Here is a 57,467-nt window from a genome sequence, read left to right as displayed (position 1 = left end):
CAGCAGGTAGAAGACGGTCGACAGACCGCCGACCACGAGGAAGCCGACGAGCTGGCGGGCGAGTTTGGTGGGGACGTCCTCGATGTCACGGTCGCGCGGGTCGTCGCCGAATGGCCGGGTGAGCCGGTCCAGCGGCAGCGTCCCGGTGGCCAGGGCCCTGCCCACCCGCCACACGCCCTTGAGGTCGTCGGTCGCGGTCCTGAAAATCTGCACGGTCGAGTCGGGGTCGTCGACCCAGTCGACCGGCACCTCGTGGATCCGCAGTCCGGCGCGCTCGGCGAGCACCAGCATCTCGGTGTCGAAGAACCAGCCGCTGTCCTCGACGAGCGGCAGCAGCACCTGGGCGACGTCCCCCCGGATCGCTTTGAAGCCGCACTGCGCGTCGGAGAAGCGGGCATGGAGCGAGCCACGCAGGATGAGGTTGTAGGTGCGGGAGACGAACTCCCGCTTGGCTCCCCGCACGACCCGCGAACTCCGGCTCAGCCGCGACCCGATCGCGAGGTCGGAGTGGCCGGAGATGAGCGGTGCGACCAGCGGCAGCAGCGCGTTGAGGTCGGTGGACAGGTCGACGTCCATGTAGGCGAGGACGGGTGCGTCCGAGGCGGACCAGACGGTCCGCAGGGCCCGCCCGCGGCCCTTCAGCTCCAGCCGGACCACCCGCACCGGCGCGAGGGTCTCCGCCAGCCGCGCCGCCACCTGCGGGGTGGTGTCGGTCGACGCGTTGTCCGCGATGGTGATGCGGAACGCGTAGGGGAAGGTCCGGGTGAGGTGCTCGTGCAGTCGCTCGACGCACGGCCGGAGGTCCTTCTCCTCGTTGTGGACGGGGATCACTACGTCCAGGACAGGCGTTCCGGCTGGGGCGGCCGGGAGGTGCTCCCGCGCCGGCAGGGTGCCGGGAGAAGAGTCGGTTCGCATGCGAACGACTGTTGTCAGGCGCCCTGTTGCACCCATGTGGTGGCGCTGTGCTGTGCCTGTGAGTCCTGCGCCGGGTACCCGGTGAGCGCGGGCAGGTGCACGGTGAACACGGTCCGGCCGGGCACGCTGTCCACGGTCACGGCACCGCCGTGCGCGCTCGCGACGGCCTGCACGATGGCGAGCCCGAGCCCGGTGGAGCCGGTGGCCCGGGAGCGGGCCGAGTCGCCGCGCGCGAACCGTTCGAAGACGTGCGGGAGCAGGTCGGGCGGGATGCCCGGCCCGTCGTCCTCGACGTCCACGCACAGCCAGGGTCCGGCGCCCCGCACGCGCGCGGTGACCGTCGTACCGGGCGGCGTGTGGGTGCGTGCGTTGGCGAGCAGGTTGACCAGCACCTGCTGGAGCCGGGCCGGGTCGGCGGAGACGACGACGGGTTCGTCGGGCAGCTCGAGGCGCCACACGTGGCCGCGGCCGGCGGCCCGGGCGTCGCTGACGGTGTCGACGACGAGCGGGACGAGGTCGGTGTGTTCGAACCGCAGGGGCCGGCCGGCGTCCAGGCGGGCGAGCAGCAGCAGGTCCTCGACGAGCAGGGTCATCCGCCCCGCCTCGGACTCGATACGGCCGAGCGCGTGCCGGGTGTCGGGGCCGACCTGCTCGCGGCCGCGCCGGGTCAGCTCGGCGTAACCGCGGATGGAGGCGAGCGGGGTGCGCAGCTCGTGGCTGGCGTCGGCGACGAACTGCCGTACCCGTGTCTCGCTTCGCTGGCGGGCGTGCAGGGCGCCGTGCACATGGTCGAGCATGCGGTTGAGGGCGGCGCCGACGCGGCCGACCTCGGTGTGCGGGTCGCACTCGGACTCCGGGACGCGTTCGGAGAGGTTCACCTCCCCGGAGTGCAGGGGGAGTTCGGAGACGCGGGTGGCGGTCGCGGCGACCTTGCGCAGCGGGCGGGTGGCGACGCCGACGAGCACGGAACCGGCGATCCCGGCGGCGACCAGTCCGGCGGCTGTGACGCTGACCTCGACGAGGATGAGGGTGTTGACGGTGGAGTCGGTTTCGTGGGTGGGAACGGCGACGTAGTAGGCACCGTTCGGGCCGTGGGCGTACGTCACCTGGTAGTCGCCGAGCCCCGGCAGCTCCACGGAGTGGATCGCGTGGTCCCGGGGGACCTTCGCGAGGGCGGCGGCCTGGGCAGCGGTCAGCGACTCTGCACTCATCTGGAAGTCGTTCTCGGACTTCACCCCGCGCTGCGCGTCCGTGAGGGTGCCGTTCACCAGCTTGGCCGCGACCGTGCCCGGGGGCTGCGGGCCGTGCGTGACGAACTCGGCCGGGTCGGTCGGACTGCCCTGCCGCCGCCCGTCCTGCGCCGCACCGCCCTTGTCCGCGCCCGGTGGCGCGAAACCGCCCCCGGCGCGTGCGGCGGCCTCGTGGAGCTGCTGGTCCAGCTGCTCGTAGAGATGCCCGCGCAGCGCCAGCGTCGTCACCGTGCCGATCACCGCGCACACCACCGCGATCAGCACCACCGACGCGACGACGAGCCGCGTCCGCAGTGTGCGCGGCTGTCGCCCCCGCCACCGCGTCCGCGGCCGTCGCCGTCCGCTCATGACACGGCGGGCTTGATCAGGTATCCGGCGCCGCGCCGGGTGTGGATCATCGGCTCGCGCCCGGCGTCGATCTTCCGCCGCAGGTAGGAGATGTACAGCTCGACCACGTTGGCCTGGCCGCCGAAGTCGTAGGACCAGACCCGGTCGAGGATCTGCGCCTTGCTGAGCACGCGCCGCGGGTTGCGCATCAGGAAGCGCAGCAGCTCGAACTCGGTGGCGGTGAGGTGGATGTGGTCGCCGCCCCGGGACACCTCGTGGCTGTCCTCGTCGAGCATGAGGTCGCCGACGACGAGCACGGATTCCGAGCGCCGGTCCGCGGCGCCGGAACGCCGGATCAGCCCGCGCAGCCGCGCCACGACCTCCTCCAGGCTGAACGGCTTGGTGACGTAGTCGTCGCCGCCCGCCGTGAGGCCGGCGATCCGGTCCTCGACGGCGTCCTTCGCGGTCAGGAACAGGACGGGCACGTCCGGCAGGTCGCGGCGCAGTCGCCCGAGCACGGACAGCCCGTCCATGTCGGGCAGCATCATGTCGAGCACGACGGCGTCGGGCCGGAACTCCCGCGCGGTCCGGAGGGCGCCGTGCCCGTCCCCCGCGCTGCGGATCTGCCAGCCCTCGTAGCGCAGCGCCATCGACAGCAGCTCGGTGATCGACAGCTCGTCGTCCACCACGAGCACCCGGACGGGGCTCCCGTCCGGCCTCAGCAGTTCGGTGCGCCCCTGGGGCGAGGTCGTGGTCATGGTGACCACCCTGTCCGGGACCTCTGAGAGGAGGCTTTCGCCCGTCTGTGATTTTCCTGAGAAACGCACAGGGGGCTGACAGGAAGGGGCTCGGGCCCGCGCGTCCCGTGCCGCGGGGGCCGGTGGACGGTCAGTCGGTGGCGGGGCGTTCGTAGCTGTGGCTGCGCTCCACCTTGGCGACGTGCAGGGTGTACCGGTCGTACCACTGGACGCGTCCGCGCTGCTGGGCCCGCTGGTGTTCGAGGTCGCCGCGCCAGGCCTCGAGGGCGGCGCCGTCACGGAAGTAGCCGACGGTGATCGACAGCCCGCCGGCGCTGCGGGCGTGGTCCATTCCGAGATACCCCGGCACCTTGCCGACGAGTTCCTCCATCCGCTCGGCGGTCTCGGCGTACCCCTGCTCGTCCGCCGTGCGGACGGAGGTGAAGACGACCGCGTAGTAGGGGGGTTCGTGGGCGGGCACGGGGACGGGACCGTGCTGGGGGAGGGACTGGGCAGAGGGTTCGGAAAGCGGCTGGGAAAGGGACTGGGGATCACTCATGCGCCCAGCGTGATCGCTCCCGGCGGCGTCCACCAGACCTTTTACCCAACGGTCGAACAGACCTTGCCCCACGGTCGAACAGCCCCCGCCGCACGGCCCGACAGCCTTGCCCCACGGGCGAACAGCCCCCCGCCCGACGCCCGACAGCCTTGCCCCACGGGCGAACAGCCCCCCGCCCGACGCCCGACAGCCGTGTCCCACGGGCGAACAGTCCCCCGCCCGACGCCCCCCGACCTTGCACCGCGGGCGAACGGCCTCCGCCCCGCTCAGAACAAGCCGTCCTGCGCGGGCGTCTCCCCCCTCAACGCCACGACCGGCACGGACAGTTCGCGCCCCGGCGCCGGAACCAGCCCCCACCCCGGCAGCAGCCGCGTGTCGAGGACGACGTCGCCGCGCGGCGTGCGCAGATGCAGGTCCGGCCCGGCCGCCGCGACCAGCTCCCCCCGCACCACGCCTCCCGCGGCCAGCCCGCGCACCTCCCCGACGGGCGCCGCCAGCCGGCCCAGCCCGAACGCCTCGGCGTGATCGGTGACCCGGCACGGCTCGCGCGCCAGCGACTCCGGCCACCCGCCGAGCGCCACGGCCCGCGCGTGCAGGGCCACGACCTCGGCGGCCCGCTCCCCCTCGGCGCGGGGCAGCCACGCCCGCACGGCCCGCTTCTCGGCGTAGGGGATCCGGTCCGGGACACCGAGCGCGGACCGCAGCAGTTCCTCCGTCCGCCGCGCCGCCATCAGCGGCCCCGCCCCGAGCCAGCTGAAACAGACGGCCCCCTGCTCCAGCAGCCGGGCGGCCCCCCGCTCGACCGCGGTGATCCCGACCTTGGCCAGGCCGGGGCCGAACCAGGCCAGATACACGTGATAGGGCCGTGGGTCGTCGGCCATGGTGTCCGCCGCCACGGAGTGCGCCCGCTCCAGCCGCGCGCACTCCTCGCACCGCGCGCCCGTACTGCGCGCCGGAACCCGCGTCCGCCCCGGACACGGGTGCCCCCGCGCCCCCACGCAGGTCCGCCCACCCCCTTCCTCCACACCGAAGGCCACCGTTTTTCCCCAGGTCAGCGCGGAGCGCCGGCCGCCGTCCCACACCAGCTCGGGGCCGCGGTCCGCCCACCGCATCCCCGTGCATCGCCACACCTGTGCCATCACCGCCGAGCGTAGAGGCGGCCACTGACAACGCCACCGCCGTCGCTCGATCCCCGCAGGTTTCCCCTGCCCGGCCGCAGGAGACCCGGACGGCGTGAACCGCCGTCCGCTTCCCCGTGCCGGTCGCCGCAACCGCAGGAGTCCGGTCCGTGCGGCGCGATCGGTGGAACCGGTGGTGGATACGGCCGCGGGGAGGTGAGGGCGGTGGCGGTGACCGGTGGCGGCGCGTCCGAGGACGACGATCACGAACAGCGGACCGCTTCCCGGCGTGCCGTTGTCGCCCGGGCACTCGTCGTCGGCGTCCGGGGTCTGCCGCCCGCCGAGGTGCCGGACGCGCTGTGCCGGACCTGCACGGGACTGCTGCCGTGGGTGTCGGGTGTGTCGGTGTCCGTCTTCGGACGGGACGCGGACACCGGCGTCGTCCTGTGCGCGAGCGACGCCGTGGCCACCCGGATAGCGGAGATCCAGTACACCCTGGGCGAGGGCCCCTGTGCGGAGGCCGTCCGGCTGCGCGCCCCCGTCTTCGCGACCGATCTGTCCGGTGTCCCGGACACCCGCCGGTGGCCCCTGTTCTGCGACCAGGCGGCCAAGGCGGGCGCGGGGGCCGTCTTCTCCCTGCCGCTGGCGGTCACCGGCGCCGCGCTCGGCACCCTGGACCTCTACCGGCGCACGACGGGCTCACCGAGCGAGGACCAGGTGGGAACGGCGCTGATGGTCGCCGACGCAGTGACCGTGGCCGTCGTCGCGCTCGGCCACCGTTCCGCGGCTGACGATGGTGCCGGGACATGGCTCAAGGGCGCGGAATCAGACCACGAGGAGGTCCACCAGGCCACCGGGATGCTCATGGTGCAGCTCGGCGTCGGCGCGGAGGAGGCGGCCCTCCTGCTGCGCGCCCGGGCGTTCGCCCAGGGCCGCACCACCCCCGAGATCGCCCGGGCGGTCATCGCCCGCACCCTGGACATCCGTCGCGACTGACGACACAGCCCGACGTGATCGTGGCCCGAGGCAAGGTCGTCACGCAGCCCGCTCACCGCCCGGTGTCGTACAACTGCGCGCCGAACCTTCGGTTGTTCCTCAGGCGTCGCCCCGAACCGCATGGCCCGAGCCTCCGGTTCCCTGCGGATGGCCGTCACCGGCGGCGGCACGGGACCCCGCTCGGAGAAACGCCAGAAGCCCCGGAGAATCTCCGGGGCCTCTGTCCTGTGTGCACTCGGCAGGATTCGAACCTGCAACCTTCTGATCCGTAGTCAGATGCTCTATCCGTTAAGCTACGAGTGCTTGTTCTTTTGTTTTGCCCCCGGTCCCGTTCCTTTCGGCCCGCTCGCGGCGACAGGAAGAACATTACATGACTGCCGCCGACATGTGAAATCCGTTAGGCAGACTCTGCCTGACCTGCACAAACGCCCAATACGCATGATCGGCCGGACGGGAGCGCGGCGCTCGGGAACGACGAAGCCCCGGTCCTTGCGGACCGGGGCTTCGGTGATCGAGCGCGGAGGCGGAGGGATTTGAACCCTCGATGGGCTTTAAGGCCCAAACCGCATTAGCAGTGCGGCGCCATAGACCGGACTAGGCGACGCCTCCAGCACAGCCGCCCGCGCGAGCGCGAGTGGTGCGTGCAGATGATGACACAGTCGAGCGTCGTGCCACCAATCGGCTCCCACGGTACTAGGCAGTCGGGCCGGAGGGCAAAGCCCTTGTCGTGCGGCGCAACGTCCCGTCGCGGGCCGCGTTAGACAGGTCATGTCACACGTCACCCAGTCGGTGCCCGGCGTACTGCGCCGTCTCCTCGTCCTCACCGCCGTCACCGTCGCCGCCGGCTCGCTGTCCGCGGCGCCCTCCCTCGCGTACGACCAGAGCGGCAGCGGCTCGCTGATGCCTCCCCCCGTGCGGGACGAGGACCGGCCCGGCACCGGTGATCACCTCGTCGTCACCGTCCAGGGCGCAGGCCAGGGGCGGGACGGGACGTACGAGGTGTTCTGCCATCCGGACAGCGGCACCCATCCGGACGCGGCCGGGGCCTGCCAGGCGCTGGACCGCAACACCCGGTGGGGCCAGGAGACCTTCGCGCCGGTGCCCGAGGGCACGATGTGCACCATGCAGTACGGCGGCCCGGCCACGGCCCATGTGACCGGCACCTGGGCCGGGCGTCCGGTCGACGCCCGGTTCGACCGCGGCGACGGGTGCGAGATCGGACGGTGGGACCGGTTCGTGCCCCTGCTGCCCGACCTGCGGGACTGACGCGACACGGCAGCGGCGCCGGAAGCGGTACGGAGAGCGGCGCGGAAAGCGCAACGGAGAGCGGCGCGGAAAGCAGTACGGAAAGCGGTACGGAAAGCGGTCTCGAAGAAGGACTCGCGCGGCAGTCACTCCGGAGCCGCCCGGGTTCACATGGGACTCTCACCGGACTCACACGGGACCGGCAAGGGTGTGGCCAGGGCCGGCGGCCGGCCGGGGCGAGGCCGCCGCCGGGGCGTCCGGGCAACCGTCTCATCCCGCATCGCAGACGCAACGGCTCCCCGTAGACTCCCCGGCGTGACACGCCGCAGGGCGGTTGGCAAGATGGCCCGAGCGGTCGGCAAGGTGCGGTAACAGGGAGGAAGCGTCTCGTGAGCAGCAGGCCATCCCGAGGCGCTGCTCGCCTCGCAGCCATACTGGACGCGCTGCCCGACGCGTTGGTCCTGGTCAACGCCAACGGCACCGTCGTCAACGCCAACACCATCGCGCTGGAGGCGTTCGAGACCCCGGGCACCGCCCTCGTCGGGCGCGGGCTGCTCGACCTGCTGCCCGGCTTCGACTCCAAGCTGATCCCCGGCTCGATGCGCCGGCCCGACCACATCGACCCGCGGGCCCGGACCAAGCCGACCCGGATGATGGCCCGGCGCACCGACGGCACCGAGTTCCCGGTCGAGGTCACCAGCGCGAATCTGGAGAACGGCCAGCAGGCCTACGACGGTTACGGCTACACCGGCGACGAGCTGCTGATGCTCGTCGTACGCGACCTGTCCGGGACCATCGACACCGAGGCGGAGCTGGCGCGCTCGCAGCGGCAGACCGAGATGATCCTGCGGGCCGCCGCGGAGGGCGTCGTCGGCACGGACACCGACGGGCGGATCGTGCTCGTCAACCCGGCCGCCGCGCAGATCCTCGGGTACCGGGCCAGCGACCTCGGCGGCAAGGAGCTGCACGACCTCGTGCTGCACTCGCGCGCCGACGGCACCCCCTTCCCGTACGACGAGTCGCCGCTCGCCGACACCCTGCGCTCCGGACGCAAGCACCGGGTGCGCGGGCAGGTGCTGTGGTCCAAGGGCGGGGAGCAGGTCTCGGTCGACCTGACCACCGCGCCGGTGCGCGACGGCGACCAGCTCGTGGGCGCCGTCATGACCTTCACCGACCGGCGGCCCTACGAGGCCCTGGCGGAGGCGAAGGCGGCACTGGAGAAGGCGCACGCCGAGGAACTGGAGCGGCTCTCCGAGGAGCACGCCTCCGACCTGACCGCGCTGCGCCAGAGCCATGTCACGGAGCTGGAGGAGCTGCGCGAGAAGCACGCCGAGGAGCTGGCGGCCGGCGAGGAGCGCTACGCGTCCCTCGGGGAGCGCGAGAAGGATCGTTACGAGGCGCTGAACGCGCGCTACGACCAGCTGGTGACCCTCCTGGGCACCTCCCTGCGCGGACCGCTGGACGAGCTGCGCCGCGAGCTGTCGGCGCTCGCCGCGGACGACGCCGGGCAACTGTGGCCCGAGGCCAACCAGGTGCTCCACCACCTCAGCGCCGGCTACGCGCGGATCACCACCCTCATCGACAACGTCCTCGGCTACCAGCGGCTCGACGCCGCGGGGCAGCAGATCACGCGGACCAAGGTCATGCTCGACGCCGTCGTCGCCTCCGGGGTCGACGGAGCCGTGGAGCTGATCGGTCCCGGCCGGGTGCAGTTCGCCGTGCACGCCCCGCCCATCGAGGCCGAGGTCGACCCGCGGCTGCTCGCGACCGCGCTCGCGCATCTCGTCGCGGACGTCGCCGGGGTCGACGCCACCGGCAACGCGCCCGTCTCGGCGGGCGGTTACATGGACAACACCGTCGTCGTCGCGGCGGCGCAGCGCGGCGAGGTCGCGCGGATCGAGGTACGCGGACCGTACGCCGGAGGGGACCCGGTGCACGAGCCGATCGTGCGCGGAATCGTGCGCGCCCACGGCGGCGTGCTGCAGACGCACGAGGTGCCGGGCATGAGCGGCAGTGCGTATGTCCTCGAGGTCCCGCTCGGCGGCGGCGCCGGAGCCGTCACGGCCGACCCGGCCGGGGTGGCCGGGTCCGGCGGCCCGGTCTCGGAGGAGTACCCCGCGGACGGCCAGACCTCCGGTGGCGGGCGGCGGCGGGCCCGGCGTTCCTCGACCGACGCGTTCCTGGAACTCGAGGGCGCCGAGGAGCCGTCCGGCTCCGCCGCCGAGGGCTCGGGCGGTACCGGGCGGCGACGCCGGCGTGCGACCGCGCCGCCCCAGGAGGAGCCGGCACCGGACGCGGGCGCGGCCCTGGAGCTGGCCGGCGGCGGCACGGGGCGGCGACGCCGCGCTGTCGCGACCCCGGACGGGACGGGTGCCCCGGCCGAGGGTGCCGTGATGACCGCCGACGAGCATGCCGCCGGGACCGCGGCCGTCGGCACCGGGCTGGGCGGGACCGTGCCGCCGCAGGGCGTGCCCGCGCCGTCCGGCCGGCGCGCCCGGCGTGCCGTCGGCGGTGAGCAGAACGCCCTGCCGCCCGCGCTGCCCGCTGCCACCGGAAACGCGGGGGACGGGGGAGACGTGGGGGGTCCCGCGGACGCGGGGGACGCTCCGCAGCCGACCGGGCGGCGCCGCCGTGCCCTCGCGGCCGCGCAGGAACGCGCCGCCGCGCAGGAGGCCGCGCCGCGCACCGTCTTCGCCCTTCCGCCCGCCGACGCCGACCGCCCGGCCGACGCCACGCCGGACACCCCCGCGGACGCCCCCGCTGCGGCGGTGGACAGTGCCCTCCCCCCGACCGGCGGTCCCGTCACCCCGGCCGGCGCTCCGGTGGCTCCGGCGGGCCGTCCCGCCGTACCGTTCGCCGGGCCCGACGCACCGGGCGCCGGGGCTCAGCCGGGTGCCGCGCAGGCCGTTCCGGTTCCGGTTCCGGGGCCCGGTGTGCCCGCGGACGTCCTCATCGCCCACGGTCGCCACGACGGCGCGCCGCACGACGGCTCCGGTGACCACACACCGCCGCAGCCGCACCCGACGACTGCTCCGACCGGCCGACGCCGCCGCGCGGCCGCCCAGCCGACGGACACTCCTGAAGCCGCGGGGGCCGGTGGAGTTGCCGACGCCTCCGCCACGGCGACGGCCCCCGCTGGTCCCGCCGGTCCCGGTACCGGTCCTTCCGGCGCTCCGGTGGCTCCGGCCGGTACGACGGAGACGGCGGCCTCGGCGACCCCGGCCGGCCCCGCAACGCCGACCCCCACGGGCCCCGCAGCTCCCGGCGCCCCGGCCACCCCGGCCGTTCCGCCCCAGGGCGCCGCCGTTCCGCCCGGCGCCCAGGACGCGGCCGCGCAGCCGCTCGCCGCCCCCGCGTCCCCGGGACAGCCGGCCCCGGGCCGGCCGATCCCCGCCCAGCCCACGCCCGGTCAGCCCGGTCAGCCCGCCCCCGTGCAGGCCGCTCCGGCCGGCCCCCTCCTCGTGCCCGGCGCCCCGGGACAGCCGACCCCGGCACACAGCGCTCCGGGACAGCCGGCCCCCGCCCACGGCGCCCCCGGCATGCCCGTCCCTCCGCAAACCGCCGTCACCCCGCCGCACCCCCTGCCCGGCCCGGCCGAGCAGCCGGACCCCGGCCAGTCGGGCGGTCAGGCCGGCCCGGGCCGGCCGATCCCCGCGCAGGCCACCGGCGGGGCGGCACCGGCCCAGCCCGTCCCCGCGCACGGCCTTCCGCACCCGCTCGCCGCGCCGGGCGCCGCCCAGCCGCTCCCCGCCGAGGCCGCCCCCGGTCAGGGCACCCCGCCGCAGGGCACCCCCGCCCCTCAGCAGTGGCCGGCCGCCGACGCCGCCCCGAGCGCCCACGCCACGCCGGGCGCCGGGACCGCCGTACCCCCGGCCGCGCCCACCGCCGTATCCCCGCACGCCACCGGACCGCTGCCCACCCCCGGCGCCGCCCCGGCGCCGCCGAACGCGGGCGCCGCCGTGCCCCCGGCGGACGCCACCGCCGTACCTCCCACGGGCGCCCCCGCACCCACCGCCGGCACCCCCGCCTCCCGGGCCGCGCAGCCGCTGCCCGCCGAGGCTCCCGGGCTGGTGGACCCGAACTCCACGCAGGGCCGGGCGATCAGTGTGCGCACGCTGGGACAGGGCGTGCCGTTCACGCGGCAGGCCGCCCAGGCGCAGGTCCCGGGTGCCGCGCAGCCCGTGCGGCCCGGGCCGGCCACCCCGCCGCCGCACGCGCCGGGCGGCAGCGGTCGGCGCCGGAAGCTCGGCACGCCGCCCGATCCCGCCACGCGCGCCGGCGCCGCGGAGCAGTCGGCCCGTCCGCATCCCGCGGCCGACCCGTCCACGCCGGCCGCACGAACGGCACCCGCCACACCCACCCCGCCGGGCGCACCCGCCCAGCGGCCGGCCCCCGCCGGCCCCGGCACCCCGGTGCCGCAGCCGTCGCTCGCCGGGCAGGCGCGGCTGGTGGCGCCGGGCACCGAGGGCGCGGGACGGTCGTACGCCATAGGGGCGCCGGACGAGAACGCCGCCGAGGGTCCCGAGCCGCTGGACGGTCCGGGCGGCGCGGTGGAGGTCGCTGACGCGCCCCCGCCGCTGCCGATGGACGACGAGCTGCCGCCGGAGCCGCTGGACAACCCGCGTCGGCTGCTGGTGTGGCCTGCGCCGGACATGAGCACCCAGCAGGCGCTCAGCGACCGCGGCTACCGGCCGGTGATCGTGCACTCGCGCGAGGAGGTCGACGCGCAGATCGCGGCGTTCCCCGCCGCGCTGTTCGTGGACCCGCTGACCGGGCCGATCACCCGGACCGCGCTGCAGCAGCTGCGGCAGGCCGCCGTGGCCGCTCAGGTGCCGGTGATGGTGACCGCGGGCCTCGGACAGGCGTCGCGGGAGGCCGCCTACGGCGCGGACCCGGCCGTCCTGCTGAAGGCGCTCGCGCCGCGGGACAGTGAGCAGCATCCGCCGCGCGTGATGCTCATCGAGGAGCACGCGGAGATCGCGCTGGCGCTGACCGCGACGCTGGAGCGGCGCGGGATGCAGGTCGCGCGGGCCGCGAGCGACGCGGACGCGGTGGCGCTGGCGGGCCAGTTCCGGCCGAACCTGGTCGTGATGGACCTGCTGCAGGTGCACCGCCGGCGGGCCGGGATCGTGGACTGGCTGCGCGCGAACGGGCAGCTCAACCGCACCCCGCTGGTCGTCTACACCGCCGCCGTCGACCAGGCGGACCTGCCGCGTCTTGCGTCGGGCGAGACGGTGCTGTTCCTGGCGGAGCGGTCCACCAGCACGGAGGTGCAGACGCGGATCGTCGATCTGCTGGCCCGCATCGGGACCAACTGACCTTCCGGTCCCGGACGGTCTACGGCGCGATCAGCCTGCGCGCCGCCTCCTTCACCGAGGCGCGCAGGCGGGCCCGGTCGGGTCCGTCGGCGCCGACGAGGATGCGGCTCATCTGCGGGACGACGGTGACCCAGTTGGCCAGGGCGATGAGCAGGAACAGCAGGTCGGCGGGCGGGATCGCGTCGCTGATCACGCCGCGTTCCTGGCCGTCGCGCATCGCGGCGACCTTGGCGGCGTAGTGGTCCTGGCGCTCGGCCTCGTCGGGCAGCTCGGCGGTGCCGTACTCGATGCCCTCCCAGTACAGCAGGCGCAGGAGTTCCGGGTGGGCGGCGTGGTAGTCCATGAGGCGGTCCAGCCAGCCCTCGATGTCGTCCGGGTCGACGGGTACCGCGGCGGCGAGGTCGACCATCGAGCGGCCCAGGACCTGGGAGAACAGCTCCGCCTTGTTGCCGAAGTAGGCGTAGATCAGCTGCTTGTTGGCCTTCGCCTCGCTCGCGATGCGGTCGATGCGGGCGCCCGCGATGCCGTGCCGGGCGAACTCGGCGACGGCTGCCTCGAAGATGCGGGCCTTGGTGGCCTCCGGGTCCCTTGCTGCCATGGCGACAGGGTAGCCCCTCGGGTAACCAACTGTTTGGTTGACAGGGAATCGAGCGGCCCTCCAGACTGTTGACCCATCATCCAACCAACCAGTTAGTTGTGAGAGCCGGCTCGAAGGAGTCCCTCCCCATGTCCTCGACCCCCGTGTCCTCGGCATCCACCGCCGTCCGCCGCCGCGTGGTGCGCGACGCAGGCCCCCGTACCCCCTCCTCCGCGCTCTTCCTGGTCCTCATCGCCCTCTGCACCGCGGTGACGGCCGCCAACATCTACCTCGCCGCACCGCTGCTCCCGCTGATCGCCCGCGACTTCGGCTCCACCCCGCCGGCGATCGCCTGGATCGCCTCCGTCGCCCAGCTCGGCTACGCCGTCGGCCTGCTGTTCTTCGCCCCGCTCGGCGACACCGCCAACCGCCGCCGGCTGGTCACCGCCCTCACCGTCCTCACGACGCTCGCGCTGGCCGCCGGAGCCGCCGCGCCCGGCACCGGGGCGCTCGCGGGCGCGGTGTTCGTCGCCTCCGCGGCGACCGTGATCCCGCAGCTGCTGGTGCCGCTGGTCGCCGAACGGGCGCCCGCCGACCGCCGGGCGTTCCATGTCGCCGCCGTCATCGCGGGCCTGTTCACGGGCATCGTCGCCGCCCGCGTGGTCGGCGGTCTGGCCGGGCAGGCGTTCGGCTGGCGCTGGGTGTTCGCGGGCTCGGGCGTCCTGACGCTCACCCTGGGCCTCGCGACCGCGGTCGTCCTGCCCTCGGCCCGCAAGGGCGGCGCCGGCTTCCTCGCCGGGATCGCCGCGCTGCCGGGGCTGGTGCGCCGCTCGCCCGACCTGTGGCGGGCGTGCGTGCGGCAGGCCGGGATGTTCGGGGCGTGGAGCGCCCTGTGGACCTCGCTCGCCCTGCTGCTGACGGGCCCGGTCTACGGCCTGTCGACCGCGACAGCCGGGCTGTTCGGCCTGTTCGGGCTCGCGGCCAGCGTGGTCGCGCCGCTGGCCGGCGGCCTGGTCGACCGGTTCGGCGCGGCGAAGGTCGTCCGTACGGCCTATCTGGTCGCCGCGGTGTCGGTGCCGCTCTTCTGGCTCGGCGGCCACGTCATCGCCGCGCTCTTCGCGGCCGCGATCGCGATCCACGCCGCCCTGGTCGCCTCCCACGTCGCCAACCAGACCCTGGCACTGACCACCACGTCCACCCCGGCCGCCGCCAACACCGCCTACGTGGTCAGCGGCTTCGCCGGCGGCGCACTCGCCTCGGCCCTGGCGGGCCCGGCCTTCGGCCACTTCGGCTGGGGCGGGGTCTGCGCGGTGGCGGCGGCCTGGCTGACGCTCGGCTGGACCGCCACGGCGGTACGCCGGTGAGGATCTCGCGGGCGTGGTCTTGCCGCCGGGCGAGCGAGCGGAGGGCGCCCGGCGGTGGGGGACGTGACCGCCGGGCGGCCGAGCGGAGGGCACGCCACCGAGCGGCCGAGCGGAGGGCGCGTCATCGTCGTACGTCGGTGACGCGCCCGTCCTTTCGGGGAAGCGGCCGACCGCCCCTGCGCTGGGCAGCCGCCCGGTGTCAGAGCTGCGTGACGTCCAGCTCGCCCTGTGCGTACTTCCTGCGGAGCACCTTCTTGTCGAACTTGCCGACGCTCGTCTTCGGGACCGTCTCGACGATCGTCCAGCGCTCCGGGAGCTGCCACTTGGCGATGTGGCCCTCCTCGGCGAGGAAGGCGCGCAGCGACTCGAAGTCGGCCGTCGAGCCCTCCTTGAGGACGACCGTGGCCAGCGGGCGCTCACCCCACTTCTCGTCGGGGACGGCGACGACGGCCGCCTCGGCGACGTCCGGGTGCGACATCAGCGCGTTCTCCAGCTCGACCGAGGAGATCCACTCGCCGCCGGACTTGATGACGTCCTTGGCCCGGTCGGTGAGGGTGAGGAAGCCGTCGGGGGAGATGGTGCCGACGTCACCGGTCTTCAGCCAGCCGTCCTCGCTGAACTTGTCGGCGGGGCGCAGCGCTTCGGCGTCGGGGCCGTTGTAGTACGCGCCGGCGATCCACGGGCCGCGCACCTCCAGCTCGCCCGCCGACTCGCCGTCCCAGGGCAGGCGCTCCCCGCCGGGGCCGGTGAGGCGGGCCTCGACGGAGGCGGGGAAGCGGCCCTGGGTGAGCCGGTAGCCGAACTCCTCGTCGGTGCCGACCGCGTGAGCCGGCGGGCGGGCCACCGTGCCGAGCGGCGAGGTCTCCGTCATGCCCCAGGCGTGACACACCCGCATGCCGAGCTGGTCGAAGGCCTCCATGAGGGAGGGCGGGCAGGCCGAGCCGCCGATGGTGACCTGGTGCAGGGACGACACGTCACGCGGCCTGGCGTGCAGTTCGGCGAGCAGGCCCTGCCAGATGGTCGGCACGGCGGCCGCGTGGGTCGGCTTCACGCTCTCGATCATCTCGGCGAGCGGAGCCGGCTGCAGGAACCGGTCCGGCATCAGCAGGTTGACGCCGGTCATGAAGGTCGCGTGCGGCAGGCCCCAGGCGTTCACATGGAACTGGGGCACCACGACCAGGGAGGTGTCCTGGTCGGTCAGGCCCATCGACTGGGCCATGTTGACCTGCATGGAGTGCAGGTAGATCGAACGGTGGCTGTAGACCACGCCCTTGGGGTCGCCGGTGGTGCCGGAGGTGTAGCACATGGAGGCGGCCCGCCGCTCGTCCAGCTCCGGCCAGTCGTACGCCGTCGGCTTCCCGGCGAGCAGTTCCTCGTACTCGTGGACCTGCGGCGCGGCGTCCGCGAGCAGCGTGCGGTCGCCCGGACCGGTGACCACGATGTGCTCGACGGTCTTCAGGTGCGGCAGCAGCGGGGCCAGCAGCGGCAGCAGGGAACCGTTGACCACGATGACCTTGTCCGCGGCGTGGCCGACGATCCAGGTCAGCTGCTCGGCGGGCAGGCGCAGATTGAGCGTGTGCAGGACCGCGCCCATGGAGGGGATGGCGAAATACGCCTCCACGTGCTCGGCGTTGTTCCACATGAGGGTCGCGACCCGGTCGTCGTCGCGCACGCCCAGGTCCTCGCGCAGTGCATGCGCCAGCTGGGCGGCGCGGGCGCCGATCTCGGCGTAGGAGCGGCGCTGCGGTGCCCCCTCGCCCGTCCAGGTGATCACCTGCGAGGTGCCGTGGACCGTCGACCCGTGGGTCAGGATCCTCGAGATCAGCAGCGGTACGTCCTGCATCGTGCTCTGCACGGCGTCCTCCCGGGCGACGTCGCCTACGCGGTGGTAACGGTTGCGCTGATTCTGCGCACATACCGCGCGGTATGTCACTAGGGAGCGGTGATCGATCACTGCGCCGTGGGTCACGAAGTCGGTGTGAGCGACGACTCCGGCCGGCTCAGCGCGCCGGTACCAGCTCCGGGTCCTCACGCAGCTTGCCCAGCGCCCGCGACACCGCCGACTTCACCGTACCCACCGACACGCCGAGCACCTCCGCCGTCTGGGCCTCGCTGAGATCCTCGTAGTACCTGAGGACGACCATCGCCCGCTGCCGCGCCGGGAGCTTCGTGATCGCCCGCCACATCGCGTCGTGCAGCGCCTGCCGCTCGGCCGGGTCGTCGTCGCCGTGGACGGGGTCGGGCTCGGGCAGCTCGTCCGTCGCGAACTCGTCGACCTTGCGCTTGCGCCACTGCGAGGTGCGCGTGTTCACCAGCGCCCGGCGCACATAGCCGTCCAGCGCGCGGTGGTCCTCGATGCGCTCCCAGGCGACGTACGTCTTGGTGAGCGCGGTCTGCAGCAGGTCCTCCGCGTCGCTCGGGTTCGCGGTGAGCGAGCGGGCGGTACGCAGCAGCGCCGACTGGCGGGCCCGGACGTACGCCGAGAAGGACGTGTACGGCGGCGCCCACGTCGCGGCCTTCGAAGCGCTGGTGCAGACGGGTGTGGTCATGTCTCCACGCTAGGAGCGGACCGCGTGGTCGGGGATCACCCGCAGGTCCCGAAGCCGAGTCCCCCTCAGGTTGTAGGGGTGGGGCTCACCCCACCTCCCAGAGGTGGACCCACGGGTGGACGCCCCTGCGGGACGAACCCCGAGAATGCCGTGCCTCCACGGCCCGGACCAGCCCCGATGCCGGTACGACGGCCCCCGCCGCCACCAGGGTCGGCCGGCCGCCACGCCCCGGCCACCGGCGCCCGCCACACGCCTGCGCGGCGGTGGCGGCCCCCGCGCGGGACGCCCGCGCCGGCCTTGTGCGCACACGCCTGCGCGGCGGTGCCGGAGCACCGCCGCGCTGACCTTGTGAACCACCCACAGAGCACACCTCGAACGGGCACCGAGGGGGCCGGCGGCAGACTCGCCGGCCCCCTCAGCTCACCACCACAGCGGGGAGAAGCTGACGGCGACGTTCTCGTTGCCCTGGTTGACCGCGGTGAACGCGGAGCCGTTCACCTGGGCCGTGTTGCTCTGGTTGGAGGCGCCGGAGCCGATCGCCTGCTGCTGTGTGGTCGAGGAGTTTCCGGTGTTGTGGCCGCCGACGCCGCTGCCCACGATGCCCTGGACGGCGTTGGTGACGGCCGCGCTCGATCCGTCGTCCGCGATGGCACCGTTGTCGGCCGTCGCGACGCCGGCGAAGAGGGCGGCGGCCAGCGGGAGGGCGGAGACAGCGGCGAGAACGCGGGCGGTACGGATGCTTGCCATGTGTGTTCCTCCATCGGGACCCACGCACCGGCCGGGCGGCCGGTCACGCGTCAAGTACGGCTGATTTCGGGGCAGTTGGCCGTCCGCCCCGAGGGTTGTGCACGACGTCGCGAGACCAGAGTTGCCCACCGAATCCCCGGCGAACCAGCCCGGAAGGCGCTATTCGCCCTCAAGCGTGATGACAAGTCGATAAACCCCTATCACCACCTTTCACCGCCCCTTCACTCACAGGTCAGACACCTCGGACAGGTCCGCCCCAAGCACCGCAAGAGGTGAACCGTTCCGTCACCTTTCCGGCCGTTCCGCCGACCCGCGGCGTGTCGCCGTTCCGGAGAACCGGCTCCCCCTTCCCATCATCGAACACGTGTACGAAAATGAATCCATGGCCCCCACCGACCGGCAGGCCAGGACGCTGGCCCTCGCCCATGCCCTGTCAGCCGCCGAACGCGGCCTGGCCGTCATCCCCCTGTCCCGGACGAAACTCCCGGCCCTGCGCTCCCCCCACCGCAACGACCCCGCGGGCACGCCCCCCTGCCACGGCGAGTGCGGCCGCTTCGGCCACGGCGTGTACGACGCCTCCACCGACCCCGGCCGCATCCGCGAACTGTTCGCCGCCGCCCCCTGGGCCACGGGTTACGGCATCGCCTGCGGACTGCCCCCGCACCACCTGATCGGCATCGACCTCGACACCAAGACCGGCACCGACTCCACCACCGCGCTGCGCGAGCTGGCCCTGCGCCATCTGTTCACGATCCCGCCCACGGTCGTGGTCGTGACCCCCTCGGGCGGCCGCCACCTCTGGCTCACCGGCCCTCCGGACACCGCGGTCCCCAACTCCGCGAGCCGCCTCGCCCCCGGCATCGACATCCGCGGCGCCGGCGGCTACCTGGTCGGCCCCGGCTCCCGCACCGAGCACGGCGAGTACACCGTCGCCCCCGGCAGCGCCCACCTGACACCGGCACCCTGCCCGCCGTCGCTGCTCCGCCTGCTGCTGCCGCCCCCTCGCGACGACCACCCGCCCCACCGGCCGGCGGACGCGCACGGCCAGGGCCTGGTCCACTTCGTCCTCGCCGCACACGAGGGCCAGCGCAACACCCGCCTGTTCTGGGCCGCCTGCCGTGCCTACGAAAACGGCCTCGGCCCCACCCTGCTGACCCCCCTGATCGCCGCGGCCCTCGACACGGGCCTGACCGAGCGCGAAGCACGCGCCACGATCGCGTCGGCGGCCCGGCTGACAGGCCACCGACCGTGATCAGCGGGAGAGGCCGCCGCGACCGCGCTGAGCCGACGGGGCGTGGAGGCAACGGTGGCAGGGACGGGTGCGGGAAGGACGAGAGCCTCTGACCGTCTCGCCGGTCAGAGGCTCTCCCGATGCGGTGGGTGTGGGATTTGAACCCACGGTGACTCGCGCCACGACGGTTTTCAAGACCGTTCCCTTAGGCCGCTCGGGCAACCCACCTTCGCCCCGGCCCGCCTGGGCCGGAGCGGCTACAGCCTACCGGCCTCCGGCGTCGTACGGGCGCGTGGTCCACACGGGGTCCACTGCCCCCGCGTCTTCCGCGATCCCCCAAGTCCCCCCTGACCGCCTCCCGTCGGTCCCGTCGACGCCCGGCAAGCCGCTGTCCTGCCGTTCTTCCGGGCCTCGGGTCAGGCGAGGGCGTAGCGGGCGAGAGCCGGTTCGAGCATGTCGAAGGCACCGGCCGCTTCCGCGGTGACGGTTACGGCGATGTCGTCGTCGGGGTGTCCGGCCGAGGAAGCCATAGAGCTCGCCAAGAGCCTCCCCACCCCGGAGACGGTCGAGATCCGCCCGATCCTCGAATCTGCCTGATCCGGGCAGGGGCAGCAGCCCCCGGCACCGCCGACGCCGGGGGGCCGGCCGCCGGCGGACGAAGTCCTGATGGCGTCGGCAGGGCTACTCGTGGTGCTCATGCCCGCGGCGTGTCGGTCCACGGCCCACCCCTGCCGCCGGGCGGGCGGCGCGGGGTGTCGGTCCACGGCCCGCCCCTGCCGCCGGGCGGGCGGCGCGGGGCAGGACCACCGGGTCGGCCGGGGCGGCGCTCGGGTCAGCTGTCGCCGACGCGGGAGCCCAGGGTCAGTTCGACCGTGTGGGACTTGCCGTCGCGCTCGTAGGTGATCGTCACCTTGTCGCCGGGCTTGTGGGTCCAGATCTCGCCGATCAGGGTGGGCCCGGAGTCGATCACCCGGTCGTCCAGCTTGGTGATCACGTCACCCGCCTTGAGGCCGGCCTTGGCGGCGGGACCGCCCGGCTCCACCGACGAGGAGCCGCCCGCGCCCTGCGAGGTGATCGTCGCGCCGCCGCTGGACTCCTCCAGCGAGACCGACGCGCCGATCTTGGCGTACACCGGCTTGCCCGTCTTGATCAGCTGCTGGGCGACGTACTTCGCCTGGTTGACCGGGATGGCGAAGCCCAGGCCGATCGAGCCGGACTGGCCGGAGCCGCCGAGGCCACCGCTGCCGGTGGACTGGATCGCGGAGTTGATGCCGATGACGCTGCCGCCCGCGTCCAGCAGCGGGCCGCCGGAGTTGCCCGGGTTGATCGAGGCGTCCGTCTGCAGGGCGCTCATGTACGACGCCTGGCTGCCGGAGCCGTCGCTGGAGGCCACCGGGCGGTTCTTGGCGCTGATGATGCCGGTCGTCACCGTGTTGGACAGGCCGAAGGGGGCGCCGATCGCGATCGTCGCGTCGCCGACCGCGACCTGATCGGAGTTGCCCAGCGGGAGCGGCTTGAGGTCCGACGGCGCGTTCTTGAGCTTGATGACGGCGACGTCGTAGCCCTGCGCGTGACCCACCACCTCGGCGTCGTACTTCTTGCCGTTCGGGAAGGTCGCCGTCAGCTTGCCGCCGTTCACGGCGTCGGCGACGACGTGGTTGTTGGTGACGATGTGGCCCTGGGTGTCGAAGACGAACCCGGTGCCGGTACCGCCCTCGCCGTTGGTGGACTCGGCCTGGATGGTGACCGTGCTCGGCAGCGCCTTGGCGGCAACGCCCGCGACCGTGCCGGGGTCGCGCTTGACGTCACCGCCGCTGGTGGCCGCGGAGACCGTGGTGGAGCCGGTGCTGTCGTTGTCCTTGGCCAGCGTGTAGCCGATGCCGCCGCCCAGGCCGCCAGCGACCAGCGCGGCCACCAGGATCGCGGCCAGCATGCCGCCGCGGCCGGACTTGGGCTTCGAGGCGGAGTGCGACGGGTACGGCGCGCCCCAGCCGTGTCCGGCCGCCGGGTCGCCGCCGCCACTGCCGCCACCGGCGTACGCCGGGGTGGCGGGGGGCGGGGGCGGCCAGCCGGCCTCCGCCGCGGTCCCGGGAGCTCCGGGGTGCGGCGCGGCGCCGACGGGGGCAGCCGCCGGTGCGGAAGGTGCGCCGGGTGGCATCTGAGGTGTGTGGGGCGCCTGAGGTGACTGGGCTGTCTGCGTCGGGGGCTGCTCGGGTGACGCTGCGGCGCCTGTCGAGGGGAGCTCCGACGCCGGCGCGGCGCCGGTCGGCGGCTGGTCCGGGCGGGCCGGGGCCGGGTTCGCCGGTGCGTCGCCCTGGGGAGCCGGGGCGGGCGGGTGGGCGGAGGCTGCGGGAGATTCCACCGGCACGGGAGGTGCTGACGGGGCCGGGGGTACCTCAGTGCCCTCGTTCTCGGTGCTCACAGCTCTTCTCCTCGATCCACGGCTGTCGTTGTCGGTCACGGTCACAGGTCACAGGCTTGGGACGCACGCGGGCCGCTGTGCATGTGCATTTGTATGCCGTCAGCTTTTCCCACGAGCCGTCAGGGGGCCGTAAGCGGTGGCTGTGGGTTCCCGGCAACCCTTTGACCACCCTTTATATAGGACCTGTCGGACTAAAGGGGTGTACCACCGATATGCTTACCGTGCTTTCACCGCACCCGCGGTCCCCCGCCTACCCCGTCCCGGTGGCACCATGACGCGGTGACCCACGCACGACCCCACCACATCCAAGTAGTCGCCCACCGCGGGGCTTCCGAGGACGCGCCGGAGCACACGCTCGCCGCCTACCGCAAGGCCATCGAGGACGGCGCGGACGCCCTCGAGTGCGACGTCCGCCTGACCGCCGACGGGCACCTCGTCTGCGTGCACGACCGCCGCGTCAACCGTACGTCCAACGGCCGCGGCGCGGTCTCCGCCCTGGAGCTCGCCGACCTGGCCGCGCTGGACTTCGGCTCCTGGAAGACCCGCGATGCCTGGCGCGGGCGGGACGAGGAGCCGGACTGGGAGTTCCGGCCGGAGGACCGCGAGGCGACGTCCGTGCTGACCCTGGAGCGGCTGCTGGAGCTCGTGGCCGACGCCGGGCGGCGGGTGGAACTGGCCATCGAGACCAAGCACCCCACACGCTGGGCCGGACAGGTCGAGGAGCGGCTGCTGCACCTGCTCAAGCGGTACGGCCTGGATGCGCCGGCCTCGCCGGAGGAGTCGCAGGTCCGTGTCATGAGCTTCTCCGCGCGTTCGCTGCACCGCGTGCGTGCCGCCTCGCAGACCCTGCCGACGGTGTATCTGATGCAGTTCGTCTCACCGCGGTTGCGCGACGGACGGCTGCCGGCGGGCGTGGGGATCGCGGGCCCCTCGATCCGGATCGTGCGCGGTCATCCCGGGTACGTGGAGCGGCTGAAGCAGGCCGGACGGCAGGTGCACGTGTGGACGGTGAACGAGCCGGAGGACGTGGAGCTGTGCGCCCGCCTCGGGGTGGACGCCATCATCACCAACCGCCCGCGCGCGGTGCTGGACCAACTGGGGCGTTGATCCGCCGGGGCCTTCGCGAGGGCCCGCCCTCGGTCACCCGGTGAGGCACGCGGCGGTAACGACAGTCACAGCAGTCACCCATGCCTCTTGACCCTCATGCGCTTGCTGTCCCATCCTCACCTCTCGGCCACACCGAAGAAATCCAGCCACTTGATTACGGGGAGTGCTCCGGCGCGTTCGGTCCGTGTTCGACGGCGGTGAATGCGTCCACGGACGATGATTGGCCGGTTTCCGGTACAGGCCAATGGGGCAAACACACCGTGGCGTGGGGCGAAGGAGGTCTCGGGGGTGGCGTTGGTGGTGGCACAGGAGGTGCCCACGTCGTCGAGCATGGCCGTACCCCATGGCCCTGCGGGCGTGGGTAAGGCACGGCATCGGATGCGTGACCAGTTGCGCAGCACCGGTGTTGCCGAATCGGTCATCGACGATGCCGTACTGATCCTTTCGGAACTCTTGAGCAACGCGTGCAAACACGGCCGGCCCCTGGGCGACGCGCTCGCCGGGGACGGTGACGTGCGGGCCGCGTGGCGGGTGGACCCGAGCGGCCGGCTCCTGGTCGAGGTGACGGACGGCGGCGGACCGACCCGTCCGGCCCCGGCCACGCCCTCGGTGACCGCGCACGGCGGTCGCGGCCTGAACATCATCACCGCGCTCGCCGACGACTGGGGTGTACGGGACGGCGTGCGCGGCGAGGTCACGGTGTGGGTCGTCGTCCACGACGACGTGTACGACCCGGACGCCGGACGCCGCCGCGAGGACTTCGCCACGCGCGTGGCGGCACCGCCGGTGGCCGCGATGGCCGACCTCGACTTCACGGACGCCTTCGACGACCTGGACTGACCCACGACGACTCCGGATGCGCCGCGTTGTCCGCAGCCGTCCCGGTCCGAGCCCGCGTCGTCCGGGCCCGCCCGCGCCGCGTTGTCCACAGGTCGGCGTCGGTCGTGGCGTGAACGGCTAGGCTCGCGCCGTACCAGACGAGCCGTATCCGGGAGACACCCATCATGGCCAAGAAGCGACCCCAGACGAAGGCCGCGCGCCCTCAGCTGAGCGAGGGAGAGATCCCGGTTGTCGGCGCCCGCGAGCCCTGCCCCTGCGGCAGCGGCCGGCGCTACAAGGCCTGCCACGGCCGGGCAGCGGCGCAGGCCGTGACCGAGCTGGTGCACCGCCCGTTCGAGGGGCTGCCCGGCGAGTGCGATTGGGTGGCGCTGCGCGAACTCGTCCCGGCGGCCACCGTCGAGCTGCCCCTGAAGGACGCCCTGCCCGAGGGTGTCCCGTCGGTCACGCTGGCCACCGTGCTGCCGATGGCCTGGCCCGCGCTGCGCCGCGACGACGGGTCGGTCCTGCTCGGCCTGCAGAACGACACGGCGTCCGGCGACATCAGCCGCGATCTGGCCGACACCCTGCTGCGCGCCCTCGAGGCGGAACCGGGCACGCCGGTGCAGGGCCGCCGCGCCCCTGCCGACGGTCCGCGACTGCAGGACCTGCTCGACGCGAAGGGCGCGTTCGAGCCGGTGGTGCACAGCGGCTTCGAGTTCTGGGTGCCGGACGCGGAGAACGCCACGCCGGAGGTCGCCGCCTCCCTGGAGCGGGCGAACGCCGCGGCGATCCCGACCGTTCGGCTGACCGGTGTGGACGCGGCGTACTGGTGCGAGACCCCGGACAAGAACCACCTGCGCTGGGTCATGCCGCACCCGGAGGAGCGGCTTCTGGACGCGCTGGCGCGGCTGCACGCCGCGGGCGGTTCCAGCCTCGGTGAGGGCACGCGCCTGGTCGGTTCCTTCCGCGCCCACGGTCTGACCGTGCCGGTGTGGGACCTGCCGTCGTCGGTCACCGCGGCGGACGTGGAGAAGCCGGCCGCCGAGTTCGCCGAGCGCCTGGCCGAAGCGCTGGCGGTGCAGGAGCCGCTGACCGCCCAGGAGCGCCGCGCTCGCGGGGGGCTGACCAACCGGCAGGTCACGCTCAGTTGACACCTTGGCACCGGCAGGGGTGACACCCGTCACAGCGTGAGGCGGCGGCAGGGCCTTGCAGATGTCCGATTGGCCCGGTCGCAGCCCGTCGGCGAGTGTCCGAATACCCCAGGGAAACGCGAGATCGAATTTGCTTGGGGCCGATCTCTTGTTACGGTCTGAGTAGCCCGGTTGCTGGTGCATCCCCCGTCGCCAGCAACCGGGTCTTTCCATACGCGACGCCGTGCACCGTCCGGCGTCCCTCCTCAACTCCCCGTTTCCTGCGGCGAGTTGCTCCCGGCTCGCAGCAGCAGCGACCCGCCTCCCCCCGCCCGTGCGAACTCCGCGACCGCCGTGTAGGCGTCCTGGGTGCCGTGGGTCGGCTCCCGGGGCGTCTCACAGGTCCCCGGCTCGTCCTCGGCGCCCACCGGACAGCGCAGTTGCACCGTGCGCCCGCCCGGCCCCATCAGACTCAGCACCGACTCCAGCACCCGGCCGGTGGCGTTGCGGTAGTAGGTGCGCGCCCAGGTCTGCGCACCCTGGGTCAGCACGCAGGTCTGGGCCTCGATGCCGTCGGGCGAGGTGACCTCGGGACCGCAGCGGGCGGCGGTGGCCAGGCCCAGGCCCAGCAGCAGCGGGGACCGGGTGGGCGTGGCGGGCGGCGCCTGCCGCTCGGCGGAGGCGGCGCCGCCCCGAGCGGAGGAACCGCCCCGAGCGGAGGAACCGGCAGGGGTGGAGGAGCCGCGAGCGGAAGGGCCCCCGGAAGCGGAGGAGCCCGCACCGCCGGAGGCACCGGCACCGGTCGCTTTCTCGTCGTCGTAGGTGACACCGGCGTACGACGGCGACCGTACGACCGAGTGTTCCGCGCCGCCCGCGGACGCCACGGCCAGCGGCAGGGCGACCGCGCACACCACGACGCCCACCAGGGCTGCAAGGCGGAGGTTCATGAAAGGGACGATAACGACAGCGACCGGGCGCACCGATCCGGTCGCGTCCGACACCCCTACAACTCGGGCGCGCTCACACCCGTACGAGTGAGGGCGTCGACCACCGCGTCCACCACGGCCTCGACGTCGGGCACCCAGGGGGCGGCCGAGCCGGGCAGCGGGGCGCGCTCCCAGCGGACGGGGCCACGGCCGGTCTCGGAGGGCGGCAGGGCGATGTAGCCGCCCTCGCCGTGGAAGCGCAGCGAGCCGGGCACGAAGTCCTTGGCGTACAGCAGCTCGCCCAACTGCTCCATGGAGTAGGGACGGACGAGGATCGACCAGCGGGTGTCCGAGGCGACCACCGGTCCGAGGCGCATGCCCTCGCGGTCGAGTGCGGCGAGCGCCCGGGCGGCCGGCAGGGCGGGCAGGCTCACCGCGCAGGGCGCGCTGCCGCCGGTGGCGAGGATGATCGGCGCGGTCGGCCGGTTCGTCCACCACCAGCGCACCATGCGCTCGTCGGTGGTGGCGGCGAGCAGGCCGGGGTCGAAGGGGTGCGCGCCGGGCACCGTGCACTCCGCGTCGGGGCAGGCGCAGCGCGAACGCCCCTCGGGATCGGCCGCCACACCGGGCAGCACGGGCCACCCCCACTGGGTGGCGAATGTCAGGGCCGCGCCGATCAACTCAGACCCCCCGCCCTTCCGCCGGGACAGACGGGACAGGAGCCTGCGTCGCCTTCCGGGGATCTCGCGCATGAGCGCTCGTTCCTTTCCGTTGCACGCCTGGCAACACCGAGGACCATGTCACACCATGTGTCGATCTCTGCACTGTGCGTACCTGCTGGCGCATCACACCCCGGCCTGACGCGCGGGGAACCCCTCTGGGCCGAGCTTCGGCGGCTTTCGTGCGGCCGCTGACGTCCATACCGCGTTCAGCACAAGCATGGGCGTGGCGTGGGGTGGCGAAGTATGGCGTTTGCCGTCTCGCGTTGTTCGCTTCGCCTCCGCCACGGGAGGATGGGGCTGGGTCGTCGGTGGCTAAGACGCCCGGTCCGGACACCAGGTTCCGGGTGGCCCCCACCACCCCGGCCCATACCGAGTACGTACCCATCACGACCGCTGTGACGCTCCGTGGAGCAAGCCCAGTCGACCGCAATCAACCGATACCTGAGGCAGTTTTCAGCCAACTTCGCTATTACGCAAGGGGTTACCGACGGGAGCCCCGCAAAGCCCGTGAACACCACGGACACCAGGAATCCCAGCAGGACAATGCTGGACATCCCCTCACGAGTGCGTGTACATGTGGAGACACTGCTAGCGGCGCAGAAGACATGGGGGTTTGCGATGCTTTTCAGCAGTACGCACCGGTCGGAAAGCCGGTTGCCATGAACGCCCCTCATCCTCAGAAAGTGGCTGGAATCGATGCAGCGGTTCCGGCCCCCGCGCACACTGCCGCGCCCACGCCCGCCACGGCGGGCACCGCCCCTGTACCGCCGCCGCACGCCCCGGGCGCCCTGCTCCAGGACCGGCTCGCCGGATGGGTCTCCGATCTGACGACCCTGCACGAACTCACCGAGCGCCTGGCCCGCACGACCTCCCTGAACGACGCCCTCGAGGAACTGCTGCGGGCCGGAGCCGCCCTGGTCGGCGCCCGGCGCGGACTGGTCGTCCTCGAACCCGCCGACCAGCAGGGCCCCGACACCACCATCGGTCTGGGGCTCGGACGCGCCGATCTCGGCCACATCGAGACCGTGCCGCGCAGCGCCACCTCCTTCGGCCGCATCCTCGACGGACTGCCCGGCGGGGACCACGAGATCACCGAGCCGGACCTGTTCGCCGGGGACGGCCTCGACCCCCGCCACCGCGAGGTCGCCGCCCGCCTCGGATACGCCGCCAGCTACGCCCTGCCCCTGTCCGCCGAGGCCGGCGGCCGCCTCGGCGCCGCCGTCTGGCTGTACGACGAGCCGGCCGAACCGGTCGAGCGCCGGCGCCATCTGATCGGCCTGTACGCCCGCTGCGCCGCCGAACACCTCGCCCGGCTGCTGGAGGTGGAGCGCACGCGCGCGTGCATGGCGACCATCGCCGAGGAACTGCTGCCGTCCCGGCTCCCCCGTGTCGCCGGTGTCCAGCTCGCCGCCCGGCACCGCACCGGGCCGCGCGGCGGCGGCGACTGGTACGACGCGCTGCCGCTGCCGGACGCCGCCCTCGGCCTCGCGGTCGGCGCGGTCACCGGCTCCGGGCCGAGCGCCGTCGCCGCGATGGGCCGGCTGCGGGCGTCCCTGCGGGCGTACGCCGTGATGGAGGGCGAGGACCCCGTCGCCGTCCTGTCCGACCTGGAGCTGCTGCTGCGGCTCACCGAGCCCGCCCGCTCGGCCACGGCCCTGTTCGCGTACTGCGAGCCCGCCCTGCGCAAGATCACGCTCGCCGGGGCCGGGCACTGCCCGCCGCTGCTCGTCGGCCAGCGGCGCACCGAGTTCGTCGAGACGTCCGTCTCCGCGCCGCTCGGCATGCTCGCCTGCTGGGAGGCGCCCAGCGTGGAGCTGCAGGCCGAGCCCGGCGAGACGGTGCTGCTCTACACCGACGGCCTGCTGCACCGTACCGGCGACCCGGTCGACCGTGCCTTCGCCCGGCTGCACGCGGCCGCCGCCGGGGTTCCCCGCTCGCTGCGGCACGATCCGGACGCGCTCGTGGACCACGTGCTGCGCACGGTCCTGCCGGACGGGCTGGACGCGGCCGATTCGGAGGAGGACGTCGTCCTGCTGGCGGCGCGGTTCGAGTAACCGCCCCGGGGCAGGCCGGCAGGTCACCTCGTGTAATGGGTCATAGCGCCCTGGGCCCCCTTCCGTACGACCGTACGATGGAGGCGGTCCAGTGCCGTACCCAAGGAGGATGACCGTGGCGGAGGAGCTTCCGGAGACCCCGGAGACCCCGGAGAGCGACGAGCCGATCAAGCAGCGGAAGAACGGCCTCTACCCGGGCGTCTCCGACGAGCTTGCCGAGAACATGAAGTCCGGCTGGGCCGACACCGAGCTGCGCGACCTGCAGCCGATCGCCCAGGCCGCCGAGACCGCCGCGCGCCGCGCGAAGCTGTCCGCCCGTTTCCCCGGCGAGCGCCTCGTCGTCCCCGCGGGCAACCTGAAGGTCCGCTCCAACGACACGGACTACCCCTTCCGGGCGTCCGTCGAGTACGCCTACCTCACCGGCAACCAGACCGAGGACGGCGTCCTGGTCCTGGAACCGCGCGGTGAGGGCCACGAGGCGACGCTCTACCTGCTGCCGCGCTCCGACCGCGAGAACGGCGAGTTCTGGCTCTCCGGCCAGGGTGAGCTGTGGGTCGGGCGCCGCCACTCCCTGACCGAGTCCGAGGAGCTGTACGGCATCCCGGTCGCCGACGTCCGCGAGCTGGCCGACGCGCTGCGCGAGGCCACCGGCCCGGTCCGCGTCGTCCGCGGCCACGACGCCGGCATCGAGGAGGCGCTGACCGACAAGGTCACCGCCGAGCGCGACGAGGAACTGCGCGTCTTCCTCTCGGAGGCCCGGCTGGTCAAGGACGACTTCGAGGTCGGCGAGCTGCAGAAGGCCGTCGACTCGACGGTCCGCGGCTTCGAGGACGTCGTCAAGGTCCTCGACAAGGCCGAGGCCACCAGTGAGCGCTACATCGAGGGCACGTTCTTCCTGCGCGCCCGCGTCGAGGGCAACGACGTCGGCTACGGCACCATCGCCGCGGCCGGCCCGCACGCCTGCACCCTGCACTGGGTGCGCAACGACGGCCCGGTCCGCTCCGGTGACCTGCTCCTGCTGGACGCCGGCGTCGAGACGCACACCTACTACACCGCCGACGTCACGCGCACGCTGCCGGTCGGCGGCCGCTTCTCGGAGCTGCAGAAGAAGATCTACGACGCCGTGTACGAGGCCCAGGAGGCCGGCATCGCGGCGGTCAAGCCGGGCGCCAAGTTCCGCGACTTCCACGACGCCGCGCAGCGCGTGCTCACCGAGAAGCTCGTCGAGTGGGGGCTGGTGGAGGGCCCGGTGGAGCGGGTGCTGGAGCTCGGCCTGCAGCGCCGCTGGACGCTGCACGGCACCGGTCACATGCTCGGCATGGACGTGCACGACTGTGCCGCCGCCCGCACCGAGACCTACGTCGACGGCACGCTGGAGCCGGGCATGGTCCTCACCGTCGAGCCGGGGCTGTACTTCCAGGCCGACGACCTGACGGTGCCCGAGGAGTACCGCGGCATCGGTGTCCGCATCGAGGACGACATCCTGGTCACCGAGGACGGCAACCGGAACCTGTCCGCCGCGCTGCCGCGCCGCTCGGACGAGGTGGAGTCCTGGATGGCTCGGCTCAAGGGCTGACGCACCGGGCGTTCTCGCCAAGGGCGCGCCGCCGGGGTCAGACGGCCACCAGCGGCGCGTCCTCGCGCCATTTCAGGATCTTGTCGAAGCTCACCACCGCGCCGCCGCGTCCGGGCTTGTTGCCGACGTGGACGTGGTCGGCGAGTTCGCGGATGAGGAACAGGCCCCGGCCGTGCTCGGCGTCGTCGTGCGCGGGGCGGGGCGGGCCGGCGGTGAAGCCCGGGCCGGCGTCGGCGACCTCGATGCGGCACATCTCCCCGTCGAGGTAGGCGGTGACGCGGTAGGCCTCCGCGCAGTCGCCGGGGCCCCGGTGCCCGCCGTGCTCGACGGCGTTGGCGCAGGCCTCGCTCAGGGCGACGGACAGGTCGTAGGAGATGTCGGGGTCGACGCCCGCCGTCTCCATCGTGCCGAGCAGCAGGCGGCGGGCCAGGGGGACGCTCGCAGCTTCGCGCCGCAAATGGAGTGACCACCAGATGCTCATGCTCCAGCCTCCTGGCCGCGGCTCGACATACCGATACGTATTGCCGCCCGCGCCGGGATGTAAGCCAGGAATTGACGTGATGCCGCCCATATGGGGGATGCGCGGACGCCGGCAATCGGTGTATGTGGGGCCCGAGTGCGCATTCGGCATCTTGCGGACCTGCCGTATGGCGGCGGTAGGAGCAGTGCGATGATGGGCCCGCCATGACTGCCCTCCACCCGCGCTCAGTGCGCGCCGGACGCGACGTCCGGCTTCTGCGGGCCGCGGTGTTCGCCGCGGTCTGCGTCGTGCTGGCCGCCGGTGGGCACGCGCTCGCGTCCTGCGCCACGGTCCCGCTGTGGACGCTGGGCGCGGGTTTCCTCGGGGTGTTCCTCGTCGCCGCGCCACTGGCCGGCCGGCAGCGTTCCCTGTGGGGGATCGCCGCGCTGCTCGGGGCCGGACAGACCGTGCTGCACACGCTGTTCGGGCTGGGCCAGCACGCGGCCGGGACCACCTCGGGGGCGGCCTCGGACGCCTCGGTGGTGGCGCAGGCCGCGCGGCTGGTGTGCGGGGCCGGGGCGGCTCCGCTCAGCCCCGTCCAGGCCCAGCGGATCCTCGCGACCGCGCGCGTCCAGGGCACCCCGGCCCATCATCCGGCCGATGCCCTGTCCACGGCCGCGGGCTCCCCCGCCGCCCTGCTGCCGTCGCTGCCGATGCTGCTCGGGCACGTCCTCGCGGCGCTCGCCGCGGGCTGGCTGCTGCGCCGCGGCGACACCGCCCTGCTGCGGATCATGGAACTGGCCGCGCTGTCGGCGCACGAGGTCGCGGAAGGGGCGCTCATCCGGTCCCTGCGCGCGGCGCTCGCGCTGGTGCGCGCCCTGCTCGCCGGACTGCCGACGGCGCCCGCCAAGGGCCCGCGCCCGGTGCGCACCGCGCTGTTCGCGCCGCCCGCCCCGCACACCACCGCACTCCAGCACACGGTGATCCGGCGGGGCCCGCCCGCCGCCGCACTCACCCTCGCCGCCTAGCGCGACGCGACCGCCACTCCACGAGAGAACGAGAGGCCGGCGCCGTCGTGCGGCGCAGCACGCACGCGTGCGCGTGCGTATCCCTCTTCCTCACCGGTCGGTTCTTCGATCCGCCGGACTCACTCGAAGTGGAGTGCACCCTTCCATGAAGGTTTCCCGTGCAGCCGTCCCCGTCGTTCTCGCCGTGGCCGGTCTGACCGCCCTGTCGACGCCCGCCTTCGCGCACGTCTCCGTGCAGCCCGAGGGCGCCGCCGCCAAGGGCGGTTACGCCGTCGTCGACTTCAAGGTGCCCAACGAGCGCGACAACGCCTCGACCACCAAGGTCGAGGTCAGCCTGCCCGCCGACCACCCGCTGGCCTCCGTGGCGCCGCAGGCGATCCCGGGCTGGAAGATCGACGTCACCAAGGCGAAGCTGGCCAAGCCGCTCACGATGCACGGCGAGAAGATCACCGAGGCGGTCTCCAAGGTCACCTGGACCGCCGAGGGCGAGGGCATCAAGCCGGGCTACTTCCAGAAGTTCCCGCTCTCCGTCGGCCAATTGCCCGAGGACGCCGACAAGCTCGTCTTCAAGGCGATCCAGACGTACTCCAACAAGGAAGTCGTGCGCTGGATCGAGGTTCCGCAGGACGGCCAGGCCGAGCCCGAGAACCCCGCCCCGGTGCTGAAGCTCACCGCCGCAGCGGACGACGAGCACGGCACGTCCGGTGCATCCAACGCCTCCGACGACAGTGCCGCGGGCGCCGAGAAGACCGCCGCCGGGACCAAGGCGTCCGGCGGCTCCGGCACCGACACCACCGCCCGCGTGCTCGGCATCGTGGGCATCGTCGTCGGCGCGGCGGGTGTGGCGTACGGCGTGTTCGCCGGCCGCCGGCGCACCACCGCCTGACCTCCGCCCGTCCGTGGCGCGCGCGGGAGCCGCATCCGTGGCCCCCGCGCGCCCGGTGACCGACCTCTGGGATCCCTCTCCATGCGCACCAAGACCTTCGCGGCGGCCGCCCTCCTCGCCGCCGCCGCACTGACCCTGACCGCCTGCGGCGGCGGTGACGGCAGCGACAGCTCCAGCCCCGTCTCCGTCGTCTCCGAGGAGTCCGGCTCGGGCAAGGCGGGCACCGTCCTCGACCAGCCCTTCGAGAAGCCGGACCTGGTCCTGACCGACACCCACGGCAAGATGTACGACCTCCGCAAGGAGACCGCGGGCCGGCCGACGCTGATCTACTTCGGCTACACGCACTGCCCGGACGTGTGCCCGCTGACGATGAGCAACATCGCCGTCGCCAAGAAGCAACTGCCCAAGGCCGAACAGGACAAGCTGCGGGTCGTGTTCGTCACCACCGACCCCGGCCGCGACACCCCGGCCGAGCTGGGCAAGTGGCTGAACGGCATCGACAGCCAGTTCGTCGGCCTGACCGGGAACTTCGCCACCATCCAGGCGGGCGCCCGCACCCTCGGCATCTCCATCGAGCCGACGACGAAGGACAAGAACGGCAAGCTCGTCTCGGTGCACGGCACCCAGGTCTTCGCCTTCTCCCCGAAGACCGACCGCGGCTACCTCTACTACGGCGAGGACACCACCGTCGACGACTACACCAAGGACCTCCCCAAGATCATCAAGGGGGAGAACCCGTGAGGGCCTGCGCCGCGGCTGCCGCCGCCCTGACCGGCGCCCTGCTCCTGACCGGCTGCGGCTCCTCCGGCTCGGACTCCGCTGCCGGCTCCGGATCGCAGGCCGGGTCCGCGAAGGCCGTGCTGTCCGTCAGCTCCGCCTACATGCCCCAGCCCGTCTCGGACATGGCGGCCGGCTTTCTGACCATCGCCAACGACGGCGGCACGAAGGACGAACTGACCTCCGTCACCAGCGACATAGCCGGCAGCGTCACCGTCCACGAGACGGCGGGCGGAGCGATGCGCGAGGTGGCCGCCCTCCCGGTCCCGGCACACGGCCGGGTCGTGTTCGCCAGCGGCGGCAACCACCTGATGTTCGACCAGCTGAAGCGCAAGCCGAAGCAGGGCGAGAACGTGACCGTCGCACTGCACTTCGCCCACTCCGGCACCGTCGAGGTGCGGATGCCGGTGAAGGCCGCGACGTACACCCCCGCGACCGGACACTGAGGGAGCCACTGTGAGCCCGACCATCGCCCCCCGCGTCCGGACCCTCGTGCTGCTGTTCGTGGCCGCGCTCGGCGCGCTGCTCGCCGGTGCCGCGCCGGCCTCCGCGCACGCCGCGCTGACCGGCAGCGACCCCCAGCAGGGGGCGGTGGTCAAGCAGGCACCCGCCCGGGTCTCCCTGACCTTCTCCGAGAAGGTCGCCCTGAACGACGACGCGCTGCGCGTCCTCGACCCCAAGGGCAAGCGCGTCGACGACGGCAAGCCGTCCGAGGTCAGCGGCACCACGTACGCCGTGGCCCTGCACAGCGGGCTGCCCGACGGCACGTACACCGTCACCTACCAGGTCGTCTCGGCGGACAGCCATCCCGTCTCCGGCGCCTACACCTTCTCCATCGGCGCCCCCTCCAAGACCTCAGTCTCCCTCGGCGGGCAGGGGGCCGGGGGCGGTGTCGTCGGCGGGCTGTACGGGCTCGGCCGGTATGTGTCGTACGCCGGTTTCATCGTGATGACCGGCGGTGCCGCGTTCGTGCTGGCCTGCTGGCGGCGCGGCACGGGGGTGCGGGCCGTGCAGCGGCTCGTGGTGGCCGGCTGGGTCGCCCTGACCGCGGCCACCCTGGCGCTGCTGCTCCTGCGCGGCGCCTACACCACCTCAGGCAAGGCGGCCGACATCGTCGACCTGGACCTGCTCGGCCAGGTCCTGCAGACCAAGTCCGGAGCGGCGCTGGTCTCCCGGCTGCTGCTGCTCGCCGCGGCGGCGCTGTTCATCGCGGTCCTCTTCGGCGCGTACGACAAACGCGACGAGGAGGAGAAGCGCGACCTGACCTTCGGACTGGCGATCGGCGGCACCGTCGTCGCCGCCGGTCTCGCGGCGAGCTGGGCGATGGCCGAACACGCCTCCGTGGGACTCCAGGCGGGTCTCGCGATGCCGGTCGACGTCGTCCACCTGCTCGCCGTCGCCGCCTGGCTCGGCGGGCTGACCACGCTGCTCGTCGCCCTGTACTTCGCGCCGGCCGACACCCCGGTCGAGGCAGCCGCAGTGCGCCGTTTCTCCGCCGTCGCCTTCGGCAGCGTCCTCGCCCTCGTCGCCACCGGCGTCTACCAGTCCTGGCGCCAGCTCGGCTCCTGGTCCGCCTTCACCGACACCCGCTACGGACAGCTGCTGCTCGTCAAGATCGGGCTGGTGGCGGTGCTCGTCGGCCTCGCGTCGATCTCCCGGCGGTGGACGGGCCGGCTGAGCGACCCGGTCGTCAAGCAGACCAAGAAGAAGGAACGCGTCACCGCTCCCGCCGCCGACTCCCCGCGCGCCGCGCAGCTCGCCCGGCAGCAGGCCGCCATGGAGGCCGCCCGCCGCAAGCAGCAGCGCGACGCCGATCCGGACCGGTTCGGGCTGCGCCGCTCCGTCCTCGCCGAGGCCGCCGTCGCCGTGGTCCTGCTCGCGGTGACCACCGTGCTCACCTCCACCGAGCCGGGCCGCACGGAAGAGGCCGCCAAGGCGGCCACCTCGTCCTCGGCGTCCTCGGCGGCGTCCTCCGTCGCCGGGTCGGGCGCCGTCACCCTGGACATCCCGTTCGACACCGGCGGCAAGGACGGCAAGGGCGTCGTCAGCATCGACCTCGACCCCGCCCGCGTCGGCGCCAACGAGATGCACGTCTACGTCACGCGCCCCGACGGCCGGGCGTACGACGTGCCCGAGCTGAAGATCGCCTTCACGCTCACCGCCAAGGACATCGGGCCGCTGCCCGTCGTCCCGGACCACATCACCACCGGACACTGGTCGGCGGACGGGGTGCAGCTCCCCATGGCCGGCGACTGGAAGGTCGCCGTGACCGTGCGGACCTCCGACATCGACCAGGTGACCGTCTCCAAGAACGCGCAGATCGGCTGAGTGCACCATGCCCGACCAGTCCCCCTCGCCGGCCCGGCCCACCAAGGGCGCCACGAGTTCCACGGAACGTGCCGCGGGTTCCGAGCGTGCCGCGGTCTCCGCGCCAGGCGCCCCGGCGCCCCAGGGCGTCTCGCGCCGCCGGCTGCTCGGCACCGCCGGTGCCACCGGGCTCGTCCTCGGCGCGGCCGGTGCGGCGGCGGGTTACGCGGCCGCGCCCGCACAGGCCACGCCGCTCACCTCGCTCGGGACCGGCCGCGCGATGTTTCACGGGAAACATCAGCCCGGCATCACCGACGGCCTCCAGGCCCGCGGCCACCTCGCCGCGTTCGATCTCGTCCCGGGCGCGGGCCGCAAGGAGGCGGCAGCGCTGCTGCGCCGCTGGTCGGCGACGGCGGAGCGGCTCATGGCGGGCGAGCCCGCGGCCCACGACGACACCGGCGTGGCCCGGGACGCCGGACCGTCCTCGCTGACGGTCACCTTCGGCTTCGGGCACAGCTTCTTCGGGAAGACCGGGCTGGACAAGCAGCGGCCCGTCGCGCTGGACCCGCTGCCCGCCTTCTCCTCCGACCAGCTCGACAAGGCCCGCAGCGACGGCGACCTGTGGGTGCAGATCGGGGCCGACGACGCCCTGGTCGCCTTCCACGCACTGCGTGCCATCCAGAAGGACGCGGGCTCGGCCGCCCGGCTGCGCTGGCAGATGAACGGCTTCAACCGCACGCCGGGCGCCACCGCCCGCCCCATGACGGCCCGCAACCTCATGGGCCAGGTCGACGGGACCCGCAACCCCAAGCCGGCGGACCCCGACTTCGACCGGCGGATCTTCGTGCCGGCCGGTGGCGAGCCCGCCTGGATGGCGAACGGCTCCTATGCCGTCGTACGCCGTATCCGCATGCTCCTCGACGACTGGGAGAAGCTGCCGGTGCGCGACCAGGAGGCGGTGATCGGGCGGCGCAAGTCCGACGGGGCTCCGCTGTCCGGCGGCACCGAGACCACCGAGATGGACCTGGAGAAGACCGACGCGAACGGCGAGTACGTCGTCGCGGTCAACGCGCACGCCCGCATCACCCGGCCCGACCGCAACGGCGGCGCGGCGATGCTGCGGCGCCCCTTCTCGTACCACGACGGCTTCGACGCCGACGGGGTGCCGGACGCGGGGCTGCTGTTCATCTGCTGGCAGGCCGACCCGTTGCGCGGTTTCGTCCCGGTGCAGCGCAAGCTGGACCGCGGGGACGCGCTGTCGCGGTTCATCCGCCACGAGACCAGCGGACTCTTCGCGGTGCCGGGCGGGGCGGCGAAGGGCGAGTACGTGGGGCAGCGGTTGCTCGAGGGGTGAGGGAATACCGGACGGGATACCGCGGCACAGGCGTTTTCCGGGTTCAAACCACTCGGTCGAGTGGCGTGCGTGAGACGCCTGAGCCGGGGCGTCCTGCGGCCATTAGGGTGAGAGCATGCCAGCGAGCTATGCGTATCTCGGCCCGGAGGGGACCTTCACCGAAGTCGCCCTGCGCACCCTGCCGGAAGCCGCCACCCGGGAGCTGATCCCGTACGTGTCGGTGCAGTCCGCGCTGGACGCGGTGCGGGCCGGTGAGGCCGAGGCGGCGTTCGTGCCGATCGAGAACTCGGTCGAGGGCGGCATCACGACCACCCTGGACGAGCTGGTCGCCGGTGCCCCGCTGATGATCTACCGCGAGGTGCTGCTGTCGATCACCTTCGCGCTGCTGGTCCGGCCGGGCACCAAGCTCTCGGACATCAAGACGGTCTCCGCCCACCCGGCGGCCCAGTCGCAGGTGCGCAACTGGCTGCGGGCGAACCTGCCCGACGCCGACTGGGAGTCGGCCGCCTCGAACGCCGACGCCGCCCGCCTGGTCCAGGAGGGCCGCTACGACGCCGCCTTCGCGGGGGAGTTCGCTGCCGCGCGCTACGGTCTCGAAGCGCTGGAGACCGACATCCACGATTTCCCGGAGACCGCGCAGACGCGGTTCGTGCTGGTCGGACGCCCTGCCCGGCCGGCCGCTCCGACCGGCGCCGACAAGACCTCCGTCGTGCTGTGGCAGCGCGACGACCATCCCGGAGGGCTGCGCGATCTGCTCGGCGAGTTCGCCACCCGGGGCATCAACCTGATGCTGCTCCAGTCCCGGCCGACCGGCGCCGGCATCGGCAACTACTGCTTCTGCATCGACGCCGAGGGGCATATCTCCGACCGGCGGATGGCCGAGGCCCTGATGGGGCTGAAGCGGATCTGTCTGCAGGTGCGTTTCCTCGGCTCGTACCCGCGGGCGGAGGCCGGCCCCGAGGACGTACGGCCGCCGTTGCTCGGGACGTCGGACGACGAGTTCGTCGCGGCGGCGGACTGGGTGGCGCGCTGCCAGGACGGGCGGTTCTGAGGAGCCAGGCCGGTCCTACCTGCATATCTTCGTTATCCACAGAAGTTATCCACAGGTGGGCTTCTCGACCTGGGGACAAGTCGACAGAGAAGCCCCACTCAGTCGACAAATCGGCCTACAGGACCCAAGAGCGCACACAGGTGCACGGGTCACACTTCGTCCACCTGTTTCCTTTGAACAATCCTTTGGAGCGAACACTTTCCACTCGAAAGTGCGGCTAAAAGACCTGTGCGCCGGGAATCCTGAGGTCCGGTTACCGTCACGGAGTGATCAATTCCGAAGTCCACAGATCTTTCTCACACCCTGTGGATAACTTCCCGCGGGTTGTGGATTCCTGTGGACGGGACGGGCCCCAAGTCCCGCCGACCGCAAGCGAATCGAGCCGTCCGACCTCGGGACGGACACACCACGCAATTGACCCATAACACACTGTAAGGAACTATTTCGGCGCGCCCTGCGAATAGTGAGTCGTGAGCCGTCACCCGGCACCGGTAGCCTTGACCGCGTGATTGACCTTCGCCTGCTTCGTGAGGACCCCGACCGTGTGCGCGCCTCTCAGCGCGCCCGTGGAGAGGACGTCGCGCTCGTCGACGCTCTCCTGTCTGCCGACGAGCGGCGCAGGTCCTCCGGCGTCCGCTTCGACGAGCTGCGCAACGAGCAGAAGTCGCTCGGCAAGCTGATCCCCAAGGCCGCTGCCGACGAGAAGGCCGACCTGCTCAAGCGGGCCGAACAGCTCAAGGCCGACGTCAAGGCCGCCGAGGCCGAGCGCGACGCCGCCGACACCGAGACCCAGGAGCTGCTGCTCCGGCTCGGCAACCTCGTCCACCCCGACGTTCCCGTCGGCGGCGAGGAGGACTTCGTCACCCTCGAGACGCACGGCGTGATCCGCGACTTCGGCGCCGAGGGCTTCGAGCCCAAGGACCACCTGGAGCTCGGCCAGCTGCTCGGCGCCATCGACACCGAGCGCGGCGCCAAGGTCTCCGGCTCCCGCTTCTACTTCCTCACCGGCGTCGGCGCCCTGCTGGAGCTGGCCCTGGTGAACGCCGCGCTGGCCCAGGCCACCGCCGCCGGCTTCACGCCGATGCTCACCCCGGCGCTGGTGCGCCCGCAGTCCATGGCCGGCACCGGCTTCCTCGGCCAGGCCGCGCAGGACGTCTACCACCTCGACAAGGACGACCTGTACCTGGTCGGCACGTCCGAGGTGCCGCTGGCGGCGTACCACATGGACGAGATCATCGACGCCGACCAGCTGCCCCTGCGCTACGCCGGCTTCTCGCCGTGCTTCCGCCGCGAGGCCGGCTCGCACGGCAAGGACACCCGCGGCATCTTCCGCGTGCACCAGTTCGACAAGGTCGAGATGTTCTCCTACGTCACCCCCGAGGAGTCGCAGGAGGAGCACAAGCGGCTGCTGGAGTGGGAGAAGCAGTGGCTGACCTCGCTCGAGCTGCCCTTCCGCGTGATCGACGTCGCCTCCGCCGACCTCGGCGCCTCGGCCTCCCGCAAGTTCGACTGCGAGGCGTGGATCCCGACCCAGGGCAAGTACCGCGAGCTGACCTCCACCTCGGACTGCACCGAGTTCCAGTCCCGCCGGCTGTCCATCCGCGTCCGCGAGGACAAGAAGGTCCGCCCGCTGGCCACGCTCAACGGCACGCTGTGCGCGGTACCGCGCACGATCGTGGCGATCCTCGAGAACCACCAGCTGGCCGACGGCTCCGTCCGGGTGCCCGAGGTGCTGCGCCCGTACCTGGGCGGCCGGGAGGTCCTGGAGCCGGTGGCCAAGTGAGTTTCCCCTACGGGCTCGTCGCCACCGACCTCGACGGAACGCTGCTGCGCTCCGACGAGTCGATCTCGCAGCGCACCCGTGACGCGCTCGCCGCGGCCACCGCGGCGGGCGCGGCCCACATCGTCGTCACCGGCCGCGCCGTCCCCTGGACCCGGCACATCCTCGACGACCTCGGCTACCGCGGCCTCGCGGTGTGCGGCCAGGGCGCGCAGGTGTACGACGCCGGGGAGCACCGCCTGCTGACCACGGTCACCCTGGACCGGCAGCTGGCCGGGGTGGCCCTGGCGAAGATCGAGGCGGAGGTCGGGCCGCTGTATCTGGCGGCCAGCCGTGACGGCCTGGACGGCGAGGTGCTGGTCGGCCCGGGTTACGCGCTCACGGGCTCGCTGCCCGCGACGCCGTTCGCGGACGCGTCCGATCTGTGGAGCGCCCCGCTGAACAAGATCTACATCCAGCATCCCGAGCTGTCGGACGACGAGCTGGCCGAGGCGGCCCGGCGTGCCGCGGGCGGCTTCGTCAGCGTCGCCATGGCCGGTGCGGGCATCGTCGAACTGCTGCCGCTCGGCCTGTCGAAGGCGACGGGCCTGTCGCTGGCGGCGCGCCGGCTGAAGCTGAAGGCGGCCGACACGATCGCCTTCGGCGATATGCCGAACGACGTGCCGATGTTCGCCTGGGCGGCGCGGGGTGTGGCCATGGCCAACGCCCACGAAGAGCTCAAGGCGGTCGCCGACGAGGTGACGTCGTCCAACGAGGAGGACGGCATCGCGGCCGTACTGGAACGGCTGCTGCCGTAGCAGGGTTCGCGGTGTCGGGGGTGCGGGTTCCGTCGCCGGGTGCGGGTTCCGTCGCCGGGTGCGGGTGAGTGGGTGGCTGGTCGCGCAGTTTCCCGCGACCGGCCCACCACCACCCGACAACGCGCCGCAACGACAACGGTGCCGACCACCACGGCCCCAAAGGCCGGCTGTGCCTACTCCTCGCCCGCCAGTGTGAGCGCCCGCAGTTTCTGCCCGGCGTACCAGGTGGCCAGCACGGTGACCGCGATCAGCAGTACCGTCGCCGTGGTCAGCCCGACGTCGGAGGTGACCAGGTCACCTCCGGCGACCTTGTGGGCCACGGCCAGGGACCACTGCTGGATGCTGAGCGTGCGGGCACCGGGCACCAGGGAGCCGAACAGCGCCTCCCAGACCAGGGCGTAGACCAGGCCGAAGACCACCGCGTGCCGGGAGACCGTGCCCAGCAGCAGGAACACGGCCGCGTAGGCGATGGAGGAGACCAGCGCGGCCACCGTGTAGGCGACGGCGAGCTGCTGGCCGTTGCCGTTGAGGATCAGGCCCGCGACGAGCGTCGGCACGGCGGAGAAGACCATCGTCACGGCGATCGCGACGATCAGCTTGGTGACGATGATCGTGGGCCGCTTGAGCGGCTTGGACAGCAGGTACACCACCGAGCCGTCGTCGATCTCGGGACCGATCGCGCCGGTGCCGGCGATGACGCCGATGATCGGCACCATCGTGGCGAGCGCGAACCCGCCGAGGACGTCGGACGCGGTCTGGTCGTCGGCGCCGGTGAGGGCGCGCACGGCGACGGAGATCACGATCAGCAGCAGCGGCAGCGCGCCGAGGATGAGGGCCCGGCGACGGCCGAGCAGGGCCCGATAGGTGAGCCGGGCGACAGTGGGGTCGTACATCTTCGGCCTCCTACGCCGCGACCAGGTAAGAGAAGACGGACTCGAGGGACTCGTCGGAGGGCGAGACCGTCAGCAGCCGGATGCCGTTCGCCTTGGCGACGCGCGGCAGCAGGGCGGTGAACCGGGCGAAGTCGACGGCCTGGATGCGCAGCGCGCCCTCGGCGTGGTCGACCTCGATACCGGAGGTGGACGGGTCGGAGATCAGCGCGGCCGCGAGGGCGCGGTCGTCGCTGGAACGCACCAGATAGCGGTGCGGCCGGTCGGTCATCAGGCGGCGGATCTTGCGGAAGTCACCGCTGGCCGCGTGGCGTCCCGCGACGATCACCTCGATGTGCCGGGCGAGCTGCTCGACCTCCTCGAGGATGTGCGAGGAGAACAGCACGGTGCGGCCCTCGTCGCCCATGCGCCTCAGCAGCTCCATCAGCTGCATCCGCTGGCGCGGGTCCATGCCGTTGAACGGCTCGTCCAACAGCAGCAGCGAGGGGTCGTGGACGAGGGCGCTGGCCATCTTCACGCGCTGCCGCATGCCCTTGGAGTACGTGGCGATCCTGCGGTCCTGGGCGTACTCCATCTCGACCGTCGCGAGGGCCCGCTGGGCCTCCTTGTCGCCGAGGCCGTGCAGTTCGGCGTTGGCGACGACGAACTCGCGGCCGGTGAGGAAGTCGTACATCGCCTCACGCTCGGGGACGATGCCGATGTGCCGGTAGATCTGCTCGTTGCGCCACACGGCCTGCCCGTCGAGGGTGACGGTGCCGGTGGAGGGGGCGAGGAAGCCGCCCATCATGTTGATCAGGGTGGACTTCCCGGCGCCGTTGGGGCCGAGCAGGCCGGTGACGCCGGGCCCGATGGTCATGGTGACGTCGTTGACGGCGACCACGTTGCCGAACCAGCGGGAGACGTGGTCGAGAGACAGAGTGCTCATGGGCGCAGCCCATTCCTTGGAAGGGTGGTGGCGGGCGACGGGTGGGCAGTCACAGTCCCACCTTCTTGTAGCGGCGGTTCAGCAGCCCGTAGCTCGCGGCGATCAGGCCGAGGGTGACGAGGAGGTAGATCGCCCCCTGGGCGTGGGAGGGTCCCTCGCCGCCGGGGAAGGCGGACGAGGCGCCGAGGAACGCCGACTGCACACCGTCGATCAGCGTCGTCGGCGAGAACAGGCCCAGCCAGGCGATCGCTCCGGTGCTGTTCTGCGCGTAGGCGATGCCCTGGACGACGGAGACGGCGCCGTAGGAGATGGTCAGGACGGCGATCACGGCGGCGATGCCGAAGCCGCGGCGCGGTGTGACGGAGGCGATGACCAGGCCGATCCCGGCGAAGAGCAGCGACAGCAGCGCCACGGAGACGAGTCCTTGTCCGAATCCCTCGGTCTGGTCGGCGAAGTCCAGCTTGGCGAGCAGCGCGCCGACGTAGAGCACGAGCAGCGGGGTGGCCGTGAGCAGGAACAGCGCCGAGGCGAGCGCGGCGAACTTCGCGCGCACGTAGTCGGCGGTCTCGATGGGCCGTGAGAAGTACAGCGGGACGGTCTTGAAGCGCAGGTCGCGCGAGACCGACTGGGGTGCCTGCGAGGCGACGTACAGGCTGATGACGGCCTGCATGATGATCGCGTAGCGGGTGTAGTCGACGGGCAGGTCCTTGGCCTTGGTGGCGACGGCGACCGCGACCATGATGGCGGCCGGCACGCACATCACCACGAACAGCAGCATCGGCAGCACCTTGGACTTGGCCGACCGGCCGAGGCCGTAGGCACCGCGCAGGGACTGTGTGTACAGCGAGCGGCGGGCGTAGGCGCGGCCGAGGCGCGGGCCGTCGTAGTTGCGGTAGCCGATGTCGTGGATGCGGGACTGGTCCCGGGGGGACGGCGCGAGGGGGTGCTCAACGGCCATGGCTCACGGCCTCCTTCCGGCGGTCGTCGCCGCGGCTGTCGTCGCCATGGGTGAAGACCTCCGAGATGTGGTGCCGGCGCTGCTCCATGCGCACCAGGCCGAGGCCGAGGTCGGCGACCACGTCCCGGATCAGGTCGTAGGTCTCCTCGCCCTGCGCGGTCAGCAGCAGGGTGTGGCCGGCGCCGGGCAGGCCGCTTCCGTCGTCGTGGGTGGTCACTCCGCGCGCGTGCAGCGCCTCGCGGACCGCGTGGGTGCCGTCGGGGTGCTCGTCGCTGTCGGTGACCTCGATCGCGAGGGTGGTCGTGGTCTGCGTGAAGTCGGTGGTGGAGCTGGAGCGCAGGAGCTTGCCGCCGTCGACGACGACGACGTGGTCGCAGGTGCGCTCCAACTCGCCCAGCAGGTGGGAGGTGACCAGGACGGAGATCCCGAAGTCGGTGTGCACGCGACGGATCAGGCCGAGCATCTCGTCGCGGCCGACCGGGTCGAGACCGTTGGTCGGCTCGTCGAGGAAGACCAGCTGCGGGTCGTGGACCAGGGCCTGGGCGAGCTTCACGCGCTGCTTCATGCCCGTGGAGTAGCCGCCGATGGGGCGGTAGCGCTCCTCGTACAGGCCGACGTGACGCAGGGTGTCCGCGGTGCGCTCGCGGGCCGCGGTGGGCGGCAGGCCGGACATGCGGGCCATGTGCACGACGAACTCGGTGGCCGAGACGTCGGGTGGCAGGCAGTCGTGCTCCGGCATGTAGCCCACGCGTTCGCGGATGGCGGCGCCCTTGGTGGCGACGTCGAGGCCGAGCACCTCGGCTCGGCCCTCGCTCGCAGGGGACAGACCCAGCAGGATCTTGATCAGGGTGGACTTGCCGGCGCCGTTGGCTCCGACGAGTCCGGTCACACCGGGTCCGATGTCCACGGACAGCCGGTCGAGCGCGGTCACCCTCGGGAACCGCTTGCTCAGGCTTTCGGTCGCGATCACAGTCACGCCGTGAACACTAGTGACGCAGGCCACGGAAATCGTCAGACCGCAGAGCCGTCCTGGTATCAGACTCCAGTCGTACGGGCCCGTAGGGGATGTGGTGCCTGAGAGCTACGGCCGCCCCTCCACCCCTGTGACCCGACACCCTGGCGCCTGGCTCTCCACACCTGTGGCCGGACACCTGGCGTACGGCCCCTCACCCCTGTGGCGGGAGGCCCGCCGCCCGCCCGGACACAGGGTCGGCCATCCCTCGACTCCCACCTATTGACTCCACGTCTAACAAGTGCCAGATTCGCTCAGGTCAAGTTACGGACACGTACCGCAGTCGAAGAGGACCGCTGGAGGCGTTGGGATGACGATCGCAGTGACCCGCGAGATCTCCGCTGAGCTGCGAGGTTTCCAGCGGGTGCAGCGCCTGGCCTACGAATGCGCCGAGGCGGTGGCGGCCCGGTTGCAACCGGGAGTGACCGAGCGCGAGGCGGCGCGGATGCAGCGCGAGTGGCTCCGGGACCGCGGGGTGCGCGACTGGTTCCACATGCCGTTCGCCTGGTTCGGTGACCGCACAGCGTTCGTGAACTTCCGTGTGCCGCTGCAGTTCTTCCCCACCGACCGGCACCTGGAGCCCGGGATGCCGTTCATCCTGGACATGGCCCCGGTGTACGAGGGGTACACCGCGGACATCGGCTACTCGGGCTCGCTCGGGCTGAACCCGGTGCAGAACAAGCTGATGGCGGACCTGGAGGCGCACCGCGAGCTGATCCTGCGCGAGGTGCGCGAGCGGCGGTCGCTGCGCGAGATCTACGAGGACGTGGACCGGCTCATGGTCCGCCAGGGATACGCCAACCGGCACCGCGCCTACCCCTTCGGCGTGATCGCGCACAAGGTGGACCGGGTGCGCGAACGCCGTTTCGCCCCGCGCCTGTTCGGGTTCGGCACGCAGTCCCTGAAGGGACTGCTCTCCGACGCGGTGCACGGTCACCGTGAGGGCTGGTCGCCGCTGTGGTCGCCGTACCGCTTCTCCGACCATCCGCCGCAGCCGGGCCTGTGGGCGGTCGAACCCCACCTGGGCTTTCGGGGTACGGGCGCGAAGTTCGAGGAGATCCTGGTCGTGACCGACTCGAGGGATCCCGCGGAGAGTGCCTTCTGGCTGGACGACGATCTGCCGCACGTGCGGCGCTGGGCGGAGGACAAGTGACGGTCATGGATGCTCGTGAGCGCCGGGTACGCGCCGGCGACGTGGAACTGTGCGTGGCCGAACTGGGTGATCCCGACCGGCCGACGGTGATCCTCGTGCACGGCTATCCGGACAGCAAGGAGGTCTGGTCCGAGGTGGCCGTCCGGCTCGCCGACCGCTTTCACGTCGTGCTGTACGACGTGCGCGGCCACGGCGGGTCCACCGCGCCGAAGCCGTTGCGCGGCGGTTTCACGCTGGAGAAGCTCACCGACGACTTCCTGGCGGTCGCCGACGCGGTCAGCCCCGGCCGGCCGGTGCACCTGGTGGGGCACGACTGGGGCTCGGTCCAGTCGTGGGAGTTCGTCACGGTCAAGCGCACCGAGGGGCGCATCGCCTCCTTCACCTCCATGTCCGGTCCGTCCCTGGACCACTTCGGCCACTGGATCAACAAGCGGCTCAGGCGCCCCACGCCCCGCCGGGCCGGTCAGCTCCTCGGACAGGGTGCCAAGTCCTGGTACGTCTACCTGCTGCACACGCCGAAGGTGCCCGAACTGGCCTGGCGCGGTCCGCTCGGCAAGGCCTGGCCCGGCATCCTGCGGCGCGTCGAGCGCACGCCCGACGGCGACTACCCCACCGCGTCGCTGCCCGCCGACGCGGCGCACGGCGCCTGGCTGTACCGCGACAACGTCCGCGCCCGGCTGCGCAGGCCACGCAAGGACGCGTACGCGCACGCGCCCGTGCAGCTCATCACGCCGGTGCAGGACGCGTTCCTGTCCGAGCGGCTCTACGACGATCTGGAGCTGTGGGTCCCGCAACTGACGCGCCGCACGCTGTCGGCCAAGCACTGGGTGCCGCGGACACGGCCCGACCAACTGTCCGCGTGGATCACCGAGTTCGTCACCTCCGTCGAGGACGGCCGGCGGCAGGTACAGGCCACCGGCCGCCACGCCGACCGCTTCGGCGGACAGCTCGTCCTCGTCACCGGAGCGGGCAGCGGTATCGGCCGGGCCACGGCGTTCGCGTTCGCCGAGGCCGGCGCGCGCGTGATCGCCGTCGACCGGGACGCCGAAGCGGCCGCGCGGACCGCCGAGATGTCGCGGCTGGTGGGCGCACCGGACGCCTGGGCGGAGGCAGTTGACGTCTCCGACGAGCAGGCGATGGAGAAGCTCGCGCAGAAGGTCGCCGTCGAGTACGGCGTCGTCGACGTGCTCGTGAACAACGCCGGAATCGGGCTGTCCGGTAGCTTCTTCGACACCACACCGGACGACTGGCGCAAGGTCCTCGACGTCAACTTGTGGGGCGTCATTCATGGTTGCCGTCTCTTCGGGCGGCAGATGGCCGAGCGCGGCCAGGGCGGTCACATCGTCAATGTCGCGTCCGCGGCCGCGTACCAGCCCTCCCGGGCACTGTCCGCGTACAGCACCTCCAAGGCGGCCGTGCTGATGCTCAGCGAGTGCCTGAGGGCCGAACTCGCCGAGCGGGCCGTCGGGGTGAGCGCGATCTGCCCGGGCTTCGTCAATACCAGCATCACGTCCACAGCTCGCTTCGCCGGTGTGGACGCGGAGGAGGAACGGCGACGGCAGAAGCGCACGGCGCGGCTGTACGGCGCTCGAAACTACCCGCCCGAGAAGGTTGCTGACGCTGTGTTGGACGCAGTGGTGCGCAACTCCGCCGTGGTGCCGGTGACCCCGGAGGCTCGCCTGTTCCACGCCATGTCACGTTTCACGCCGCGCGCGTTGAGGGCGCTGGCGCGAGTCGAGCCGCCGGCGTCATGACAACCTCACCTTGTTCTCATGGAGTTGGCCAACAGCCGCTCCGGCAGGTGCGGTTGTCCACAGAATGGCCAAGTTGCCTGTGGATAACCGCACTTGCTTGTGGATCAAACCCGTGCACGAAAAAAAATGTGCGTGATTCAGCTCTCTCGCGTCATGATGACGACATGAACAAAAACGACACGGACGACAGACGCGTCGTGCGGGTCTCGAAGTACCTGTCCAAGCATCTGAGGCACCGGCCGGACCGCATCGGCGTGGTGCTGGACGAGGGTGGCTGGGTCGAGATCGATGCGCTCCTCGCCGCGGCGGGCCGCCACGGCTTCCCGATCACCCGGGAGGAGCTGGAACACGTCGTCGCCGTCAACGACAAGCAGCGCTTCGCGATCGAGGGCGGCCGGATCCGCGCCAGCCAGGGCCACAGCGTCGACGTGGAGCTGGGCCTGCCGCCGGCCACCCCGCCGCCGTACCTCTACCACGGCACCGTCGCGCGTCATCTGGACGCGATCCGCGCCGAGGGGCTGCGGCCGATGAACCGCCATGACGTGCATCTCTCGGCCGACCGGGAGACCGCCGACCGCGTGGGCGCGCGCCGCGGCAGGCCCGTCGTGCTGTCGGTCGACGCCGGCGCCATGCACCGCGACGGCCATGTCTTCCACGTCAGCGCCAACGGGGTGTGGCTGACGCGGGCCGTACCGCCCCGCTACCTGCGCTTTCCCGAGGGGCACTGACATCCGTCGGCGCCTGCCACCATTGATCGTTTCACGTGAAACAGGGGTGTGCCCCTACCCTCGGGGGTTATGAGTCTGCGCCTGAGCACCGTGATCCTCCCCCACCGTCGCTGGCACGAAGGCGGCCGTTCGGCCTGGACGCGGGCGGAGGAGCTCGGCTTCCACACCGCGTACACCTACGACCACCTGTCCTGGCGCAGCTTCCGGGACGGCCCGTGGTTCGGTGCCGTCCCGACCCTGACGGCGGCCGCGTCGGTCACCGACCGGCTGCGCCTGGGGACGCTGGTGACCTCGCCGAACTTCCGGCACCCGGTGACCCTCGCCAAGGAACTGATCTCCCTGGACGACATCTCCGGTGGCCGGGTCACCCTGGGCATCGGCGCGGGCGGCAACGGCTTCGACGCCACCACACTGCTGCAGGAGGGCCAGGAGCCGTGGACGCCGCGGGAGCGAGCCGACCGGTTCGCCGAGTTCGTGCCACTCCTGGACCGGCTTCTCACCGAGGACGCGGTCACGTACGACGGGACCTTCTACTCGGCGCATGAGGCGCGCAACATCCCCGGCTGTGTGCAGCGGCCCCGGCTGCCCTTCGCGGTCGCCGCGACCGGACCGCGCGGGCTGAAGCTCGCCGCCCGTCACGGACAAGCCTGGGTGACCACCGGCGACCCGAAGCTGTACGAGAACGGCACCCCCGAGCAGTCGGTGCAGGCCCTGGGTGCCCAGATGCAGAAGCTGTCCGAGGCCTGCGCCGCCATCGGGCGGGACGTGGCCGGGATGGACAAGGTCCTGCTGACCGGTTTCACCCCGGACCGCAGCCGCCCGCTGGAGTCGCTGGACGCCTTCGTGGACTTCGCCGGCCGCCACCGGGAGCTGGGGTTCACCGAGATCGTCATCCACTGGCCGATCCCCGACTCGGTCTTCGCGGCGGACGAGAAGGTCTTCGAGGACATCGCCATGGAGGCGCTCGCACAGCTGGGATGACGCGGCGGCGGGCTTCCGCCGGGGCTGGGGAAGCCGCCAGGGTCGGTAGGGCCAGGGGGCCCGGCATGGGGCCCGGCATGGGGGAAACCCTCAGATGCCCTCAGATGTGCACAGTGCCGCACGGTCGTGCAGGCATATGCGGGACAATGGCCCGGTGACCTCAGCGACCCGACAGCCCGAGACCCCGGCCTCCGCTCTCCCGCCGCGGTTGATCGCCACCGACCTCGACGGCACCCTGCTGCGCGACGACAAGTCGGTGTCGCCGCGCACAGTCGCGGCCCTCGCCGCCGCCGAGGAGGCGGGAATCGAGGTCTTCTTCGTCACCGGCCGCCCGGCCCGCTGGATGGACGTGGTCAGCGACCACGTCCACGGTCACGGGCTGGCGATCTGCGGCAACGGCGCCGCCGTGGTCGACCTGCACGGCGGCCCCGGCGCCCACCGCTTCGTGAAGGTGCGCGAGCTGGCCCGGGAGAACGCGCTGGACGCCGTTCGGCTGCTGCGGGACGCGGCGCCGGGCACCGTGTACGCCATCGAGCAGACCTACGGCTTCAACCAGGAGCCGGACTACCCGAAGCTGCACATGGAGATCCCCGACCTCCTGCTGACCGCCGAGGAACTGCTCGGGCCGAACGGTCCGCTGCCCGACGAGCCGGTGCTCAAGATCCTCGCCTATCACCCCTCGATCGAGCCGGACGCCTTCCTCACTCTGGCCCGGCTGGCGATCGGTGAACGTGCCAACGTCACCCGGTCCAGCCCCAGCGCCCTGCTGGAGATCAGCGGTCCGGACGTCTCCAAGGCCAGCACCCTCGCCCTGTGCTGCGCCGAGCGCGGCATCTCGCACGAGGAGGTCGTCGCCTTCGGGGACATGCCCAACGACGTCGAGATGCTGACCTGGGCAGGTCGGTCCTACGCCATGGGCAACGCCCACCCGGACGTGATCGCCGCGGCCTCGGGACGGACGGTCGCCAACAACGACGACGGCGTGGCCGTGGTGATCGAGCGGCTGCTGGCCGAGCACGGCTGAGCTCGTCGACCCGGCCGTAACGGGCGAACACCGGCCGCGAGGGCCGCACGCCCGGCCAGGACGCAGACCGGCTGTGAGGTGCGGTGCCTTTCAGCCGGTGCCGGCCACCCCCGGCCAGGACGCAGACCGACTGTGAGGTGCGGTGCCTTTCAGCCGGTGCCGGCCACCCCCGGCCCCGTCGGTGTCAGCCGACCGGCACGCCGCGTTCCGCAAGCCAGGGCACCGGATCGAGCGCCGACCCCATTTCGGGCGTGATGCGCACCTCGAAGTGCAGATGCGGGCCGGTGGAGTTGCCGGACGTGCCGGACTGGCCGATCCACTCTCCCGCCAGCACCTGCTGCCCCGCGTCGACGCCGACGGCGGCCAGATGGCCGTACTGCGTGTAGTAGCCACCCGGGTGCTCGAGCACGATCTCGATGCCGAAGGCGCCGCCGCAGGACACCCGCACCACCCGCCCCGCGCCCACCGCCCGCACCGGCGTGCCGATCGGCACGGCGAAGTCCTGGCCGGTGTGCCGGTGCGCCCAGTGCGAACCGTCGCTGCCGAAACCCGCGGACAGCCGGTACGTCTCCACCGGCGCGACCCACGCGCGTGTGCCGTCGAGCGGCGGCTGTGGGAGGCGGACGGCACCGCGGCAGCTGCCCGCCGCGACGGACGCGTCGGCCTGTCCCTGCAGCCGGGTCCGGGCGTCCTCCAGTTTCGCCTCGATGCCCTTCTTCAGTTCGGCGAGTGCGGCGCTGCGCTGCTCCAGCGCCTGCCAGGTGGCGGCCGCCCTGGCCTCGTCGGCGCTCAGTCGGGCCTCGGCCCGCCGGTTCCGGTCGATCGCGCGGGTCACGGTCCCCTGGACCCGGGCGAAGGCGTGCTGTCCGCGCAACGCCTCCTCGGGACGGTCGGTCAGGAGGAGCCGCGCGGTCATCGGCAGCCCGCCGCCGGTGCGGTACTGGGCCCGCGCAATGCGGCCCAGGTCCTTGTGCAGCACCCCCAGCTGCTGCCGCTGCCGCTCCAGCAGTGCTTCTGCGCGCAGGGCCCGCAGGCGCTGGGCACCGGCCTCCCGGCGGCCCTGCTCGTACCGCTGGGTCGCCGCGGCCGCATCCTGATAGAGCCGCGCGACCTCGGCGCTGACACCGGCAGCGGCGTCGTCGCCGGGATCGCCGCCGTCCGGCGCGGGGGCGGCCGCGAGCACCGCCAGCGTGCTGAGCAGGACCGTGACGAGCAGCGGGCGACGGCGAAGTGAGCGCATGCCGGCGATCGTCGCGCGGCACGGGCCACGCAGCCCTGTCCGTGTCGTACGACTGGGGGAGCGGTGTGCTGCGGACGGGTGCGAACCGGGGTCTGTCGGCGTGTCGGGTGGCGGGCCCGTGCCGGGGCACCGTCCGGACCTGCCCCGGTGTCGTCAGTGGGCTGCCACCAGCAGCTCCGCCTCCGCCTCCCGGGCGGCCATCCGCCGCAGCGGCCCCTCCTCGGCGGCCAGTCGCGCATAGGTGCCGCGCTGCACTACACGGCCCTGATCGAGCACGATCACCTCGTCGACGGCCTCGAGACCGGCGAGCCGGTGCGTGACGAGCAGTGTCGTACGGCCCTCGGTGGCGGCCAGCAGGTCGGCGGTGAGGGCATCGGCGGTCGGCAGGTCCAGGTGCTCGGCGGGCTCGTCCAGGACGAGGACGGGGAAGTCGGCGAGCAGGACACGGGCCAGGGCCAGGCGCTGCCGCTGCCCGCCGGACAGCCGGGCGCCGTGCTCACCGATCAGCGTGTCGAGACCGTCGGGCAGGCTGTCCGCCCAGGTGAGCAGCCGGGCCAGGGCCAGCGCGCCCCGCAGGTCGGCCTCGGAGGCGTCCTTCCTCGCCAGCAGGAGGTTCTCGCGCACCGAGCTGTCGAAGAGGTGCGCGTCCTGGGCGCAGAGCCCGACGAAGCGGCGTACGTCGTCGCCGTCGAGGGCACGGGCGTCCGCACCGGCCAGGGTGTACGACCCGGCCGCAGGGTCCAGGAAGCGCAGCAGGACCTGCGCGAGGGTGGTCTTGCCGGACCCGGACGGGCCGACCACGGCGATCCGGCGTCCGGGAGACAGGGTGAGGTCGATTCCGGTGAGCGCGTCGCGGTCCTGGCCCGGGTAGCGGGCGGTCAGGCCCTTCACGACGACCGGGAACGGGGTGGCGGGGGCCGCGAGCGGACGCTCCGGCTCCTCGACCGGCGCGGGGGAGTCCAGTACGTCGTAGACGCGCTCGGCGCTCTGGCGCACCCGCTGCCGGTACTGCACGGCGAGCGGCAGGGACGTCACGGCCTCGAACGCGGCCAGCGGCGTCAGCACGACGACGGCCATCGCGACGCCGCTGAGCCGTCCGGCGGCGACCGCCTGGGCGCCGACCAGGGCGGAGGCGGCGACGGTCAGCCCGGACAGCAGCGCGGCGAGCCCGTCCCCGAGCGCGGTGGCACCGGCGGCGCGGGCGGCGATCCTGGTGAGCGACCGGTCGGCGCGGGCGGCCTCGGCGGTACGGGCCGGCAGGGCACCGGCGACGGTGAGTTCAGCGGTGCCGGTGAGCACGTCGGTGACCCGGGTGGCCAGCTCCCCGCGGGCGGGCGCGAGCCGGCGTTCGGCGTGGCGGGCGACGGCGCCGGTGAGCGCCGGAACGCCCACGCCGGCCGTGAGGAGACCGAGGGCGAGGACCGCGCCGGCCTCGGGCAGCAGCCAGGCGGTGAAGCCGACCGCGGCGGCCGACACGAGCGCGGCGGCCCCGGCGGGCAACAGCCAGCGCAGCCAGTAGTCCTGCAACGCGTCCACGTCACCGACGAGCCGGGCCAGCAGATCGCCCCGGCGCCGGGCGCGCAGTCCGGCGGGCGCCAGCCGCTCCAGGCGCCGGTAGACCGCGACCCGGGTGTCCGCGAGCATCCGCAGCACCGCGTCGTGCGACACCAGCCGCTCCCCGTAGCGGAACACCGCGCGGCCGATGCCGAAGGCGCGGGTCGCCGTCACGGCCACCATCAGATACAGCACGGGCGGCTGCTGCGAGGCCCGGGAGATCAGCCAGCCCGAGGTGGCCATGAGGCCGACGGCACTGCACAGCGCGAGACCGGCGAGCAGCAGCGCCAGCAGCAGCCGTCCGCGCCGGGCCCCGGACATCGCGCGGACGCGGGCGAGCACGCTCCCCCGACCGGCCCGCTGCTCTGCTGCCGGGTCGGTGGGGTGCGCCTCGGCAACCGCGTGCGGGGCGCCCTCCCCGCTTGCCGTGCTCGCGGCCGGTTCCGCGGCGGCCTCGGGCCGCACCGTACGATCCGTGTCCTCCAGCCTGACGACTCGGTCCGCGACCTTGAGCAGCGCCGGCCGGTGGACGACCAGCAGCACCGTGCGGCCCACGGCGAGGCGGCGTACGGCCGCGACGACCTCCGCCTCGGTCCGGCCGTCGAGGGCGGCCGTCGGCTCGTCCAGCAGCAGCACCGGCCGGTCGGCGAGGAAGGCGCGGGCCAGCGCGAGTCGCTGCCGCTGTCCGGCGGACAGCCCGGCCCCGTCCTCGCCCAGCAGGGTGCCGAGCCCATGGGGCAGCGCGTCCACGAAGTCCAGCGCCCCGGCGTCGGCAAGGGCCTGCCGTACGGCGGTGTCGTCGGCGTCGGGTCGGGCCAGGCGGACGTTGTCGGCGACCGTGCCGGCGAACAGCTGCGGCCGCTGCGGCACCCAGGCGATCTTCGACCGCCACTGCTCCAGATCGAGGTCGGCGAGGTCGGCTCCCCCGATCCGCACTCGCCCCCCGGTCGGTCGTACGAAGCCCAGCGCGACGTTGAGCAGCGTCGACTTGCCCGCTCCGCTCGGGCCGACCAGAGCGACCGTCTCCCCCGGTGCGACGGCGAAGGACATGTCCGTCACCGCGTCCGCGGAACGGCCGGGGTGGCGCACGGAGACGCCGTCGAAGGCGATGCCTCCGTCCGGCACGGCCCGCGTGCCCGACTCGGGCAGCGCAGTCTCCAGAACGGCGAAGATCTCCTCCGCCGCCGCCAGTCCCTCGGCGGCCGCGTGGTACTGGGCGCCCACCTGCCGCAGGGGCAGATACGCCTCAGGCGCGAGGACGAGGACGACCAGGCCGTCGTAGAGCGTCATCTCGCCGTGGACGAGCCGCATGCCGATCGTGACGGCGACCAGCGCCACGGACAGCGTCGACAGCAGTTCCAGGGCGAAGGAGGACAGGAAGGCGATCCGCAAGGTGCGCATGGTCGCCTGGCGGTACTCGCCGGTGATCCGCCGGATCGAGTCGGCCTGCGCCTTGGCCCGCCCGAACACCTTCAGCGTGGGCAGCCCGGCGACGACGTCGAGGAAGTGCCCGGACAGCCGGGACAGCAGCCGCCACTGCCGGTCCATCCGGGACTGGGTCGCCCAGCCGATCAGCATCATGAAGACGGGGATGAGCGGCAGGGTGGCGACGATGATGGCCGCCGACACCCAGTCCTCGGTGACGATCCGCGCCAGCACGGCCACGGGCACCGCCACCGCAAGTCCCAGCTGCGGCAGATAGCGCGAGAAGTAGTCGTCCAGCGCATCGATTCCGCGCGTGGCGAGCGTGACCAGCGATCCGGTCCGCTGGCCGCTCAGCCAGCCCGGCCCGAGCCGTGCGGCCCGCTCCAGCAGTCGGCCCCGCAGCTCCGACTTCACCGCAGCGCTCGCCCGGTGGGCGGCGAGTTCGGTGAGCCAGGAGACCAGGGCGCGGCCGCCGGCGACGGCCACCAACAGCAGCAGGGGCGTGCGCAGCGCCGATGCCGGCAGGCCGTGCTGGAACGCGCCGACGACCACCTCGGTGATGAGCATCGCCTGGGCGATGACCAGCACCGCCCCCAGGGCGCCCAGGACGACCACCGCCAGCAGGAAGCGGCGAGTGGCCCGGGCGTACCGGAGCAGACGCGGATCGATTGGTTTCACGTGAAACACACCTCAGTGCGCGGGTTCGGCGATGTGCTGGGTGCCGATCCGCTTGCGGAAGACCCAGTAGGTCCAGGCCTGGTAGAGCAGCACGACCGGCGTGGCGATCGCGGCGCACCAGGTCATGATCTTCAGGGTGTAGGGGCTCGACGAGGCGTTGGTGACCGTCAGGCTCCACTCCGGGTTCAGCGTGGACGGCATGACGTTCGGGAACAGCGTCAGGAACAGCATGGCCACTGCGGCCACGATGGTCACCCCGGAGAGGGCGAACGACCAGCCTTCCCGTCCTGCCTGATTGGCCACCAGGGCCGCGACCAGCGCCGCCACGGCGATCGCCAGGGCGATCAGGCTCTTGCCGTCACCGCTGTCGGCCTGCGTCCAGCCCAGGAAGGCCACCGCGAGGACGGCGGTGACCAGACCGACCTTGAGGGCCAGCTTCCGGGCGCGTTCCCGGATCTCGCCCACGGTCTTCAGCGCCGTGAACACCGCCCCGTGGAAGGTGAACAGGGTCAGCGTCACCAGGCCGCCGAGCAGGGCGTACGGGTTGAGCAGGTCACCGACCGTCCCGGCGTACTCCAGATTCTTGTCGATCTTCACGCCGTGGACGATGTTGCCGAAGGCCACGCCCCACAGGAACGCCGGGATGAGAGAGCTCCAGAAGATCGCCGTCTCCCAGTTGCGCTGCCAGGTCTCCTCGGGTCGCTTCGCGCGGTACTCGAAGGCGACACCGCGGACGATCAGGCAGACCAGGATGACCAGCAGTGGCAGGTAGAAACCGGAGAACAGGGTGGCGTACCACTCGGGGAAGGCGGCGAAGGTCGCTCCGCCCGCCGAGAGCAGCCACACCTCGTTGCCGTCCCAGACGGGGCCGATGGTGTTGATCAGCACCCGCTTCTCCACGCGGTTGCGGGCCAGCAGCTTGGTGAGGACGCCTACCCCGAAGTCGAAGCCCTCCAGGAAGAAGTAGCCGGTCCACAGGACGGCGATCAGGACGAACCAGACGTCGTGCAGTTCCATGTCTGTGCAGCTCCCTCGGCCTAGTACGAGAAGGCCATCGGCTTGTCGGCGTCCCTGGAGTCGCCGCCGATCTTGGTGGGCGGGTTCAGGTCGTCCTGCGTCAGCTCCGGCGGGCCGGCCTTGACGTACTTGACGAGCAGCTTCACCTCGATGACGGCGAGGATCGCGTACAGGGCACCGAAGACGGACATCGAGGTGATGACCTCGCCCTGGGAGACACCGGGGGAGACCGCGTCACGGGTCTGCAGGACGCCGTAGACGACCCACGGCTGGCGGCCCATCTCGGTGAAGATCCAGCCCCAGGAGTTGGCGATCAGCGGGAAGGCCAGGGTCCAGACCGCGATGCGCCAGAACCAGGTGGTGAGCTTCGGGCTGAGCGCCTTCTCCTTGAACAGGACCAGGTGCGGCACCTCGTCGTCACCGACCCGGAGATGCTGCGGCAGCAGGAACTTCTTGCGGGTCAGCCACAGGCCGGCGATGCCGAGGGCGAAGGACGCCATGCCGAAGCCGATCATCCAGCGGAAGCCCCAGAAGGTGACCGGGATGTTGGGCCGGTAGTCGCCGGGCCCGAACTTCTGCTGCTCGGCCTTGTTGACGTCGTTGATCCCGGGGACGTACGAGGTGAAGTCGTCGTTGGCCAGGAAGGACAGCAGGCCGGGGATCTCGATGGCCACGCTGTTGTGGCCCTTCTCCACGTCGCCGTAGGCGAACACGGAGAACGGGGCCGGCTTCTGCCCGTCCCACAGGGCCTCGGCGGCGGCCATCTTCATCGGCTGCTGCTTGAACATGACCTTGCCCAACGTGTCACCGCTGACCGCGGTGAGCAGGCCCGCGATCACCACGGTGATCAGGCCGAGCCGCAGCGAGGTCTTCATCTCGCGGATGTGCTTCTTGCGGGCCAGGTGGTACGCGGCGATGCCGACCATGAAGGCACCGCCGGTCAGGAAGGCCGCGGAGAGGGTGTGGAAGGCCTGGCTGAGCGCGGTGTTCTGGGTCAGCACGGCCCAGAAGTCCGTCAGCTCGGCGCGGCCCTTCGCCTTGTTGATCCGGTAGCCGACCGGGTGCTGCATCCAGGAGTTCGCGGCGAGGATGAAGTACGCCGACAGGATCGTGCCGATCGACACCATCCAGATGCAGGCCAGGTGGATCTTCTTGGGCAGCTTGTCCCAGCCGAAGATCCACAGGCCGATGAAGGTCGACTCGAAGAAGAAGGCGATCAAGGCCTCGAAGGCGAGGGGGGCGCCGAAGATGTCGCCGACGAAGCGGGAGTAGTCCGACCAGTTCATGCCGAACTGGAACTCCTGCACGATGCCGGTGACGACACCCATCGCGATGTTGATCAGGAAGAGCTTGCCCCAGAACTTGGTGGCCCTGAGGTACTTCTCCTTCTCCGTGCGCACCCAGGCGGTCTGCAACCCGGCCGTGAGCGCGGCGAGAGAGATCGTCAGCGGGACGAACAGGAAGTGGTAGACGGTGGTGATGCCGAACTGCCAGCGCGCCAGGGTCTCCGGCGCCAAAGCCAGGTCCACGTCGTCAGTCTCCTTACCTCGCCGTGGTACGGCAGCCGTTTGCCCCTGTTTGTCACAGACAACGCGGGAGCAACGGGACACGCTTGTGAATGCATTCACATTCACAAGCCATTATGACGCACCGATTTTCAGCTTTCGAAGGGGGGTCCCCCCTTGACCGCCGCGGCAGACTCTTGGCAGCGAGTTCAACATTGTGTTGAATTGCGCGCCATGCAGACGCACAGCAGCACGACTCAGATCCGGATCTCCTGGCCAGCGGGACACCTCACCGCGACCCTCGACGACACCGCCACCACGCAGGCCCTCGCCAAAGCCCTGCCCCTCGCCTCCGTCGCCCGCACCTGGGGCGAGGAGGTCTACTTCGACACCGGGGTCTCGGTTTCACGTGAAACCACGGCCCAGCAGGTCGTCGAGCCGGGCACCGTGGCCTTCTGGACGGACGGCGACGCGCTCGCCCTCCCCTACGGGCC

Annotated in this window: 47 protein-coding genes and 3 tRNA genes (2 of these 50 running past the window's edge); 25 read left to right on the top strand and 25 right to left on the bottom strand. The window is 72.4% G+C overall.

Features of this window, described 5'->3' with window-relative positions:
* The 5 genes from ACZ67Q_RS17400 to ACZ67Q_RS17380 form a co-directional block, all read right to left on the bottom strand.
* Positions 1-915, bottom strand: the 5' portion of a protein-coding gene (locus ACZ67Q_RS17400) for a bifunctional glycosyltransferase family 2/GtrA family protein (RefSeq protein ID WP_471182505.1). Its footprint begins 354 nt before the window's first position; only the first 915 of its 1,269 coding nucleotides appear in the window; its start codon is at positions 913-915; the stop codon falls past the left edge of the window.
* 14 nt (positions 916-929) lie between these two features.
* The gene (locus tag ACZ67Q_RS17395; RefSeq protein WP_471182503.1) at positions 930-2,513 is read right to left on the bottom strand and encodes an ATP-binding protein; all 1,584 of its coding nucleotides are present in this window, start codon (positions 2,511-2,513) and stop codon (positions 930-932) included.
* Positions 2,510-3,250, bottom strand: coding sequence for a response regulator transcription factor (locus ACZ67Q_RS17390; protein ID WP_471182501.1), 741 nt, complete (start codon positions 3,248-3,250; stop codon positions 2,510-2,512). Before ACZ67Q_RS17390 ends, ACZ67Q_RS17395 begins: the two co-directional genes overlap by 4 nt.
* Positions 3,251-3,380: 130 nt before the next feature.
* Positions 3,381-3,788 (bottom strand): antibiotic biosynthesis monooxygenase family protein, encoded by a 408-nt coding sequence (locus ACZ67Q_RS17385; protein WP_471182498.1) that lies wholly within the window; start codon positions 3,786-3,788, stop codon positions 3,381-3,383.
* Between the two features lie 266 nt (positions 3,789-4,054).
* Positions 4,055-4,927: a DUF2797 domain-containing protein gene (locus tag ACZ67Q_RS17380; RefSeq protein ID WP_471182496.1), complete on the bottom strand. Its 873-nt coding sequence runs from the start codon at positions 4,925-4,927 to the stop codon at positions 4,055-4,057.
* A 204-nt stretch (positions 4,928-5,131) separates the two neighbouring features.
* Here ACZ67Q_RS17380 and ACZ67Q_RS17375 point away from each other — a divergent pair, with 204 nt between their 5' ends.
* Positions 5,132-5,902: a GAF and ANTAR domain-containing protein gene (locus ACZ67Q_RS17375; RefSeq protein ID WP_471182494.1), complete on the top strand. Its 771-nt coding sequence runs from the start codon at positions 5,132-5,134 to the stop codon at positions 5,900-5,902.
* A gap of 230 nt (positions 5,903-6,132) precedes the next feature.
* Here the strand turns inward: ACZ67Q_RS17375 and ACZ67Q_RS17370 are convergent.
* Together ACZ67Q_RS17370 and ACZ67Q_RS17365 are read right to left on the bottom strand one after the other, a co-directional pair.
* Positions 6,133-6,205, bottom strand: a tRNA-Arg gene (locus tag ACZ67Q_RS17370).
* Between the two features lie 215 nt (positions 6,206-6,420).
* Positions 6,421-6,511, bottom strand: a tRNA-Ser gene (locus ACZ67Q_RS17365).
* A 159-nt stretch (positions 6,512-6,670) separates the two neighbouring features.
* On the opposite strand from ACZ67Q_RS17365, the gene ACZ67Q_RS17360 reads away from it, so the two are divergent.
* Entirely contained in the window at positions 6,671-7,168 is a 498-nt protein-coding gene (locus ACZ67Q_RS17360) for an SSI family serine proteinase inhibitor (protein ID WP_471182491.1), read from the top strand.
* Positions 7,169-7,536: 368 nt separating this feature from the next.
* The gene (locus ACZ67Q_RS17355; protein WP_471182489.1) at positions 7,537-12,465 is read left to right on the top strand and encodes a hybrid sensor histidine kinase/response regulator; all 4,929 of its coding nucleotides are present in this window, start codon (positions 7,537-7,539) and stop codon (positions 12,463-12,465) included.
* A 19-nt stretch (positions 12,466-12,484) separates the two neighbouring features.
* On the opposite strand, the gene ACZ67Q_RS17350 is transcribed toward ACZ67Q_RS17355, so the two are convergent.
* A complete protein-coding gene (locus tag ACZ67Q_RS17350) occupies positions 12,485-13,063 on the bottom strand; it encodes a TetR/AcrR family transcriptional regulator (protein WP_471182487.1) in 579 nt (192 codons plus the stop codon).
* Positions 13,064-13,191: 128 nt separating this feature from the next.
* On the opposite strand from ACZ67Q_RS17350, the gene ACZ67Q_RS17345 reads away from it, so the two are divergent.
* On the top strand, positions 13,192-14,406 hold the full coding sequence (locus ACZ67Q_RS17345; protein ID WP_471182484.1) for an MFS transporter: 1,215 nt from the start codon (positions 13,192-13,194) through the stop codon (positions 14,404-14,406).
* Between the two features lie 199 nt (positions 14,407-14,605).
* Here ACZ67Q_RS17345 and ACZ67Q_RS17340 read toward each other — a convergent pair whose 3' ends face one another.
* The 3 genes from ACZ67Q_RS17340 to ACZ67Q_RS17330 all read right to left on the bottom strand — a co-directional run bounded on the left by ACZ67Q_RS17340 (position 14,606) and on the right by ACZ67Q_RS17330 (position 17,702).
* Positions 14,606-16,261, bottom strand: coding sequence for a long-chain fatty acid--CoA ligase (locus tag ACZ67Q_RS17340; RefSeq protein ID WP_471182482.1), 1,656 nt, complete (start codon positions 16,259-16,261; stop codon positions 14,606-14,608).
* Between the two features lie 145 nt (positions 16,262-16,406).
* Positions 16,407-16,955 (bottom strand): SigE family RNA polymerase sigma factor, encoded by a 549-nt coding sequence (locus tag ACZ67Q_RS17335; RefSeq protein ID WP_471182480.1) that lies wholly within the window; start codon positions 16,953-16,955, stop codon positions 16,407-16,409.
* A 420-nt stretch (positions 16,956-17,375) separates the two neighbouring features.
* Positions 17,376-17,702: a hypothetical protein gene (locus ACZ67Q_RS17330; protein ID WP_361637974.1), complete on the bottom strand. Its 327-nt coding sequence runs from the start codon at positions 17,700-17,702 to the stop codon at positions 17,376-17,378.
* 382 nt (positions 17,703-18,084) lie between these two features.
* Between ACZ67Q_RS17330 and ACZ67Q_RS17325 the strand changes: the two genes are divergently transcribed.
* Positions 18,085-18,954, top strand: a complete 870-nt coding sequence (locus ACZ67Q_RS17325) for a bifunctional DNA primase/polymerase (protein ID WP_471182476.1) — start codon at positions 18,085-18,087, stop codon at positions 18,952-18,954.
* Positions 18,955-19,076: 122 nt separating this feature from the next.
* Here the strand turns inward: ACZ67Q_RS17325 and ACZ67Q_RS17320 are convergent.
* From ACZ67Q_RS17320 to ACZ67Q_RS17310, 3 genes are all read right to left on the bottom strand, one after another.
* Positions 19,077-19,161, bottom strand: a tRNA-Ser gene (locus ACZ67Q_RS17320).
* Between the two features lie 188 nt (positions 19,162-19,349).
* Positions 19,350-19,475: a hypothetical protein gene (locus ACZ67Q_RS17315; protein ID WP_471182474.1), complete on the bottom strand. Its 126-nt coding sequence runs from the start codon at positions 19,473-19,475 to the stop codon at positions 19,350-19,352.
* A gap of 290 nt (positions 19,476-19,765) precedes the next feature.
* Positions 19,766-21,355, bottom strand: coding sequence for a S1C family serine protease (locus tag ACZ67Q_RS17310; RefSeq protein WP_471182472.1), 1,590 nt, complete (start codon positions 21,353-21,355; stop codon positions 19,766-19,768).
* A 279-nt stretch (positions 21,356-21,634) separates the two neighbouring features.
* Between ACZ67Q_RS17310 and ACZ67Q_RS17305 the strand changes: the two genes are divergently transcribed.
* The 3 genes from ACZ67Q_RS17305 to ACZ67Q_RS17295 all read left to right on the top strand — a co-directional run bounded on the left by ACZ67Q_RS17305 (position 21,635) and on the right by ACZ67Q_RS17295 (position 24,432).
* Positions 21,635-22,462, top strand: a complete 828-nt coding sequence (locus ACZ67Q_RS17305; protein WP_471182469.1) for a glycerophosphodiester phosphodiesterase — start codon at positions 21,635-21,637, stop codon at positions 22,460-22,462.
* 201 nt (positions 22,463-22,663) lie between these two features.
* Positions 22,664-23,302: an ATP-binding protein gene (locus tag ACZ67Q_RS17300; protein WP_471182467.1), complete on the top strand. Its 639-nt coding sequence runs from the start codon at positions 22,664-22,666 to the stop codon at positions 23,300-23,302.
* Positions 23,303-23,466: 164 nt separating this feature from the next.
* Positions 23,467-24,432, top strand: coding sequence for a DUF5926 family protein (locus tag ACZ67Q_RS17295; protein WP_471182465.1), 966 nt, complete (start codon positions 23,467-23,469; stop codon positions 24,430-24,432).
* A 245-nt stretch (positions 24,433-24,677) separates the two neighbouring features.
* On the opposite strand, the gene ACZ67Q_RS17290 is transcribed toward ACZ67Q_RS17295, so the two are convergent.
* Complete coding sequence (locus tag ACZ67Q_RS17290; protein ID WP_471182462.1) at positions 24,678-25,358, bottom strand: hypothetical protein; 681 nt, start codon at positions 25,356-25,358, stop codon at positions 24,678-24,680.
* A 56-nt stretch (positions 25,359-25,414) separates the two neighbouring features.
* Positions 25,415-26,089 (bottom strand): bifunctional DNA primase/polymerase, encoded by a 675-nt coding sequence (locus ACZ67Q_RS17285; RefSeq protein WP_471182460.1) that lies wholly within the window; start codon positions 26,087-26,089, stop codon positions 25,415-25,417.
* A 629-nt stretch (positions 26,090-26,718) separates the two neighbouring features.
* Between ACZ67Q_RS17285 and ACZ67Q_RS17280 the strand changes: the two genes are divergently transcribed.
* Together ACZ67Q_RS17280 and ACZ67Q_RS17275 are read left to right on the top strand one after the other, a co-directional pair.
* Positions 26,719-28,113: a PP2C family protein-serine/threonine phosphatase gene (locus tag ACZ67Q_RS17280; protein WP_471182457.1), complete on the top strand. Its 1,395-nt coding sequence runs from the start codon at positions 26,719-26,721 to the stop codon at positions 28,111-28,113.
* 109 nt (positions 28,114-28,222) lie between these two features.
* Positions 28,223-29,689, top strand: coding sequence for an aminopeptidase P family protein (locus tag ACZ67Q_RS17275; RefSeq protein WP_471182455.1), 1,467 nt, complete (start codon positions 28,223-28,225; stop codon positions 29,687-29,689).
* A 37-nt stretch (positions 29,690-29,726) separates the two neighbouring features.
* Here the strand turns inward: ACZ67Q_RS17275 and ACZ67Q_RS17270 are convergent, their stop codons facing one another.
* Positions 29,727-30,170, bottom strand: coding sequence for an ATP-binding protein (locus tag ACZ67Q_RS17270; RefSeq protein ID WP_471182452.1), 444 nt, complete (start codon positions 30,168-30,170; stop codon positions 29,727-29,729).
* Positions 30,171-30,373: 203 nt separating this feature from the next.
* Here ACZ67Q_RS17270 and ACZ67Q_RS17265 point away from each other — a divergent pair, with 203 nt between their 5' ends.
* The 9 genes from ACZ67Q_RS17265 to ACZ67Q_RS17225 all read left to right on the top strand — a co-directional run bounded on the left by ACZ67Q_RS17265 (position 30,374) and on the right by ACZ67Q_RS17225 (position 40,129).
* Positions 30,374-31,177 carry a hypothetical protein gene (locus tag ACZ67Q_RS17265; protein ID WP_471182450.1) on the top strand — a complete coding sequence of 268 codons (804 nt, stop codon included), beginning with the start codon at positions 30,374-30,376 and terminating at the stop codon, positions 31,175-31,177.
* Positions 31,178-31,322: 145 nt separating this feature from the next.
* A complete protein-coding gene (locus ACZ67Q_RS17260) occupies positions 31,323-32,063 on the top strand; it encodes a YcnI family copper-binding membrane protein (protein ID WP_471182448.1) in 741 nt (246 codons plus the stop codon).
* An 81-nt stretch (positions 32,064-32,144) separates the two neighbouring features.
* Positions 32,145-32,804, top strand: a complete 660-nt coding sequence (locus ACZ67Q_RS17255; RefSeq protein ID WP_471182445.1) for an SCO family protein — start codon at positions 32,145-32,147, stop codon at positions 32,802-32,804.
* The gene (locus tag ACZ67Q_RS17250; protein ID WP_471182443.1) at positions 32,801-33,286 is read left to right on the top strand and encodes a copper chaperone PCu(A)C; all 486 of its coding nucleotides are present in this window, start codon (positions 32,801-32,803) and stop codon (positions 33,284-33,286) included. The genes ACZ67Q_RS17255 and ACZ67Q_RS17250 overlap by 4 nt, the downstream gene beginning before the upstream one ends.
* 10 nt (positions 33,287-33,296) lie before the next feature.
* A complete protein-coding gene (locus ACZ67Q_RS17245) occupies positions 33,297-35,168 on the top strand; it encodes a copper resistance CopC/CopD family protein (RefSeq protein ID WP_471182441.1) in 1,872 nt (623 codons plus the stop codon).
* Between the two features lie 7 nt (positions 35,169-35,175).
* Positions 35,176-36,501 carry an iron uptake transporter deferrochelatase/peroxidase subunit gene (gene efeB, locus ACZ67Q_RS17240; protein WP_471182439.1) on the top strand — a complete coding sequence of 442 codons (1,326 nt, stop codon included), beginning with the start codon at positions 35,176-35,178 and terminating at the stop codon, positions 36,499-36,501.
* Between the two features lie 115 nt (positions 36,502-36,616).
* Positions 36,617-37,552 (top strand): prephenate dehydratase, encoded by a 936-nt coding sequence (gene pheA, locus ACZ67Q_RS17235; protein WP_471182436.1) that lies wholly within the window; start codon positions 36,617-36,619, stop codon positions 37,550-37,552.
* Positions 37,553-38,057: 505 nt separating this feature from the next.
* Positions 38,058-39,335, top strand: a complete 1,278-nt coding sequence (serS, locus tag ACZ67Q_RS17230) for a serine--tRNA ligase (protein WP_471182434.1) — start codon at positions 38,058-38,060, stop codon at positions 39,333-39,335.
* Entirely contained in the window at positions 39,332-40,129 is a 798-nt protein-coding gene (locus ACZ67Q_RS17225) for an HAD family hydrolase (RefSeq protein ID WP_361630400.1), read from the top strand. Before serS ends, ACZ67Q_RS17225 begins: the two co-directional genes overlap by 4 nt.
* Positions 40,130-40,302: 173 nt before the next feature.
* Here ACZ67Q_RS17225 and ACZ67Q_RS17220 read toward each other — a convergent pair whose 3' ends face one another.
* Genes ACZ67Q_RS17220 through ACZ67Q_RS17205 form a run of 4 tightly spaced genes read right to left on the bottom strand, consistent with a single transcriptional unit; the run spans position 40,303 to position 43,872 of the window.
* On the bottom strand, positions 40,303-41,022 hold the full coding sequence (locus ACZ67Q_RS17220; RefSeq protein WP_471182431.1) for an ABC transporter permease subunit: 720 nt from the start codon (positions 41,020-41,022) through the stop codon (positions 40,303-40,305).
* 10 nt (positions 41,023-41,032) lie between these two features.
* On the bottom strand, positions 41,033-41,944 hold the full coding sequence (locus tag ACZ67Q_RS17215) for an ABC transporter ATP-binding protein (protein WP_471182429.1): 912 nt from the start codon (positions 41,942-41,944) through the stop codon (positions 41,033-41,035).
* 49 nt (positions 41,945-41,993) lie between these two features.
* Positions 41,994-42,902, bottom strand: a complete 909-nt coding sequence (locus ACZ67Q_RS17210; RefSeq protein ID WP_471182426.1) for an ABC transporter permease subunit — start codon at positions 42,900-42,902, stop codon at positions 41,994-41,996.
* Entirely contained in the window at positions 42,892-43,872 is a 981-nt protein-coding gene (locus tag ACZ67Q_RS17205) for an ABC transporter ATP-binding protein (protein ID WP_471182714.1), read from the bottom strand. The genes ACZ67Q_RS17210 and ACZ67Q_RS17205 overlap by 11 nt, the downstream gene beginning before the upstream one ends.
* A 352-nt stretch (positions 43,873-44,224) precedes the next feature.
* Here ACZ67Q_RS17205 and ACZ67Q_RS17200 point away from each other — a divergent pair, with 352 nt between their 5' ends.
* The 5 genes from ACZ67Q_RS17200 (at position 44,225) to ACZ67Q_RS17180 (ending at position 49,554) form a co-directional block, all read left to right on the top strand.
* Entirely contained in the window at positions 44,225-45,067 is an 843-nt protein-coding gene (locus tag ACZ67Q_RS17200) for a M24 family metallopeptidase (RefSeq protein ID WP_471182424.1), read from the top strand.
* Between the two features lie 5 nt (positions 45,068-45,072).
* Positions 45,073-46,821, top strand: a complete 1,749-nt coding sequence (locus ACZ67Q_RS17195; protein WP_471182422.1) for an SDR family oxidoreductase — start codon at positions 45,073-45,075, stop codon at positions 46,819-46,821.
* A 164-nt stretch (positions 46,822-46,985) separates the two neighbouring features.
* The gene (locus tag ACZ67Q_RS17190) at positions 46,986-47,549 is read left to right on the top strand and encodes an RNA 2'-phosphotransferase (protein ID WP_471182420.1); all 564 of its coding nucleotides are present in this window, start codon (positions 46,986-46,988) and stop codon (positions 47,547-47,549) included.
* 69 nt (positions 47,550-47,618) lie between these two features.
* Entirely contained in the window at positions 47,619-48,530 is a 912-nt protein-coding gene (locus ACZ67Q_RS17185; protein WP_471182418.1) for an LLM class flavin-dependent oxidoreductase, read from the top strand.
* 136 nt (positions 48,531-48,666) lie between these two features.
* Positions 48,667-49,554, top strand: coding sequence for a Cof-type HAD-IIB family hydrolase (locus tag ACZ67Q_RS17180; RefSeq protein WP_471182415.1), 888 nt, complete (start codon positions 48,667-48,669; stop codon positions 49,552-49,554).
* A 184-nt stretch (positions 49,555-49,738) separates the two neighbouring features.
* Here the strand turns inward: ACZ67Q_RS17180 and ACZ67Q_RS17175 are convergent, their stop codons facing one another.
* The 4 genes from ACZ67Q_RS17175 to ACZ67Q_RS17160 form a co-directional block, all read right to left on the bottom strand.
* On the bottom strand, positions 49,739-50,794 hold the full coding sequence (locus ACZ67Q_RS17175) for a M23 family metallopeptidase (RefSeq protein WP_471182413.1): 1,056 nt from the start codon (positions 50,792-50,794) through the stop codon (positions 49,739-49,741).
* A 153-nt stretch (positions 50,795-50,947) separates the two neighbouring features.
* A complete protein-coding gene (gene cydD / locus ACZ67Q_RS17170) occupies positions 50,948-54,451 on the bottom strand; it encodes a thiol reductant ABC exporter subunit CydD (RefSeq protein ID WP_471182411.1) in 3,504 nt (1,167 codons plus the stop codon).
* A gap of 12 nt (positions 54,452-54,463) precedes the next feature.
* Positions 54,464-55,468: a cytochrome d ubiquinol oxidase subunit II gene (gene cydB / locus ACZ67Q_RS17165; RefSeq protein ID WP_471182409.1), complete on the bottom strand. Its 1,005-nt coding sequence runs from the start codon at positions 55,466-55,468 to the stop codon at positions 54,464-54,466.
* Positions 55,469-55,488: 20 nt separating this feature from the next.
* Positions 55,489-56,997, bottom strand: a complete 1,509-nt coding sequence (locus ACZ67Q_RS17160; RefSeq protein WP_471182407.1) for a cytochrome ubiquinol oxidase subunit I — start codon at positions 56,995-56,997, stop codon at positions 55,489-55,491.
* 210 nt (positions 56,998-57,207) lie between these two features.
* Here ACZ67Q_RS17160 and ACZ67Q_RS17155 point away from each other — a divergent pair, with 210 nt between their 5' ends.
* Positions 57,208-57,467 carry the 5' portion of a cyclophilin-like fold protein gene (locus ACZ67Q_RS17155; protein WP_471182404.1) on the top strand. The gene runs 136 nt beyond the window's last position, so the window shows 260 of its 396 coding nt (coding positions 1-260); its start codon is at positions 57,208-57,210; its stop codon lies off the right edge, out of view.

The sequence above is a fragment of the Streptomyces sp. NPDC036813 genome, assembly GCF_055609245.1.
This window is presented reverse-complemented; position numbering and strand designations above follow the sequence as displayed.

Coding starts and splice junctions, on each gene's coding strand:
- ACZ67Q_RS17395 (WP_471182503.1), bottom strand. CDS start 2,513: ATGAGCGGACGGCGACGGCCGCGGACGCGGTGGCGGGGGCGACAGCCG.
- ACZ67Q_RS17390 (WP_471182501.1), bottom strand. CDS start 3,250: ATGACCACGACCTCGCCCCAGGGGCGCACCGAACTGCTGAGGCCGGAC.
- ACZ67Q_RS17385 (WP_471182498.1), bottom strand. CDS start 3,788: ATGAGTGATCCCCAGTCCCTTTCCCAGCCGCTTTCCGAACCCTCTGCC.
- ACZ67Q_RS17380 (WP_471182496.1), bottom strand. CDS start 4,927: ATGGCACAGGTGTGGCGATGCACGGGGATGCGGTGGGCGGACCGCGGC.
- ACZ67Q_RS17360 (WP_471182491.1), top strand. CDS start 6,671: ATGTCACACGTCACCCAGTCGGTGCCCGGCGTACTGCGCCGTCTCCTC.
- ACZ67Q_RS17350 (WP_471182487.1), bottom strand. CDS start 13,063: ATGGCAGCAAGGGACCCGGAGGCCACCAAGGCCCGCATCTTCGAGGCA.
- ACZ67Q_RS17345 (WP_471182484.1), top strand. CDS start 13,192: ATGTCCTCGACCCCCGTGTCCTCGGCATCCACCGCCGTCCGCCGCCGC.
- ACZ67Q_RS17335 (WP_471182480.1), bottom strand. CDS start 16,955: ATGACCACACCCGTCTGCACCAGCGCTTCGAAGGCCGCGACGTGGGCG.
- ACZ67Q_RS17330 (WP_361637974.1), bottom strand. CDS start 17,702: ATGGCAAGCATCCGTACCGCCCGCGTTCTCGCCGCTGTCTCCGCCCTC.
- ACZ67Q_RS17325 (WP_471182476.1), top strand. CDS start 18,085: ATGGCCCCCACCGACCGGCAGGCCAGGACGCTGGCCCTCGCCCATGCC.
- ACZ67Q_RS17300 (WP_471182467.1), top strand. CDS start 22,664: ATGCGTCCACGGACGATGATTGGCCGGTTTCCGGTACAGGCCAATGGG.
- ACZ67Q_RS17295 (WP_471182465.1), top strand. CDS start 23,467: ATGGCCAAGAAGCGACCCCAGACGAAGGCCGCGCGCCCTCAGCTGAGC.
- ACZ67Q_RS17290 (WP_471182462.1), bottom strand. CDS start 25,358: ATGAACCTCCGCCTTGCAGCCCTGGTGGGCGTCGTGGTGTGCGCGGTC.
- ACZ67Q_RS17285 (WP_471182460.1), bottom strand. CDS start 26,089: ATGCGCGAGATCCCCGGAAGGCGACGCAGGCTCCTGTCCCGTCTGTCC.
- ACZ67Q_RS17280 (WP_471182457.1), top strand. CDS start 26,719: ATGAACGCCCCTCATCCTCAGAAAGTGGCTGGAATCGATGCAGCGGTT.
- ACZ67Q_RS17275 (WP_471182455.1), top strand. CDS start 28,223: ATGACCGTGGCGGAGGAGCTTCCGGAGACCCCGGAGACCCCGGAGAGC.
- ACZ67Q_RS17270 (WP_471182452.1), bottom strand. CDS start 30,170: ATGAGCATCTGGTGGTCACTCCATTTGCGGCGCGAAGCTGCGAGCGTC.
- ACZ67Q_RS17265 (WP_471182450.1), top strand. CDS start 30,374: ATGACTGCCCTCCACCCGCGCTCAGTGCGCGCCGGACGCGACGTCCGG.
- ACZ67Q_RS17260 (WP_471182448.1), top strand. CDS start 31,323: ATGAAGGTTTCCCGTGCAGCCGTCCCCGTCGTTCTCGCCGTGGCCGGT.
- ACZ67Q_RS17255 (WP_471182445.1), top strand. CDS start 32,145: ATGCGCACCAAGACCTTCGCGGCGGCCGCCCTCCTCGCCGCCGCCGCA.
- efeB (WP_471182439.1), top strand. CDS start 35,176: ATGCCCGACCAGTCCCCCTCGCCGGCCCGGCCCACCAAGGGCGCCACG.
- pheA (WP_471182436.1), top strand. CDS start 36,617: ATGCCAGCGAGCTATGCGTATCTCGGCCCGGAGGGGACCTTCACCGAA.
- ACZ67Q_RS17220 (WP_471182431.1), bottom strand. CDS start 41,022: ATGTACGACCCCACTGTCGCCCGGCTCACCTATCGGGCCCTGCTCGGC.
- ACZ67Q_RS17215 (WP_471182429.1), bottom strand. CDS start 41,944: ATGAGCACTCTGTCTCTCGACCACGTCTCCCGCTGGTTCGGCAACGTG.
- ACZ67Q_RS17210 (WP_471182426.1), bottom strand. CDS start 42,902: ATGGCCGTTGAGCACCCCCTCGCGCCGTCCCCCCGGGACCAGTCCCGC.
- ACZ67Q_RS17200 (WP_471182424.1), top strand. CDS start 44,225: ATGACGATCGCAGTGACCCGCGAGATCTCCGCTGAGCTGCGAGGTTTC.
- ACZ67Q_RS17195 (WP_471182422.1), top strand. CDS start 45,073: ATGGATGCTCGTGAGCGCCGGGTACGCGCCGGCGACGTGGAACTGTGC.
- ACZ67Q_RS17190 (WP_471182420.1), top strand. CDS start 46,986: ATGAACAAAAACGACACGGACGACAGACGCGTCGTGCGGGTCTCGAAG.
- ACZ67Q_RS17185 (WP_471182418.1), top strand. CDS start 47,619: ATGAGTCTGCGCCTGAGCACCGTGATCCTCCCCCACCGTCGCTGGCAC.
- ACZ67Q_RS17180 (WP_471182415.1), top strand. CDS start 48,667: ATGCGGGACAATGGCCCGGTGACCTCAGCGACCCGACAGCCCGAGACC.
- ACZ67Q_RS17175 (WP_471182413.1), bottom strand. CDS start 50,794: ATGCGCTCACTTCGCCGTCGCCCGCTGCTCGTCACGGTCCTGCTCAGC.
- cydB (WP_471182409.1), bottom strand. CDS start 55,468: ATGGAACTGCACGACGTCTGGTTCGTCCTGATCGCCGTCCTGTGGACC.